At 62.9% G+C, this 57671-nt stretch carries 51 protein-coding genes and 1 tRNA gene (2 of these 52 running past the window's edge); 26 read left to right on the top strand and 26 right to left on the bottom strand.

What is annotated here, in order from left to right:
* On the top strand, positions 1-130 hold the final stretch of the coding sequence (locus tag LB551_RS05535; protein ID WP_140549158.1) for a hypothetical protein. Its footprint begins 470 nt before the window's first position; the window shows 130 of its 600 coding nt (coding positions 471-600); the start codon falls outside the window, past its left edge; the stop codon is at positions 128-130.
* Between the two features lie 9 nt (positions 131-139).
* On the opposite strand, the gene queF is transcribed toward LB551_RS05535, so the two are convergent.
* A complete protein-coding gene (gene queF, locus LB551_RS05530; RefSeq protein ID WP_140515582.1) occupies positions 140-601 on the bottom strand; it encodes a preQ(1) synthase in 462 nt (153 codons plus the stop codon).
* A gap of 142 nt (positions 602-743) precedes the next feature.
* Between queF and LB551_RS05525 the strand changes: the two genes are divergently transcribed.
* Positions 744-2789 (top strand): NADH:flavin oxidoreductase, encoded by a 2046-nt coding sequence (locus LB551_RS05525; RefSeq protein ID WP_224622648.1) that lies wholly within the window; start codon positions 744-746, stop codon positions 2787-2789.
* Positions 2790-2927: 138 nt separating this feature from the next.
* On the opposite strand, the gene LB551_RS05520 is transcribed toward LB551_RS05525, so the two are convergent.
* The gene (locus tag LB551_RS05520) at positions 2928-3335 is read right to left on the bottom strand and encodes a hypothetical protein (RefSeq protein ID WP_140521694.1); all 408 of its coding nucleotides are present in this window, start codon (positions 3333-3335) and stop codon (positions 2928-2930) included.
* 116 nt (positions 3336-3451) lie between these two features.
* On the opposite strand from LB551_RS05520, the gene LB551_RS05515 reads away from it, so the two are divergent.
* Positions 3452-3880 (top strand): MarR family winged helix-turn-helix transcriptional regulator, encoded by a 429-nt coding sequence (locus tag LB551_RS05515; RefSeq protein ID WP_224622646.1) that lies wholly within the window; start codon positions 3452-3454, stop codon positions 3878-3880.
* A 54-nt stretch (positions 3881-3934) separates the two neighbouring features.
* Here the strand turns inward: LB551_RS05515 and LB551_RS05510 are convergent, their stop codons facing one another.
* Entirely contained in the window at positions 3935-4669 is a 735-nt protein-coding gene (locus LB551_RS05510; RefSeq protein WP_140549154.1) for a polysaccharide deacetylase family protein, read from the bottom strand.
* Between the two features lie 71 nt (positions 4670-4740).
* Positions 4741-6813 (bottom strand): putative bifunctional diguanylate cyclase/phosphodiesterase, encoded by a 2073-nt coding sequence (locus tag LB551_RS05505; RefSeq protein ID WP_140549153.1) that lies wholly within the window; start codon positions 6811-6813, stop codon positions 4741-4743.
* A gap of 306 nt (positions 6814-7119) precedes the next feature.
* Here LB551_RS05505 and LB551_RS05500 point away from each other — a divergent pair, with 306 nt between their 5' ends.
* Both LB551_RS05500 and tdh read left to right on the top strand, forming a co-directional pair.
* Positions 7120-8307: a glycine C-acetyltransferase gene (locus LB551_RS05500; RefSeq protein WP_224622644.1), complete on the top strand. Its 1188-nt coding sequence runs from the start codon at positions 7120-7122 to the stop codon at positions 8305-8307.
* 52 nt (positions 8308-8359) lie between these two features.
* The gene (gene tdh, locus LB551_RS05495) at positions 8360-9394 is read left to right on the top strand and encodes an L-threonine 3-dehydrogenase (protein ID WP_224658477.1); all 1035 of its coding nucleotides are present in this window, start codon (positions 8360-8362) and stop codon (positions 9392-9394) included.
* Between the two features lie 38 nt (positions 9395-9432).
* Here tdh and LB551_RS05490 read toward each other — a convergent pair whose 3' ends face one another.
* From LB551_RS05490 to LB551_RS05475, 4 genes are all read right to left on the bottom strand, one after another.
* A complete protein-coding gene (locus LB551_RS05490) occupies positions 9433-10080 on the bottom strand; it encodes a CDP-alcohol phosphatidyltransferase family protein (protein WP_224658476.1) in 648 nt (215 codons plus the stop codon).
* A gap of 4 nt (positions 10081-10084) precedes the next feature.
* Positions 10085-11035, bottom strand: coding sequence for a phosphatidate cytidylyltransferase (locus LB551_RS05485; RefSeq protein WP_224658475.1), 951 nt, complete (start codon positions 11033-11035; stop codon positions 10085-10087).
* Positions 11032-11670 carry a lysophospholipid acyltransferase family protein gene (locus LB551_RS05480; RefSeq protein ID WP_140560542.1) on the bottom strand — a complete coding sequence of 213 codons (639 nt, stop codon included), beginning with the start codon at positions 11668-11670 and terminating at the stop codon, positions 11032-11034. Before LB551_RS05480 ends, LB551_RS05485 begins: the two co-directional genes overlap by 4 nt.
* 155 nt (positions 11671-11825) lie before the next feature.
* Positions 11826-12269: a MarR family winged helix-turn-helix transcriptional regulator gene (locus LB551_RS05475; RefSeq protein WP_224658474.1), complete on the bottom strand. Its 444-nt coding sequence runs from the start codon at positions 12267-12269 to the stop codon at positions 11826-11828.
* A gap of 99 nt (positions 12270-12368) precedes the next feature.
* Here LB551_RS05475 and hmgA point away from each other — a divergent pair, with 99 nt between their 5' ends.
* The 3 genes from hmgA to LB551_RS05460 all read left to right on the top strand — a co-directional run bounded on the left by hmgA (position 12369) and on the right by LB551_RS05460 (position 15392).
* Positions 12369-13682 carry a homogentisate 1,2-dioxygenase gene (hmgA, locus tag LB551_RS05470; protein WP_224658473.1) on the top strand — a complete coding sequence of 438 codons (1314 nt, stop codon included), beginning with the start codon at positions 12369-12371 and terminating at the stop codon, positions 13680-13682.
* Between the two features lie 118 nt (positions 13683-13800).
* Positions 13801-14814, top strand: coding sequence for a fumarylacetoacetate hydrolase family protein (locus LB551_RS05465; protein ID WP_224658472.1), 1014 nt, complete (start codon positions 13801-13803; stop codon positions 14812-14814).
* A gap of 17 nt (positions 14815-14831) precedes the next feature.
* Complete coding sequence (locus tag LB551_RS05460) at positions 14832-15392, top strand: DinB family protein (RefSeq protein WP_224658471.1); 561 nt, start codon at positions 14832-14834, stop codon at positions 15390-15392.
* Here the strand turns inward: LB551_RS05460 and LB551_RS05455 are convergent.
* The 3 genes from LB551_RS05455 to hppD form a co-directional block, all read right to left on the bottom strand.
* Positions 15371-15745 (bottom strand): type II toxin-antitoxin system VapC family toxin, encoded by a 375-nt coding sequence (locus LB551_RS05455; protein WP_224658470.1) that lies wholly within the window; start codon positions 15743-15745, stop codon positions 15371-15373. The genes LB551_RS05460 and LB551_RS05455 overlap by 22 nt on opposite strands.
* A 50-nt stretch (positions 15746-15795) precedes the next feature.
* Positions 15796-15957 (bottom strand): type II toxin-antitoxin system Phd/YefM family antitoxin, encoded by a 162-nt coding sequence (locus tag LB551_RS05450; protein ID WP_224622625.1) that lies wholly within the window; start codon positions 15955-15957, stop codon positions 15796-15798.
* 84 nt (positions 15958-16041) lie between these two features.
* Positions 16042-17154 carry a 4-hydroxyphenylpyruvate dioxygenase gene (gene hppD / locus LB551_RS05445; protein WP_224622623.1) on the bottom strand — a complete coding sequence of 371 codons (1113 nt, stop codon included), beginning with the start codon at positions 17152-17154 and terminating at the stop codon, positions 16042-16044.
* Positions 17155-17293: 139 nt separating this feature from the next.
* Here hppD and LB551_RS05440 point away from each other — a divergent pair, with 139 nt between their 5' ends.
* Complete coding sequence (locus LB551_RS05440) at positions 17294-17761, top strand: Lrp/AsnC family transcriptional regulator (RefSeq protein ID WP_224622621.1); 468 nt, start codon at positions 17294-17296, stop codon at positions 17759-17761.
* On the opposite strand, the gene LB551_RS05435 is transcribed toward LB551_RS05440, so the two are convergent.
* From LB551_RS05435 to aztA, 4 genes are all read right to left on the bottom strand, one after another.
* Entirely contained in the window at positions 17758-18096 is a 339-nt protein-coding gene (locus LB551_RS05435; RefSeq protein ID WP_140549140.1) for a TIGR01244 family sulfur transferase, read from the bottom strand. The two genes, LB551_RS05440 and LB551_RS05435, sit on opposite strands and share 4 nt — an antisense overlap.
* Before the next feature lie 142 nt (positions 18097-18238).
* On the bottom strand, positions 18239-19180 hold the full coding sequence (aztC, locus tag LB551_RS05430; protein ID WP_224622619.1) for a zinc ABC transporter substrate-binding protein AztC: 942 nt from the start codon (positions 19178-19180) through the stop codon (positions 18239-18241).
* 28 nt (positions 19181-19208) lie between these two features.
* On the bottom strand, positions 19209-20084 hold the full coding sequence (gene aztB, locus LB551_RS05425) for a zinc ABC transporter permease AztB (protein WP_224622616.1): 876 nt from the start codon (positions 20082-20084) through the stop codon (positions 19209-19211).
* Complete coding sequence (gene aztA / locus LB551_RS05420; protein ID WP_224622614.1) at positions 20084-20917, bottom strand: zinc ABC transporter ATP-binding protein AztA; 834 nt, start codon at positions 20915-20917, stop codon at positions 20084-20086. Before aztA ends, aztB begins: the two co-directional genes overlap by 1 nt.
* 222 nt (positions 20918-21139) lie before the next feature.
* Here aztA and LB551_RS05415 point away from each other — a divergent pair, with 222 nt between their 5' ends.
* A complete protein-coding gene (locus LB551_RS05415) occupies positions 21140-21484 on the top strand; it encodes a RidA family protein (protein WP_224658469.1) in 345 nt (114 codons plus the stop codon).
* 102 nt (positions 21485-21586) lie between these two features.
* Here LB551_RS05415 and hutC read toward each other — a convergent pair whose 3' ends face one another.
* Both hutC and LB551_RS05405 read right to left on the bottom strand, forming a co-directional pair.
* Positions 21587-22333: a histidine utilization repressor gene (gene hutC / locus LB551_RS05410; RefSeq protein ID WP_224658468.1), complete on the bottom strand. Its 747-nt coding sequence runs from the start codon at positions 22331-22333 to the stop codon at positions 21587-21589.
* Positions 22334-22346: 13 nt separating this feature from the next.
* Positions 22347-23702 (bottom strand): formimidoylglutamate deiminase, encoded by a 1356-nt coding sequence (locus LB551_RS05405; RefSeq protein ID WP_224658467.1) that lies wholly within the window; start codon positions 23700-23702, stop codon positions 22347-22349.
* Positions 23703-23798: 96 nt separating this feature from the next.
* On the opposite strand from LB551_RS05405, the gene hutI reads away from it, so the two are divergent.
* The 8 genes from hutI to LB551_RS05365 all read left to right on the top strand — a co-directional run bounded on the left by hutI (position 23799) and on the right by LB551_RS05365 (position 41797).
* On the top strand, positions 23799-25034 hold the full coding sequence (gene hutI, locus LB551_RS05400) for an imidazolonepropionase (protein ID WP_224658466.1): 1236 nt from the start codon (positions 23799-23801) through the stop codon (positions 25032-25034).
* A complete protein-coding gene (gene hutH, locus LB551_RS05395; protein WP_224658465.1) occupies positions 25031-26566 on the top strand; it encodes a histidine ammonia-lyase in 1536 nt (511 codons plus the stop codon). Before hutI ends, hutH begins: the two co-directional genes overlap by 4 nt.
* A gap of 220 nt (positions 26567-26786) precedes the next feature.
* On the top strand, positions 26787-27602 hold the full coding sequence (hutG, locus tag LB551_RS05390) for an N-formylglutamate deformylase (RefSeq protein ID WP_224658464.1): 816 nt from the start codon (positions 26787-26789) through the stop codon (positions 27600-27602).
* A gap of 25 nt (positions 27603-27627) precedes the next feature.
* Positions 27628-29301 (top strand): urocanate hydratase, encoded by a 1674-nt coding sequence (gene hutU, locus LB551_RS05385; RefSeq protein WP_224658463.1) that lies wholly within the window; start codon positions 27628-27630, stop codon positions 29299-29301.
* A gap of 11 nt (positions 29302-29312) precedes the next feature.
* Positions 29313-29900: a HutD family protein gene (locus LB551_RS05380; RefSeq protein ID WP_224658462.1), complete on the top strand. Its 588-nt coding sequence runs from the start codon at positions 29313-29315 to the stop codon at positions 29898-29900.
* 267 nt (positions 29901-30167) lie between these two features.
* A complete protein-coding gene (locus LB551_RS05375) occupies positions 30168-38744 on the top strand; it encodes a GH36-type glycosyl hydrolase domain-containing protein (protein ID WP_224658461.1) in 8577 nt (2858 codons plus the stop codon).
* 354 nt (positions 38745-39098) lie between these two features.
* Positions 39099-40871: a glucan ABC transporter ATP-binding protein/ permease gene (locus tag LB551_RS05370; protein ID WP_140521731.1), complete on the top strand. Its 1773-nt coding sequence runs from the start codon at positions 39099-39101 to the stop codon at positions 40869-40871.
* A gap of 173 nt (positions 40872-41044) precedes the next feature.
* Entirely contained in the window at positions 41045-41797 is a 753-nt protein-coding gene (locus LB551_RS05365; protein WP_224658460.1) for a heme ABC transporter permease, read from the top strand.
* A gap of 319 nt (positions 41798-42116) precedes the next feature.
* On the opposite strand, the gene LB551_RS05360 is transcribed toward LB551_RS05365, so the two are convergent.
* On the bottom strand, positions 42117-43175 hold the full coding sequence (locus LB551_RS05360) for a D-TA family PLP-dependent enzyme (protein ID WP_224658584.1): 1059 nt from the start codon (positions 43173-43175) through the stop codon (positions 42117-42119).
* 186 nt (positions 43176-43361) lie between these two features.
* Here LB551_RS05360 and LB551_RS05355 point away from each other — a divergent pair, with 186 nt between their 5' ends.
* Entirely contained in the window at positions 43362-44048 is a 687-nt protein-coding gene (locus LB551_RS05355; protein ID WP_140560557.1) for a D-lyxose/D-mannose family sugar isomerase, read from the top strand.
* A gap of 96 nt (positions 44049-44144) precedes the next feature.
* Here LB551_RS05355 and LB551_RS05350 read toward each other — a convergent pair whose 3' ends face one another.
* From LB551_RS05350 to LB551_RS05325, 6 genes are all read right to left on the bottom strand, one after another.
* A complete protein-coding gene (locus LB551_RS05350; RefSeq protein ID WP_318012717.1) occupies positions 44145-45434 on the bottom strand; it encodes a L,D-transpeptidase in 1290 nt (429 codons plus the stop codon).
* A gap of 63 nt (positions 45435-45497) precedes the next feature.
* Positions 45498-45992 (bottom strand): hypothetical protein, encoded by a 495-nt coding sequence (locus LB551_RS05345; protein WP_224658459.1) that lies wholly within the window; start codon positions 45990-45992, stop codon positions 45498-45500.
* A 330-nt stretch (positions 45993-46322) separates the two neighbouring features.
* Positions 46323-47300: a hypothetical protein gene (locus LB551_RS05340; protein WP_224658458.1), complete on the bottom strand. Its 978-nt coding sequence runs from the start codon at positions 47298-47300 to the stop codon at positions 46323-46325.
* 162 nt (positions 47301-47462) lie between these two features.
* Positions 47463-47948: a hypothetical protein gene (locus LB551_RS05335; protein WP_224658457.1), complete on the bottom strand. Its 486-nt coding sequence runs from the start codon at positions 47946-47948 to the stop codon at positions 47463-47465.
* Positions 47949-48429: 481 nt separating this feature from the next.
* Positions 48430-48503, bottom strand: a tRNA-Gln gene (locus LB551_RS05330).
* Positions 48504-48626: 123 nt separating this feature from the next.
* Positions 48627-49559 (bottom strand): lysylphosphatidylglycerol synthase domain-containing protein, encoded by a 933-nt coding sequence (locus LB551_RS05325; protein ID WP_224658456.1) that lies wholly within the window; start codon positions 49557-49559, stop codon positions 48627-48629.
* 402 nt (positions 49560-49961) lie between these two features.
* Here LB551_RS05325 and LB551_RS05320 point away from each other — a divergent pair, with 402 nt between their 5' ends.
* Both LB551_RS05320 and LB551_RS05315 read left to right on the top strand, forming a co-directional pair.
* Positions 49962-51308, top strand: a complete 1347-nt coding sequence (locus LB551_RS05320) for a Ppx/GppA phosphatase family protein (RefSeq protein ID WP_224658455.1) — start codon at positions 49962-49964, stop codon at positions 51306-51308.
* A 25-nt stretch (positions 51309-51333) separates the two neighbouring features.
* On the top strand, positions 51334-52047 hold the full coding sequence (locus LB551_RS05315) for an RlmE family RNA methyltransferase (RefSeq protein ID WP_224658454.1): 714 nt from the start codon (positions 51334-51336) through the stop codon (positions 52045-52047).
* A 160-nt stretch (positions 52048-52207) separates the two neighbouring features.
* On the opposite strand, the gene LB551_RS05310 is transcribed toward LB551_RS05315, so the two are convergent.
* Positions 52208-53629 (bottom strand): MFS transporter, encoded by a 1422-nt coding sequence (locus LB551_RS05310; RefSeq protein ID WP_224658453.1) that lies wholly within the window; start codon positions 53627-53629, stop codon positions 52208-52210.
* Between the two features lie 209 nt (positions 53630-53838).
* Here LB551_RS05310 and LB551_RS05305 point away from each other — a divergent pair, with 209 nt between their 5' ends.
* From LB551_RS05305 to LB551_RS05285, 5 genes are all read left to right on the top strand, one after another.
* Positions 53839-54084, top strand: coding sequence for a type II toxin-antitoxin system Phd/YefM family antitoxin (locus LB551_RS05305; protein WP_140549120.1), 246 nt, complete (start codon positions 53839-53841; stop codon positions 54082-54084).
* Complete coding sequence (locus LB551_RS05300) at positions 54081-54530, top strand: PIN domain-containing protein (RefSeq protein ID WP_224658452.1); 450 nt, start codon at positions 54081-54083, stop codon at positions 54528-54530. The genes LB551_RS05305 and LB551_RS05300 overlap by 4 nt, the downstream gene beginning before the upstream one ends.
* Positions 54531-54668: 138 nt before the next feature.
* Positions 54669-56171 (top strand): IMP dehydrogenase, encoded by a 1503-nt coding sequence (guaB, locus tag LB551_RS05295; protein ID WP_224622580.1) that lies wholly within the window; start codon positions 54669-54671, stop codon positions 56169-56171.
* Positions 56122-56751 carry a hypothetical protein gene (locus tag LB551_RS05290; RefSeq protein WP_140549118.1) on the top strand — a complete coding sequence of 210 codons (630 nt, stop codon included), beginning with the start codon at positions 56122-56124 and terminating at the stop codon, positions 56749-56751. Before guaB ends, LB551_RS05290 begins: the two co-directional genes overlap by 50 nt.
* A gap of 28 nt (positions 56752-56779) precedes the next feature.
* The gene (locus LB551_RS05285) at positions 56780-57199 is read left to right on the top strand and encodes an MAPEG family protein (protein WP_224658451.1); all 420 of its coding nucleotides are present in this window, start codon (positions 56780-56782) and stop codon (positions 57197-57199) included.
* Between the two features lie 34 nt (positions 57200-57233).
* Here LB551_RS05285 and rnd read toward each other — a convergent pair whose 3' ends face one another.
* Positions 57234-57671 carry the 3' end of a ribonuclease D gene (rnd, locus tag LB551_RS05280; protein ID WP_224622574.1) on the bottom strand. It continues 714 nt past the right edge of the window, so 438 of the gene's 1152 nt are visible here — the last part of the coding sequence; its start codon lies off the right edge, out of view; its stop codon occupies positions 57234-57236.

The raw sequence follows: 57671 nt of genomic DNA, 5'->3' as shown, positions 1-57671 counted from the left end.
CGCCTTCGTCGTCGCCGGCAACGCGCACCGCCTCGAGTGGAAGTTCAAGAGGGTCGACGGCGAATGGAAGATATCGGACCTCTTGTCGGTGACCGGTGAATGGGCACTCAGTCAGTACCAATGCGAATGATGGTTCGAGCTAGCCTCGCCCGCGATAGGGTGCCACTCCGGTCTCAGGCAGCCAGGCGCCTTCCGGCGGCGCGCCCGTCTGCCAGAACACGTCGATCGGAATGCCGCCGCGTGGATACCAATAGCCGCCGATGCGCAACCATAGCGGGCTCGTTGCCGCCACGATGCGGCGGCCGATCATGACGGTGCAATCCTCATGGAAAGCACCATGATTACGGAACGAGGTCATGAACAGCTTGAGCGACTTCGATTCCACCAGAGCAGCGTCGGGTGCGTAGTCGATGACGATGTGGGCGAAATCAGGCTGGCCGGTGACCGGGCACAGCGACGTGAATTCCGGGCAGGTGAAGCGCACGATGGCCGGCGGGCCGTCGCCGCGCGAAAACGGCACGGTTTCCAGGACCGCCGCTTCCGGGCTCTGTGGCGTCTCGACATGCGCGCCGAGCTGGGTGAGGGTTTTGGTATCGATCATGGACGGCTCCTTGCCTGCCTGTCGCCGGAAGCACGATTCCATGGCGGTCGGCGCGAAACGAAGGTTGGAATAAACGCCGCAATCCATTCAGGGGCGGCACGTCTGGCCGCTCAATAACATAATTTGAACCCGCAGGAAGACGATGACCAGCAACGATCCGCTTCTCCAGCCCTATCAGCTCAAACATCTGACGTTGAAGAACCGGGTGATGTCGACCAGCCACGAGCCCGCCTATTCGGAAGACGGCATGCCCAAGGCGCGCTATCGGCTCTACCACACGGAGAAGGCCAAGGGCGGCATGGCGCTGACCATGACCGCCGGCTCGGCCATCGTCTCGCGCGACAGCCCGGCCGCCTTCGGCAATTTGCATCTCTATGATGACGGGATCGTGCCATGGCTCGCGGAACTGGCCGACGCCTGCCACGAGCATGACTGCAAGGTGATGATCCAGATCACCCATCTCGGCCGTCGAACCGGCTGGAACAAGGCCGACTGGCTGCCCGTGCTGTCGGCTTCGCCGGTGCGGGAGCCGGCGCATCGCGCCTTTCCCAAGACCATCGAGGATTGGGATATCGAGCGCATCGTTTCCGACTATGCTTCCGCCGCGCAGCGCTGCCAGGCCGCCGGTCTCGACGGCATCGAATTCGAGGCTTACGGCCATCTGATGGACGGCTTCTGGTCGCCGGCCACCAACCATCGCGACGACGAGTTCGGCGGCTCGCTCGACAACCGGCTGCGCTTCACCGACATGGTGCTCGACGCGGTGCGCGCGGCCGTGGGCGAGAAATTCGTCGTCGGCATTCGCATGGTCGCCGACGAGGACTTTTCGCAAGGTCTCTCGAAAGAGGAGGGCGTCGAGATCGCCAGGCGCCTGGCCCTATCAGGCAAGGTCGATTTCCTCAACATCATCCGCGGCTCGATCGAGACCGACGCGGCATTGACGAAGGTCATTCCGGTGACCGGCATGCGCTCGTCGCCACATCTCGACTTCGCCGGCGAGGTGAGGGCGGCGACGAAATTCCCGACTTTCCACGCGGCGCGAATTTCCGACGTCGCCACCGCGCGCCACGCCATCGCCACCGGCAAGCTCGACATGGTCGGCATGACCCGCGCCCACATCGCCGACCCGCACATCGTCCGCAAAGTGATGGAAGGGCGCGAGCACGAAATCCGCCCGTGTGTCGGAGCCACCTACTGTCTCGACCGCATCTACGAAGGCGGCGAGGCGCTATGCATCCACAACGCGGCGACCGGCCGCGAGGCGGACATTCCGCATATCATCACCAAGGCCGAGGGACCAAAGCGAAAAGTCGTCGTCATCGGCGCTGGTGCAGGCGGACTGGAAATCGCGCGCGTGGCCGCCGAGCGCGGACATCAGGTGACGGTGCTGGAGGCATCGGGCCAAGCCGGCGGGCAGGTCAGGCTGGCGACGCAGAACCCGCGCCGCAAGGAGTTGATCGGCATCGTCGATTGGCGGCTGGCCGAACTCGACCGGCTCGGCGTCGAGATCCGCTACGACAGTTGGGCGGAGAAGGACGACGTTCTGGCGCTGTCGCCGGATGTCGTGGTGATCGCCACCGGCGGACTGCCGCAGAATCCCCCGCTGGCGGCGGGCGACACTCTCGTGACGTCGAGCTGGGACATCATGGCCGGCAGCGTCAAGCCGGCTGAAAACGTGCTGCTCTATGACGACAATGGCGGCCATCAGGGAATGGGCGCGGCGGAACTCGTCGCGGCTGCCGGTTCGAAGCTGGAACTGGTTTCGGCGGAGCGATTCTTCGCGCCGGAAATGGGCGGCATGAACCATGTGCCCTACATGCGCGCCTTCCAGGAGAAGGGGGTCATCATCACGATCAACACAAGGCTGCGCTCGGTGCGCCGCGAGGGCAATCAACTGGTTGCCGAGCTTGCCTCCGATTTCGCCGACGGCTGGCGCGGCGAGCGGCGGGTCGACCAGGTGGTGGTCGAACATGGCACGGCGCCGCTTGACGATCTTTATCTTGCGTTGAAGCCATTGGCGAAGAACGGCGGCGCCATCGATTATGAGCGGCTGGTGAGTGGCGGCGACATTTTTCCCGAGCGCAATCCGCAGGGCTCTTTCGTGCTGTTCCGCATCGGCGATGCCGTCGCCTCGCGCAACATCCACGCCGCCATCTATGACGGCATCAGGTTCGGGCTAAGGATTTGAAAGGCTGCTGTCGCTAACAATTCCAGGGAAAGTTGTGGTGGCGCGCAACGGAACCTCCGCAAGGAGAGCCATCTGCTGCCTTGGTTCGTTGCGCGCCGCGCACGCCGCCTGCTTGCGCCGGCACCGTACGATGCGTGATCAGAACATTCTGGCGGTGGCCATGCAGAGCACGGTGAGAACCAGCAGCCAGGCGGCGATTCGCTCGCCTTGGGCCATCTTCGCGCGCAGGGCAGGTTCGGTGGCCGCGTCGGCGCCAGCAAGTTGCGTGCTGGTGCGGCGGACCATGGTGCTGAGTACGCCAGCCGCGGCGAAGGCGGCAACGATGCCGAGCGCCAGCACCATTTCCATCGAGCCGAAATAGGCGCCATGGAAGAAATACCAGAGCAGCGCACCGGTGAGAAACACCATGCCGGCCGCTCCCATTTGCGGCCCAATGAAGCGTTCAGCCCGGATCTCGGGGTCGCGCGCGAGCGTGATGGTGGTGCCGGCCCAGAACACTCCCGCCATGACGTGAAGACCGATGGTGATGATGTAGACATATTGCATACCAGCTCTCCTCTCTTGCCCGCCGTCGCCTCAATAGTTAGATATCTAACTGTTAGATGTCAATGTATAAAAGGACACCAGTTCCATCCGTGGAAAACACCGTCTAGTGTCTTGCCATGACACCCTTTGAACGCCCGCCGGTCGGCATGAATCTCGGCCGCACCGCCAAGCTTGTTGCACAGGCCTTCGACACCGCTTTGGTTGAAGCGGGCGGCACGTTGCCCGTCTGGCTTACTCTGCTGTCGGTCAAATCGAGCGAGCTAGCCAACCAGCGCGAGCTCGCTGGAATGATCGGCATACAGGGAGCGACGCTCACCCATCATCTGAACGCGATGGAGGCGCAAGGATTGCTGACGCGCCGCCGCGATCCCGTCAACCGCCGGATCCATCTGGTCGAATTGACAGAGGCCGGAGAAGCGATGTTCGAGACACTGCGCAAGGCGGCGATTGCCTTCGACAAGCGACTGCGCGCCGGCCTGTCGGACGACAGGCTGGCGGAGTTTGCGCAGGTGTTGGCGACCTTGCGGGCCAATGTGGAAAGCTGACGAAGGCGCGCGGCGTAAATCTCTTTCGACATGACGCGTTTTAGGAATCATCGCTCAGTCGTCATAGCTCTGGATTGTGCCAAAAGCATAGCCGCGCTGCTTCAGCGCGGTGATCAGCTGGGTCAGTTTCGGCTTGCCGTCGAAGCTGTCCTGGAACATCTCGTCATGCATGAGCAGGATCATCTTTCCGCGCTTGACGAAGCGGCCATAGCCGAACAGGTGATCGATCTCGCTGACCAGGTGGTCGACGCTCTGCACCGGCTTGCCTGTGTCGTCATGCACCCACTCATGGTCCCAGCCATAGAGATAGAACCCGGAGGCGGCGACGAATTCGTAGTCCGGCTCCTCCCGGCCTTCCTGCGCAAGGCCGAGCGAGGTGTCGTTCTTCGACATTGAGGGCAGTCTGAACACGTCGCGCCCAGGCAGCCTCGCATGAACCGCCGGAGCGAGCCCAAGCACGACGTTGGCCCGCAGCATGTCGGCCACAACGCCTTCGGTATCGGCATAGAAATGTTGGTAGCGGTTGTTGGCGTGGCTATAGCTGTGATTGCCGACCGTCACCAGCGGCAGAGCTTTTGCGCGTCTGACCAATGCCTTGTTGCCCGCGCTCGCCTGCGCATGCATGCCGACCATGAACAGCGTCGCCGGCACCTGCTGCGCCTCCAGCACGTCGAGGATGTTGCTGGTGCCGTTCAGCGGCCCGTCATCGAAGGTCAGATAGATGGTGCGATCCGCTGCGTAAGCGGGAAATGCGGCGAGCATGGTCAGCAAAGCAAGCAGAAGCGGCATCGGGACTACCCGTTTGCGATCGTCACAGGGGCCATCTCGGTGATGAGTTGTCAAGCGCGGGTCAGGGCTGCCTACGCCAGGCTTCCCTGCAGCACCGTCAGCCTGGCCTTCTTCGGCATGCGGGCGCTCAGCCAGTCACGGGCTTTGTCCTGCGGCATCGGGAAGGCGATGGAGTAGCCCTGCACCTGGTCGCATCCGATCGCCATCAGTGAATCGAGTTCGGCTTCGGTCTCGGCGCCCTCCGCGACGATCGAGATGCCAAGGCCGCGCGCGAGCTCGGTGATGGCGCGCACGATCTTGGAGTTGTCACCGTTCTCATGGATGTTCTGGACGAAGCGGCGATCGATCTTCAGCCGGTCGATCTCGTTGGGATTGACGTGGCTGAGCGAGGCGTAACCGGTGCCGAAATCGTCGAGCTCAAGATGGACGCCCGCGGCCCTGATATGGCGTAGCTTTGCCGCGATGCCTGTCTTCTCGTCATCGAGAATGACGGATTCGACGATTTCCAGCGACAGTTTCTGCGGCGGCAGGCCGGCCTTCTCGAGCGTCTCGAACAGGAAAGCGTCGAAGTCGTGCTCGCGCAATTCGGTTCCGGATACGTTGACCGCAAGCCGTCCGAAAGCAATGCCGGCGCGGTTCCATTCGGCGGCTTCGTTGATGGCCTTGCTGATGACGATGCGGCCGATATCAGGCATGAAACCGCATTTCTCGGCGACGGGAATGAATTCGCCAGGCGAGATCATGCCGCGCTCGGCGTGGTTCCAGCGCACCAGCGCCTCGATGCCGCTGATCGTCCCGTCGCTCAGTGAAACCTGCGGCTGGAAATAGACCTGGAATGCCCGCTGTGAAATGGCGAGCTTGATGTCGTGCTCAAGTTGCTTGCGATAATCGAGTTCGCGACGCAATTCCTCGGAGAAGAACGAGAAATTGCCGCCGCCCATCTTCTTGGCGGAGTAAAGCGCCAGATCGGCGTGGACCAGCAGGTCCTGGGCGTTGTCGGCATCGATCGGATAGACGGCGATGCCGCCGCTGGCGCCCGGCAGAATGGTCGTGCCCTGGAAGACGATCGGCTCGTTGATGTGCGCAAGAATGCGCCGTGCCAGCATGTTGATGTCTTCGGTGCCGCCGGCGCCGTTGAGGATCATCACGAACTCGTCGCCGCCGAGGCGCACGCACAGATCCGACGCCCGGCAGGAATCGCGCATGCGCTGGGCCGTGATGACCAGCACATAGTCGCCGGCGGCGTGGCCGAGCGTGTCGTTGATCTGCTTGAACCGGTCGAGATCAAGCTGCACCACCGCAAGACGTTCGCGCCGACGATGCGCGCTCTTGATCAGCGTGTCGAAATGGTCGGTCAGGAATGTGCGGTTGTGCAGACCGGTCAGCCCGTCATGAACGGCGATGAAAGCCATCGAATTTCGTGCGTCGACGAGTTCGCGCGTCTTGCGCAGGATCGCGTTCGACATGGGTCGGAAGATGAACAGTGCCACCAGCACGATGACGCCGATCGTGGCGTAAAACAGCGTGCGGTGCAGATCGAGCATCTTTTCGGATCGTTCGTCGGCGAAAGCGCTGATGCGCTGGCCAAGCGCCGAATAGCCCGACAATGTTGCGTTGGCGACCGAGGCGTCGAGGGTGACGCGTTCGTAGCCGCCCTTGTAGCCGCCATTGTCGCCGAGCGCGAGTTGCGACGAGAATGCCGATATCAGGCGTTCGCCATTGGCGACCAGCCCGACGGAAAAATAGTCGAGATGAAAAGGCTTGCCGAAAAGGACGTTCTCGATCGTCTTCGGATCGAGCCTGGCCGGCGACTTTGGATCGGCGGCCGTCTGCTTGAGCAGCAGGTCATAGTTGGTTTCGAACTCCGCCGTCGCCTGCTTGAGCGCGTTGACGAGCGCCGGCTGCTTGTCGCGCGAAGCAGCACCGGTCGCACCGGCGAGGAAGACGATGCGCTGCGACAGCGTCTTTTGCGTGCTGACGATATCGAGCAGCGTATGGTTGTGCCGTTGGGTGGCCATCACCTGCTGCAGCAGGATGAAGGAAGCCACCACCATGGCGGCGATGATCAGCAGCGCCAGCCAGTAGCCGGCCTTGATCAGCAGTATGAGCTTGCCTGAAACGGTTTGCACCGGCTGCTGCGACATCTTGGGGGGCGGCCCTCTCGCCAACGGATTCCTGTATGAGCATCATTGAACCGCAAACATTAACAGGACTGGAAATCGACAGCCGGCCGACAAGGGGAAAGGCTTAAAGATCGCGAAATGGTTATCGGCCTCTTTCGCGGCCGGTCCGCATTTGAACATTCGCCGGCCCCTGTGATCCGGATCGTCTCTCGAGCCATGCCCGCGGCATCCGTTCGACATTGCCCAGCCACCTGATCCGGTCGCTTTTGCGGTGGATTTTTTGTGCGTGCGGGACGACAGTCTGCCCACGTCAAACGAGGCACGATCATGACCGCAGCATTTCTCTCCCATATCGACGGCGAACTTGAGGGGCTCAGATCGGCCGGACTGTACAAGTCCGAGCGGGTGATTTCCTCCACGCAGTCGGCTGAGATCGAGGTCGGCGGCGAGAAGGTACTGAATTTCTGCGCCAACAACTATCTCGGCCTCGCCGACAGCCCCGACCTGCGCGAGGCGGCGAAGCACGCGCTCGACCGCTACGGCTACGGCATGGCTTCGGTGCGTTTCATCTGCGGCACGCAGGAGGAGCACAAGCAGTTGGAAGGCACGATATCGTCCTTCCTCGGCATGGACGACACCATCCTCTACGGCTCTTGCTTCGATGCCAATGGCGGCCTGTTCGAGACGCTGCTCGGCGAGGAGGACGCCATCATCTCCGATGCGCTGAACCACGCCTCCATCATCGACGGGGTCAGGCTGTCCAAGGCCAAACGCTTCCGCTACGCCAACAATGATATGGCGGATCTCGAGGCGCGGCTGAAGGAGGCGAAGGATTGCCGCTTCCGGCTGATCGCCACCGATGGCGTGTTCTCGATGGATGGCATCATCGCCAATCTCGCGGGTGTGTGCGATCTGGCCGAAAAATACGATGCCATGGTCATGGTCGACGACAGTCACGCGGTCGGCTTCGTCGGCAGGAACGGCCGCGGCTCGGCTGAGCATTGCGGCGTCGAGGGCAGGGTCGACATCATCACCGGTACGCTTGGCAAGGCGCTGGGCGGCGCTTCCGGCGGCTACACGTCCGGCAAGAAACAGGTGGTCGACTGGCTGCGCCAGCGCTCGCGGCCTTATCTCTTCTCCAACACGCTGATGCCGGCGATTGCCGGCGCCTCGATCAGAGTGTTCGACATGATCCGCAATGGCGATGCCCTGCGCGAGCGCCTATATGCCAATGCGGAACGGTTCCGGACCCAGATGGGCAAGCTCGGCTTCACGCTGGCGGGCGCCGGTCATCCGATCATCCCGGTCATGCTGGGCGATGCCAGCTTGGCGCAGGAGATGGCGGCGCGCATGCTGCAGCGCGGCATCTATGTCATCGGCTTCTCCTTCCCGGTGGTGCCAAAGGGCCAGGCGCGCATCCGCACCCAGATGTCGGCCGCGCATTCCAGCGCCGACATTGATCGGGCGGTCCAGGCTTTCGGTGCGGTTGGCAAGGAACTAGGTGTGATTTCCTGAGCGACCGGCACCGCAAACCGGCTCCGGATCAAGAGATTCAAGGGACAAAAGAATGTCGAACATGATGAAGGCGCTGGTGAAGGCCAAGGCCGAGCCGGGCATCTGGATGGAAGAGGTGCCGGTGCCGGAAATCGGCCCCAACGACGTCCTGATCAAGGTGAAGAAGACCGCGATCTGCGGCACAGACGTCCACATCTACAATTGGGACCAGTGGGCGCAGAAGACGGTGCCCGTGCCGATGGTGACCGGCCATGAATTCGTCGGCACCGTTGCGGATTTCGGCGCCGCGGTCACCGAATACAAGGTTGGCCAGCGTGTGTCGGGCGAAGGCCACATCGTCTGCGGACATTGCCGCAACTGCCGCGCGGGCAGGGGGCATCTCTGCCGCAACACGCTCGGCGTCGGCGTCAATCGCCCGGGCGCGTTCGGCGAGTACCTGGCGATCCCGCAGCACAATGTCGTGCCGATCCCCGACGATGTGCCCGACGAGATCGCTGCGATCTTCGACCCGCTGGGCAATGCCGTTCACACCGCATTGTCATTCGATCTGGTCGGCGAGGACGTGCTGGTCACTGGCGCCGGCCCGATCGGCATCATGGGTGCGCTGGTGGCACAATGCGTCGGCGCCAGGAAGGTCGTTATCACCGATATCAATCCGGTTCGGCTGGATCTTGCGCGCAAGCTTGGCGTCCAGCATGTCGTCGACGCCTCCAAGGAAAAACTGCGCGACGTGATGCCGGCGCTCGGCATGACGGAAGGTTTCGATGTCGGCTTGGAGATGTCGGGGGCAGCCCTCGCCTTCCGCGACATGATCGACACCATGAACAATGGCGGCAAGATCGCCATCCTCGGCATTGCGCCGACCGGGTTCGAGATCGACTGGAACAAGGTCATCTTCAAGATGCTGCATCTCAAGGGCATCTACGGCCGCGAGATGTTCGAGACCTGGTACAAGATGATCGCCCTGGTCCAGGGCCCGCTCGACGTCTCAGGCCTGATCACGCACCGCATCGGCATCGACGATTTCCAGGTTGGATTTGATGCGATGCGCAGCGGCAGTTCGGGCAAGGTGGTGATGGACTGGTAGTCGATGCGCTGGGAGTTTAGCCTTCGAGGCAGGCGGTGCTAGAGTCGCCTGGTTTTCAGCCATTGCACCTGTCGCCATGCGCGCCGCAACGCAGTTGCGGCGGCGCCGATCGCAATGATGGCGAGAGCGAGCGTCAACACTTCGTTGTGGCCATTCCAAAGGAATTCTCCGGCCGATAGCAGTGCCGCGACGGTTGCAACTGCCATGCGATGTGGCTTGGCCATCGGTCCGGTGAAATCGCTCGGCGCCTCGTTGGCCCGCCCCAATTCCCGTACATAGGCGGTGAGAACCGAAAAACAGGCGGCCGCCCAGCCTAGGCCAGGCATGCCGATGCCGTAGCCTATTCCGACCATGATGGCGATATCGGCGATCCTGTCCGGGAACTCGTTCCAGAACGGCCCGTCGGCCGACGCCTTGCCGCCCTCGACTGCGACCATGCCATCGAACAGATTGCACAGCAGGCGAAGCTGGCAAAACAGCGCCGCGCCCAGCAACAGCAACAAACGAGAAGTGTCCCCGCTCTGCCCGCCAACCCAGAAGCCCACGCCTGCCATCGCGCCGGCGAGGATACTGGCCTGCGAAATCCGGTTGGGGGTCACGGAGAGCGCGGCGAGACGTCTGGCCGTCGCTTGTGCCCAGCGTGTGTCGCGGCTTGCAAGTGGTCTGCGATCGCCCGTGCTCATCACTGCCTCATCCCGGTGACCAGAAATAACGCGTGAGATGGAAGAAGATCGGAGCGGAGAAGACCACCGAATCCAGCCGATCTATCAGGCCGCCGTGGCCGTCGATCAGATGGCCCCAATCCTTCACGCCGCGGTCACGTTTGATGGCGGACATCACAAGGCCGCCGAAAAAACCCATCAGCGTGATCAGGAAGGCCATCGCGCCCGCTTGAAGCGGAGAGAACGGCGTGATCCACCACAGGCCAGCGCCGACGAGGCTGGCGCTCGCAACGCCGCCGAGGAAACCTTCAAGCGTCTTGGACGGCGAAAGGTTTGGTGCGATCTTCGTACGCCCGATCGCCTTTCCCCAGATATATTGCAGCACGTCGCTCAATTGCACGACGATGACAAGGAAGGCTATCAGAAGCACATTGCGGCCCTCGTAGCCCGGAATATGCAACGTCAGAAGAGCCGGGACGTGGGAGGCACAGAAAACACAGATCATCAGTGCCCATTGCACTTCGGCAATTCGAACGAGGAAGTGCTGGGTGTCGCCCCGTATGGCCGAGATGATGGGCATCAACAGGAAGGCGTAGACCGGGATGAAAACAGAAAAGATCTCGTAGTCCTCGATCCAGAGCAGCACATACTGTACCGGCAGCACGAGGAAAAACGCCGTGGCCAGCGCCCAGTGGTCGGCACGCCGGGTATTGGTCAGCGTCACGAATTCGCGAAGTGCGGCGAAGGAACAGAAGCCGAAGAGAAGCAGGACGCCGATCCGCCCGGCGATGAATGCTATGGCGATGAGAATCGCCATTACCCACCAGGCATTGATACGGGCGTTGAGGTTCTCGATGGCTGGATTGGAGCCTTCCGGCGACAGCCGTCGCTCCAGGATATGCCCCACGAAAGAGGCCACGAGCAGGATCCCGCAGACGCCGAGCACGAGAACCATCATATCGAATTGGGTTGAGTTCATTCCGCTGCCTTTTTCGGTGCCAGCGCCAGCAGCGCCCCACGTGCCCGCTCGAGGAACATATCCTTGCTCTCGCCGTCAGCCAGGTGCATTGCCTCGCCGAACGTCACCGTGCAGATCAGCGGGATAGGTACGAATTCCCCTTTCGGCATCACCCGGTTGAGATTGGCGATCCATACCGGCACCAACTCGAAATCCGGATGCGATGCCGCCAAATGGAACAGGCCGGACTTGAATGGCTGCAAGGACGCGTCGGATTGGTTGCGCGTGCCTTCCGGGAAGAGAATGAGCGAAGAGCCTTCTCTCATCGCCTCTCCCATGCTTTCGACAGGATCCATCGTGCGTCCATCGCGATTGCGCTCGATCAGGACGGCATTGAAAACGTCGCGGCCGATGAAGGCCCGGACTTTTGATTTCAGCCAGTAGTCGGCGCCCGCTACGGGACGCACCCGCCGACGCAGGCGCGGCGGCAGAACAGCCCAGATCAAGATGAAATCGCCATGGCTGGAATGATTGGCAAAGAAGATCGAGCGACGTCGAGGCAATCTGCCTTCATGCCAAAACGGCCGCACAGCGGTGATGGCTCTGGCAAACAGCAAGACGACCACGGCCACCGGCCTCGCGAGCAGCGACTTCATCCTTCCCCCAATTCGCCCGTCGATGATCACTGGCTTACATACAGCGCTGAAAATCCGCCATCGGGCAAGCAGGGATCGAAAATGACCGCCATACGTCTCTGCTTCAGGCGCTGTCGCGTCGAGACACCGTCTCCTATTCCATCTGGCGATAGCCGCTATCTCAGACCCAACGCGCTTTCCAACGACGCGACGCCTTCGACGATGGAGGTTTGCTGGTCGGCCCTCAGCTGGGCCAGCAACTCCCGTTCGAACGCCTTCGCCAGCGGCACCATCTCGCTATAGGCCGCAAGTCCGGCCCGGGTCAGCGCCAGGTGCTCGACGCGGCGATCGTTCTCGTCAGTGGTTCGGATAAGCCAGCGGCGACGCTCAAGCTCCGCCACAGCACGCGAAACCTTTGTCTTGTGCATCGCCGACTGCGCACCGAGTTCCGTCGCGGTCATTGGGCCGCGCTGGCCAAGCCCTGAAAGCGTACGCCATTCCGGCCGCGTGAGGCCGTGACGCTCCTTGTAGATCCGGGAGAATTCGCGGCTCACGGCATCGGCCAGCCGATACAGCCGGTAGGGCAGAAAGCTTTCGAGTTCCAGGATTTCGGATTCCATGACCAGCCATCGGGAAATGCCCGCGCACGGCATTGATAGTTACATTTTCAATGGTTACAAATGAAACCAATTTGGTCAAGCATTCGCGAGGAGGAAGCGATGGCCTTTTCCTACATGCCGGGTTTCGGCAACGATTTCGAAACCGAAAGCCTGCCGGGTTCGCTGCCGCACGGGCGCAATTCACCGCAGCGGCCGGCCTACGGCCTCTATGCCGAGCAGCTCTCCGGCTCGCCCTTCACCGCGCCGCGTGGCACCAATGAGCGCTCCTGGCTTTATCGCATCCGGCCGAGCGTCAAGCATACCGGGCGCTTCAAGTCGGTGAGTTATCCCTTCTGGAAAAGTGCGCCCAATGTCGGCGATCATGAGCTGGCGCTCGGCCAGTATCGCTGGAGCCCGGTGCCGATGCCGAAGGAGCCGACCGATTTCATCGCCGGCATGCGCTCGATCACCACCGCCGGCGACGTTCTTGGGCAGACCGGCATGGCGGCGCATGTCTATCTCGCCAACAAATCGATGGTCGACGACCATTTCTTCAACGCCGACGGCGAGTTGCTGGTGGTGCCGCAGGTGGGCGCCTTGCGCTTCGTCACCGAGATGGGCGTCATCGAGCTCAGGCCGGGTGAGATCGCGGTCCTGCCGCGCGGCCTTGTCTTCAAGGTCGAACTGGTCGATGCGGAAGTGCGCGGCTATGTCTGCGAGAACTACGGCGCCAAGCTGACGATGCCGGACCGCGGCCCGATCGGCGCCAATTGCCTGGCCAATCCGCGCGATTTCAAGACGCCCTGCGCCTGGTTCGAGGAGAAGGAGACGCCCTGCCGACTGACCGTCAAATGGTGCGGACATTTTCATGTCACGGAAATCGGCCATTCGCCCCTTGATGTGGTGGCGTGGCACGGCAACTATGCGCCCTACAAATATGATCTGGCGACGTTTTCGCCGGTTGGTGCGATCCTCTTTGATCACCCCGATCCGTCGATCTTCACGGTGCTGACCGCGCCGAGCGGCGAGGAAGGCACCGCCAACATCGATTTCGTCATCTTCCCGCCGCGCTGGCTGGTGGCCGAAGACACGTTCCGTCCGCCCTGGTATCACCGCAACATCATGAGCGAGTTCATGGGGCTGATCCACGGTCAGTACGATGCCAAGGAAGAAGGGTTCGTTCCCGGCGGCATCAGCCTGCACAATCTGATGCTGGCCCATGGCCCGGACGCGCCTGGCTTCGAAAAGGCCTCCCGCGCGGATCTGAAGCCCGTCAAGCTCGACAACACCATGGCCTTCATGTTCGAGACCCGGTTCCCGCAGATGCTGACCCGCTACGCCGCCGAACTCGACACCAGGCAGGACAATTACATCGACTGCTGGGCCGATCTGAAGAAACGCTTCAATGGCACGCCCGAGGGCGATTGGTCCTGAATGGATCGCTGCCGTCGGAAAACTGCCTTCAGGAAAGTTAAGCCGGCGGCTTGACGATTGCCCATAACAGCTTTGTTGTGGACCAAGCGGCGCAAGGCCACGTCAGGAGAGGAAACGCATGAAGCTTGCTACATTGAAGAACGGGACGCGCGACGGAAAGCTCGTCGTCGTCTCGCGCGATCTTACACGCTTCACCGATGCCTCCTTCCTGGTGCCGACATTGCAGGCGGCGCTCGACGACTGGCGGCGGATTTCGCCGCATCTGGCCGCAATGGCGGAGTCGCTCGAGAACAACGCGGTGCCGTCAGCGCGCTTTCACGAACACAATGCCCATTCGCCGCTGCCGCGCGCCTATCAATGGGCTGACGGTTCGGCCTATGTGAACCATGTCGAGTTGGTGCGAAAGACGCGCGGCGCCGAAATGCCGGCGAGCTTCTGGACCGACCCGCTGATCTATCAGGGCGGCTCGGACAGCTTCATCCCGCCGCGAGACCCGATCCGCATGGCCGACGAGGCCTTTGGCATCGACATGGAGGCGGAAGTCGCGGTCGTTGTCGATGATGTGCCGATGGGCGCCGGCCTCGAAAGGGCACGGGAGGCGATTCGCCTGGTGATGCTGGTCAACGACGTGACGCTGCGTGCCATCACCGGACCGGAACTCGCCAAGGGGTTCGGCTTCTTCCAGTCCAAGCCGTCTTCGGCCTTCTCGCCGGTCGCGGCGACGCCGGACGAGTTGGGCGAGGCTTGGGACGGCGGTAAGGTCAGCCTGCCGCTGCTTGCCGACCTCAACGGCAAACCTTTCGGCCGAGCGAATGCCGGCGTCGACATGACCTTCGATTTCCCAGCGCTCATCGTCCATGCGGCGAAAACACGGCCGCTGGCGGCCGGCACCATCATCGGCTCCGGCACCGTCTCCAACAAGCTCGGCGGCGGGCCTGGCAAGCCTGTCTCAGCCGGCGGCGCAGGCTATTCCTGCATCGCCGAACTGCGCATGATCGAGACCATCGAGAGCGGCGAGCCGAAGACCCCGTTCCTGCGTTTCGGCGATACGGTGCGCATAGAGATGAAGGACAAGGCCGGGCATTCGATCTTCGGCGCCATCGAGCAGACGGTCGAGAAATATGAAGGGTGAGAGCCGCAAGTTGAAGAATGAACCTGCTTGACCATCTGCGCCGCATGGCCGGCAACAATCTTTGGTCGAACGACCGGCTTTACCGGGCCGTGCTCGCGCTCAAGCCGGGCGAATTCGCGGCCGGGCGCACCGGCTTCTTCCCGTCGATCAAGGCGACGCTCAACCACATACTGGCGGTCGATCTTCTCTACCTCGATTTTCTTGAGGAGGGCGGCGTTGGCGCTGCGGTGTACGATGATTTCGTGCCGTTCGACAACGCAGCCGATTTGTCAGTGGCCCAGATCAGGTTCGACCGCAGGCTGATCACCTTCTGCCATGCCCTGTCGGAGGCCGATATCGACCGCCATGTCATCACCGATCGGCGCGGGGACGGTATGATCCCGGAGAGGATCGGCGATATCCTCGCCCATCTTTTCCTGCATGACATCCACCATCGCGGCCAGGTGCACGCGATGCTGTCCGGCACGTCGGTCGCGCCGCCGCAACTCGACGAGTTCCTGCTCGATTATGACCTCAGGCTCAGGAGTGCCGAGGTGGAACGGCTAGGCTTGGGCGATCAGACCAATGCAACGTCATAGGCTGAGAAATGCCGATCTGCTGTGACCAATGTCAGGCCTTCAATTTGAGCTTGTGCAATAAGCAGACGATCAAGGGGATCGCGATGATGGAGCGGCAAATGCTGAAGCCTTGCTGCGTGGAGTTCGTTTACACCAAGGATTGGAATCCCGTTCGATCGCAGTATGTCCACGATGTCGCCCGAGAGCGTGACTTTGCCAAGCGATCTCTTGATGGCAATCTCCGCTACCGAGATGGCGCTGACGATCATATCCTTGCCTGCGACAAAGATGTCGCGATGATGATCCGAAAGACGTGAATCTGCGTTGAGCACCCAAAGCAAAATGTGAGTGTCGACCAGATATTTGCGGCTCATTTAATATACTCGTCCCATTCGGGACCAAGTTCATCAAAATCATCCGATATTCAAATTTGGCCTTTCAGGGCTCCCAACAGGCGCTTGCTGCCGCCGGGCCGAGCGGGAGCACTCAAGGTCGCGACCACCTCTTCATGCCGGGTCAGATGGATTTCTTCGCCGGCCTGGGCACGCTTTAGCAACTCGGAGAGCTGGGCCTTCGCTTTCGCCATCGGAACATTCATCGTCAAAAACCAATTATGACCTGAATTTAGGTCATAATTGGCCGGAGCCGCAAGAACTCCGAGTCCATCAGACTATTCCGCCGCCTGCACCTTGATCACGCCGCGCTTGATCTGGTCCTGCTCGATCGATTCGAACAGTGCGCGGAAATTGCCTTCGCCAAAGCCTTCGTCGCCTTTGCGCTGGATGAATTCGAAGAAGATTGGTCCGATCACGGTCTTGGAGAAGATCTGCAAGAGGATCTTCGTCGTGCCGCCGTCGACCACGCCTTCGCCGTCGATCAAAATGCCATGCTTCTTCATGCGTTCGATCGGCTCGTCATGGCCGTTCACGCGTGCATGCGACATCTCGTAATAGGTCTCCGGCGGGCCGGGCATGAATTTCAGCCCATTGGCGGCAAGTTTGTCGGTTGCCTCGTAGATCGCGTCGGTGCCCACCGCTATATGCTGGATGCCCTCGCCATTGTACTTCTTCAGATATTCGGCAATCTGGCTGGTGTCGTCCTTGGATTCGTTGAGCGGAATGCGGATCTTGCCGCAAGGTGAGGTGATCGCCCGGCTGACCAGCCCGGTGATCTTGCCGTCGATGTCGAAGAAATGGATCTGCTTGAAGCCGAACAGGTCGCGGTAGAAATCCCACCATTTGTCCATGTTGCCGCGATAGACATTGTGCGTGAGGTGGTCGAGGAAATAGAAGCCGACGCCTTCCGGCCTGGGGTCGCGTTTGCCCAGCCATTCGAACTCGGCATCATAGGCCGAACCCTTCTCCCCATAGGTTTCGATGAAGTAGAGCAGCGAGCCGCCGATGCCAACGATCGCCGGCACGTCGAGCGTCTTGTCGGCGCCTTCGTAAGGCGTGGCACCCTTGCCGACAGCGTGGTCGAAAGCATGCTTGGCATCGACCACCCGCCACGCCATGGAGGCGGCGCATGGGCCATGCTTGTCGACGAACCTCATCGCATGCGAGCTCGGTTCGGCGTTGACGACATAGTTGATGTCGCCCTGGCGCCAGACGGTGATGTCCTTGGTACGGTGCTTTGCCACCGCTACATAACCCATGCGGGTGAACAATTCGGCCAGCTTCCGCGGCTCCGGATGCGCGAATTCGACGAATTCGAAACCATCGGTGCCGGCGGGGTTGGCCTTGCTGATCTTGGCGGGTGGAGCGTCGTGCGGGAAGGGACCCATGATTATCCTCCGGAAGCGGGCATTGGCCTGCCTAGGCCGTCTCATGCCATCATAGCGCCGGCGCGCCGCACGGTGCTTGCATTCAAACGCTTGAAATGTTTACCTGATGCGTGAAATGTGCACGATTTGAGAAAATATCATGAATGACGCGCGCCTTGACCAGTTTGATCGCAAGATACTGGCGCTGTTGCAGGGTGACGCGCGGCTCACCAACAACGATCTTTCGGAGCGGGTGAACCTCTCGGCCTCGCAATGCTCGCGCCGCCGCCAGCGGCTGGAGGAGGACGGCTACATCAAGGGCTATCGCGCCGTGCTTGACCGCGACAGGCTGGGCTTTTCGCTGGTCAACGTCATCTCGGTGACCTTGGCCACTCACAACCGCGACAATGCGCGGCGCTTCGGCGAACTCGTGGCGCGGCTGCCCGAAGTGCAGGAGGCGCACGCGCTGACCGGCGAAATGGACTACATCTTGAAAGTTGTCACGCCTGACCTGAAATCGCTGTCGGAGTTCGTCAATGGCGTGCTCTTGCCGCACGAATCCGTGCAGCACGTCAAGACGGCGATTGTGCTCGAGACGCTCAAGGAAACGGGCGCGCTGCCGATCTAACCCTTCGACTGCTGGATCAGCCCATAGAGATTGGTGCAGCGGGCGCCGGAACGGCAATAGGCAAAGACCGGGCCTTCCAACTCGTCGAGCGCTTGTCCCTGGTCCTCGACATTCTCGGCGGTGATCTGGCCGCTGATGACGGGGATGTAGCGGAAGGCAAGCCCGGCAGCCTCGACTGCGGCCTTGAGCGTGTCGGCGGAAGGCTGGCCGGGCTGCTCGTCGTCCGGCCGGTTGCAGATCACGCTCTTGAAGCCGGCTGCCTTGATGGCGGCGACGTCCTCGGGCTGGATCTGGCCCGAGACCGAATAGTCCTCGCTTATCTGGCGGTATTCCATTGTGGTGTCCTCGCAATCTGGTTGGGCAGTCTTGCCACTCCCCGGCACGGGCGGCAATCCACGCCGAGGGATTTCTCTGCCAAATAGCGAGTGCCGACCGGAAAATCCAACCGGGTCTCTGGGCCCGGTTGGAGCGAACGGCTCAACTGCCGAGGATCGCGCCTTTGATCTGCGTGATGTTGTTGTGCATCATGTCGATATAGGTCGAGGCCGGGCCGTCTGGCTGCGACAGCGCGTCCGAATAGAGCGTGCCGCCGACCTTGATGCCGGTCTCGCTGGCGATCTGCTCGATCAGGCGGGGGTTGGTGATGTTCTCGACGAAGATTGCCGCCGCCTTGTCCTGCTTGACCTGCTCGACCAGCTTGGCGACGTCGGCGGCCGACGGTTCGGAGTCCGTCGAGATGCCCTGCGGCGCGAGGAAGATGAGGCCGTATTCGTGCTCGAAATAGCCGAACGCGTCATGTGAGGTGATGACGACGCGCTTCGCCTGGGGGATGGACTGGATCGTCGCCTTCACTTCGCCTTCGAGCGCGTCGAGCTTCTTTGTGTAGGCCGCGGCATTGGTCTGGTAGCTGACGCAGCCATCATTGTCGGCCGCGCAGAACGCCTCGGCAATGTTCTTCACATAGATCCTGGCATTGGCGATCGACTGGAAGGCATGCGGATCGGTGACCGTCTTGCCGCCGCCGGTACCCGCGCCTTCGGCCGCGTCCGCATCGGCGAATTCCGGCTTGAAATCGATCGGCGTCACGCCCTTGGTCAAGGTGACGATCGAGGCCTTGGTGGCGCTGGCTTCGACCAGCCGCTGCAGAAAGCCCTCGAAATGCAGGCCGTTGACCAGCACCAGGTCGGCGCCCGCCATCGCTACCGCATCGGCTGGGCTCGGCTCGTAGACATGCGCATCGCCGTCGGGTCCCACGATCGTGGTGATGTTGACGCGGTCGCCGCCGACATTCCTTGCAAAATCGGCAATGACGGTGAAGCTTGCGACCACTTTCAAGGGCGCCGCAAAGGCCGACGACGCGCCGAAAGCAGTTAATGTTATAACGCTCATCACCAGGGCGGCGCGGAACGATTTCAACATAGGCGGGTCTCCTTCAGAGGTGGATGAATCAGGCCGTCCGATGACGGTGATGGACGATGCGGGCGCGCAGCGCGCCGCGCGTGCCGAACAGGATCGAGGCGAAATAGACGACGCCGGCCGACAGGATGATGGCTGGGCCGGAGGGCAGCGAGGCGTGGTAGGATAGAAGCAGTCCGGCGATGCAGGAGGCAAAGCCGATCAACACGGCCAGCACGCACATCGGTTCGACGCGCACGGTCCAGAAACGGGCGGCTGCCGCCGGCAGCATCATCAACCCGACCGACAGAAGCGTGCCCAGCGCCTGGAAGCCGCCAACGAGGTTGAGCACGACCAGGCCGAGGAAAATGAAATGCACCGGACTGCCCCACCGGCTGACCGAGCGCAGGAACAGCGGGTCGAGGCATTCGGCGACCAGGGCCCGCCAGAAGACGGCGAGGCTGGCAAGAGTCACCAGCACGATGCCGCCGATCAGCGTCAGCGCTTCGTCGTTGAGCGCCAGCACCGTGCCGAACAGCACATGCATGAGGTCAACGCTGGAGCCACGGATCGAAACCATCAGCACGCCGACGGCGAGCGAAATCAGGTAGAAGGCCGCCATCGAGGCGTCCTCGCGCTGGATGGTGAATCGTGAAACGGCGCCTGCGCCGAGCGCAACGACGATGCCGGCGATCAGGCCGCCAATGGTCATCGGCAGGATTTCCAGCCCGTAAAGCAGGAAGCCGGCTGCTGCACCCGGCAGGATGGCGTGCGCCATGGCGTCGCCCGAGAGGCTCATGCGCCGCAACATCAGGAAGACGCCGACAGGACAGGCGCCGAGCGACAGCATCAGCGAGCCGAACAGCGCCCGCTGCATGAACGCGAAATCGGCAAAAGGCGCGATGAAGAGGTCGTAAAGGAAGCTCATCAGGCAGCCCTTGGTCCAGCGCCATGATGGTGGTGATGGTCCTGCGCGTGGGCAGGCTCGTCATGATCGTGATCATGTCCGTCATGGTCATGATCGTGCCCGCCCGGCTCGCACCACGGCGCGTTCTCTTCCCATGCTTCATGGAAGCGCCTGGCCCGCAGGAGATTGTCGGACCGCAATGTCTCCTTCGTCTCGCCCCAGGCGACAGGCTGGCGGGCCAGCAGCAGCGTCTCGGGAAAATTCTGCCGGACAAGGTCGAGGTCGTGGACGACGACCATGATGGTGCGTTCCTCGCCATGCCAGCGCTTGATCAGAGCGATGAGATCGCCCACCGTCTTTGCATCGACGGCGTTGAACGGTTCGTCGAGCAGGATGAGATCGGCATCCTGCAACAGCACGCGGGCAAACAAGGTGCGCTGCAACTGGCCGCCCGACAGAGTGTCGATCGGGCGTGTCTCGAAGCCGCCAAGACCGACCGCCATCAGCGCCTCGCTGACGGATCGGCGATCCTCCTTCGTGTGGCGGCCGAGCAGCCCGCGTTTTGGCCACAGGCCGAGCGAGACCAGATCGACGACCCGGGCCGGAAAGCTGCGGTCGATTTCCGACTGCTGCGGCAGATAGGCGGCGCGCACGCCCGGCGCCCGCGTCACGGCGCCGGCCATCGGCTTCAGCACGCCGACAATACCCTTCATCAGCGTCGACTTGCCCGAACCGTTGGCGCCAACGACGGCGGTCAACGAGCCTTTGCGTATGACGCCGTCCAGATGATGGATCGCCGGATGGCTGTTATAGCCAAGCGTCAGGTCACGGAATGTCAGGCAGGTTTCGGTCATTCGACGGTCCGTGGGGGCGGAAGTGCGGCTGCCGGGCAGCGCCGACTGGATATGTGATGTTATTACATTAGTCAACAAGCCAATCGAGCGGAATTGTGGCTGGCGGCTCAACTTGCCGTGACTCTCCGGCGCCGCTGGTCCAAGGGGATTTGGAGCGCTCGGCCTTGCCCGAAGCCGACGCCAACTCTAAAGAGGCGCGACCACAAAGGAAGGAAACCTCCCATGAGCATTCGTCGCATCGATGTTGGCCCGCGCATGAGCCAGATCGTCATTCACGGCAACACCGTCTATCTGGCCGGCCAGGTGGGTGAGCCCGGCGGCAATGTCGCCTCGCAGACCCGCGATATTCTGGCGACGATCGACGAATTGCTGGCCGAGGCGGGCACCGACAAGACCAAGATCGTCCAGGCGATCATTTGGCTGGCCGACATGGGCACCTTCGCCGAGATGAACTCGGAATGGGACAAGTGGGTGCCCCAGGGCCACACGCCCGCCCGCGCCACCGGCGAAGCCAAGCTCGCCGGTCCGCAATATCTGGTCGAGATCATTATCACCGCGGCGATCTGAGCTCTTTACCCTCCCCCTTTGTGGGGAGGGTCGCTGCGCAGCAGCGGGGTGGGGGCGGTGCTCACCGTCACCCGTCTCGCCGCAAGGGAAGGTCCGCAGGCGCTATCCCTGTGACGGCGTGAACCTTGCCACAAGCGTGTGGCTCTCGGCTGCATAGGTGAAGCGCACATGGGTGACCGGGTGCTCGGCACTCCATGTCCGGCGCTCGACCACAAGACAGGCCGCGCCAAGGCCGATGTCGAGGGCATCGGCAACACGCTCGTCGGCGGCAACAGCACGAATGCGATGCTCGGCCTCGCTCCACGGCACACGGCCGATCAGCCATGGACCCGGCGCAATGTCGAGGAACTCTTCCTCGTCGGCTTCCGTGACGGCGGAGAGATTGATCAAGCGCTCTTCGAGCGCGAAGGGCCGTTCTCCGGCGAAATGCAGGCATTCCAGTGATAGCACCGAACCCGAGGCGGAAAGCCCGAGCAGCGCCCGGTCTTGCGCGCTGCTGCGCCGCTTCAGGCGCGCCAATCGCTCATATCGATAGGGCAGGCCGAGCGCCTCGACCTCGATCCTGATGTCATGGATTTCCAGCACCGCCGCTTGCGATTGCGGCTGGCGCACGAAACTGCCTGAGCGCCGACGGCGTTCGATCAGTCCTGACTTGGCAAGCTGCGACAGCGCCTTGTTCACCGTCATGCGCGAGCAATCATATTCGGCCGTCAACTCGTGCTCGAACGGAATGCGATGCCCCGGCGCCCAGGCGCCGGACAGGATTTTCTCGCTTATGTCGGACAGGATGCGCTGATGCAGCGACACCGTCTCGCCGCCCTCCGTCTCCGCTGTCGCCACCATGCTCATGGGATATCCCTGATCAGTCTGCCGAAAGCGCGGTCATGACATTGCGGAAACGCGCCGCTATGGCGTCGCGCCTGGCGTGCCTGCCGCCGCTGACTTGCTTTTGGCCGTGCACCCAGACGCAATCGACCTTGGCGCCGTTGGCGAAGATCCAGGCATCGAGGATCGCGTCTCCGGTCTTGCTGGCGAGCGAGGGACTTTCTGCATCGAGCGAGACGAGATCGGCGGATGCGCCAATGGCGATCCGCGTGGCGCCGGCGCCGAGGGCGACGCTGCCCCCGTCAAGCGCGGCGTCGAACAGCGCGCGGCCGGTCGAGCCGCCGGCGACCGCCAGCACGTTGCGGGCGCGGTGGGCGAGACGTTGCGAATATTCGAGTTGCCGAAGCTCGTCCGGCAGGCCGATCAGCACGTTGGAATCGGAGCCGACGCCGAAGCGGCCGCCATGTTGCGTGAACAGCGGCGCCGCAAAAGTGCCGTCGCCGAGATTGGCTTCGGTGATCGGGCACAGTCCCGCGATCGCGCCGCTTTTTGCCATCGCCACGGTCTCGGCATCGGTCATATGGGTGGCATGGATCAGGCACCAGCGCGGGTCGACATCGGCATGGCCAAGCAGAAATTCGACTGGACGCGCGCCCGACCAGGCAATGCAGTCCTCGACCTCCTTCACTTGTTCCGCGACGTGGATGTGGATCGGTCCGTCCGGCGCCATTGCAGCGACTTGTCGCAATTCCTCGACCGTCGCGGCACGCAAACTATGGGGGGCGACGCCGATGACCGCTTGAGTCAAGGCGCGAACGCATTCGCTAGACTTCTCAACCAGGCGTGAGAACCGGTTCACATCATTTATGAATCTGCGCTGGCCTTCGCTGGGAGCCGCGCCGCCGAAAGAAGAGTGCGCATAGAAGACCGGCAGCAGCGTCAAGCCTATGCCGGTTTCGGCGGCGGCGGCCGCGATGCGCTCGGCCATTTCGGCGATGTTGGCGTAGGGCTTTCCGTCGTGGTCGTGATGCAGATAATGAAATTCGCCGACGCGCGAGAAGCCGGCCTCCAGCATCTCGACATAGAGTTGGGCGGCGACCGCCTCGACCTGATCGGGCGTCATCGACAGCGCGAAACGGTACATCACCTCGCGCCAGCTCCAGAAACTGTCGGCCGACGGGCCGCGCAGCTCGGCAAGTCCGGCCATGCCGCGCTGGAACGCGTGGCTGTGCAGGTTGGGCATGCCCGGCAGGACGATGGCGTGGCGCTCGTCGCCGACGTTCGGCGCAACCCCGGCGTCGATTGCCGCAACGCGTCCTTCGCCCAGGGCGATGCGCACATTGCTTCGCCAGCCTTCCGGCAGAAGCGCCTGTTCCGCAAAGATCGTCGTCAATTTGTTCTCCGAATCCTGGCTTATGATGACAATAGCACTTGCGGTGCTTTTTAATATGTATATACATAACTGCCATCCTTTCAAAGGGAAAAGATGATGGCTGGAGAGAGCAAGGACCGGACGGCGGCGGTTCGCATATGGCGCAATGCGCGCCTGGCGACCTTTGCCGAAGGGGCGGCGGGGCAGGGCGTCGTCGAAAAGGGCGCCATCGCCGCGCGTGACGGCATCATCGTCTATGCCGGCGCCGAAGCCGATATTCCGGCGGCGTTCGAGCAGCATGCCGAGATCGTCGATTGCGAGGGCCGCTGGATCACGCCCGGCCTGATCGACTGCCACACCCATCTCGTCCATGCCGGCAACCGCGCCAACGAATTCGAGATGCGGCTCGCCGGCGCCACCTATGAGGAGGTCGCCAGGGCCGGCGGCGGCATCGTCTCGTCGGTCAGGGCCTTGCGTGCCGCAGGTGAGGACCAATTGGTCGCCCAGACACTGCCACGTCTCGATGCGCTCATTGCGGAGGGCGCTACCACCATCGAGGTCAAGTCCGGCTATGGCCTTGACCTGGAAAACGAGAAAAAGGCGCTGCGCGCGGCGCGCCGTTTGAGCGCAGAGCGCCCGGTGACGATCCGCACGACCTTCCTCGGTGCCCATGCCTTGCCGCCGGAAGCCAAGGGCGACAAGGACGCCTTTATCGATCTCGTCGCCGCCACGATCCTGCCGGCCATCGCTGCCGACGGGCTTGCCGACGCCGTCGATGGCTTCTGCGAAGGCATCGCTTTTTCGGTCGAGCAGATGGCACGGGTCTTCGACGCCGCAAAGGCGCTTGGCCTGCCGGTAAAACTCCATGCCGACCAATTGTCGAACCTGCATGGCGCCGAGCTCGCCGCGCGCTATGGCGCGCTGTCGGCCGATCATCTCGAATATACCGACGAGGCAGGTGCGGCGGCAATGGCCGGATCGGGCAGCGTGGCGACGATCCTGCCCGGCGCCTACTATTTTATTCGCGAAACGAAGAAACCTCCGATCGAATTATTCCGCAGGCATGGCGTCAAGATGGCCGTCGCCACCGACAACAATCCCGGCACCTCGCCGCTGACGTCGTTGCTGCTGACCATGAACATGGCGGCGACCCTGTTCGGCATGACGGTCGATGAATGCCTTGCGGGCGTGACCCGCGAAGCCGCCCGCGCGCTGGGCCTGCTCGGACAGACCGGCACGCTGGAGGCGGGTAAATCCGCCGATCTTGCGATCTGGAGCATCGAGCGCCCGGCCGAACTCGTCTACCGCATGGGCTTCAACCCCTTGCACGCGCGCATCTGGAGAGGACAATGACCGAACTCGTACTGCAGCCCGGCAACGTGACCCTGGCCGACTGGCGCGCCATCTATCGCGGCGCCGTACCAAGGCTAGACGATGCCTGCCGGCCAAAGATCAGGGCGAGTGCGGAGGCTGTCGCACGCATCGTCGCCAAGGGCGAGCCGGTCTATGGCATCAACACCGGTTTCGGCAAACTGGCCAGCGTCCGCATTCCTGCCCAGGATCTCGAAACGCTCCAGCGCAACATCGTGCTCTCCCACGCCGCCGGCGTCGGCGAGCCGATGCCGGTCGCCGTTTGCAGGCTGATGATGGCCTTGAAGCTTGCCAGCCTGGCGCAAGGCGCCTCCGGCGTGCGGTCGCGCACCATCGAGCTGCTGGAAGCGATGCTGGCCAACGATGTCATTCCGGTGGTGCCGGCGCAAGGTTCGGTCGGCGCCTCCGGCGACCTCGCGCCCCTTTCGCACATGACGGCCGTGATGATCGGCGTCGGCGAATGCTTCACTCCGCATGGCCGCTTCCCGGCCAAGGTCGCCTTCGTCTCGCATGGGTTGGAGCCTGTCATCCTTGGCGCCAAGGAAGGGCTGGCGCTGCTCAACGGCACGCAATTCTCGACCGCATACGCGCTGGCGGCCCTGTTCGAGGCCGAAGTTCTGTATCAGTCGGCACTGGTCGCGGGAGCATTGTCCACCGACGCCGCCAGGGGCTCGGACGCTCCCTTCGATCCGCGCATCCATCTCTTGAGGAAGCATCGCGGCCAGATCGAGACGGCGGATGCGCTGCGAAATCTGATGGCCGGCAGCGCCATCAGAGAATCCCACCGCGTCGGCGACGAGCGCGTGCAGGATCCCTATTGTCTGCGCTGCCAGCCGCAGGTGATGGGGGCCGCCCTCGACGTATTGCGCAAGGCGGCCGACACGCTCGGCACGGAAGCAAATGGCGTCACCGACAACCCCTTGATCTTCGCCGAGGACGACACGGCCTTGTCGGGCGGTAATTTTCATGCCGAGCCGGTGGCTTTCGCCGCAGACATGATCGCACTCGCCGTCTGCGAGATCGGCTCGCTGTCGGAGCGCCGCATCGCCATGCTGGTGGACCCGGCGCTGTCGGGCATGCCGGCCTTTCTGACGCCGAAGCCGGGCCTGAACTCCGGTTTCATGATCCCGCAGGTGACGGCTGCAGCGCTGGTTTCCGAAAACAAGCAGAAGGCCTATCCCGCAAGCGTCGATTCGATCCCGACCTCGGCCAACCAGGAGGATCACGTTTCGATGGCGGCGCACGGTGCGCGGCGGTTGATGGGCATGGTCGAGAACGCCACGGCCGTCATCGGTATCGAGTTGCTGGCCGCGACCCAGGGCTGTGACTTCCACGCGCCGCTCGCCTCCAGCACCGCGCTCGAAGCAGTGCGCAAATTGGTCAGGGCCGAGGTGCCGCATCTCGACAACGACCGGCATTTCCATCCCGACATGGAGAAAGCCATCGCCATGGTGCGCAGTGGTGCGGCGGTGAAGGCGGCGAGCGCGGTGGCGCTGCCGGGGATTGCTTCATGAAAATGCTCGCCATGGTAGGCCGCGTCCCTTCGCGCCCCCCTCTGTCCTGCCGGACATCTCCCCCACAAGGGGGGAGATTGGCTGTCATCGAGGCTTTCGCCAATCTCCAACGTTGCAGGTTTGAGCGAGGCGCCGAAAGTGCCAATCTCCCCCCTCGTGGGGGAGATGTCCGGCAGGGCAGAGGGGGGCGCCGTAGAGCGCCAGTTTGCGGAGGTCTCGCATGACACCTTCCTGGCTCACCGTCACGCGCGGCACCGCACCCCTGCTGGTCTCGATCCCGCACACCGGCGTCGACCTTGCCGGGCTCGACGGCCGGCTGGTGTCACCCTGGCTTGGCCGGCGCGACTGCGACTGGTGGATCGACAAGCTCTACGACTTCGCCACCGATCTCGGCGCCACTGTCGTCCACACCGCGATCTCGCGCACCGTCATCGACGTCAACCGCGATCCGTCGGGGGTTTCGCTCTACCCCGGCCAAACCACAACCGGCCTGTGCCCGACCGAGACATTTGACGGTGATCCGCTCTACCGCATGGGCGAGGAGCCGACCCCGTCCGAGATCGACCGGCGCCGCGAGACTTATTTCGCGCCCTACCATGCCGCTTTGCAGGCCGAGATCGACCGGCTGCGCGGCATGCACGGGAAGATCGTTCTCTACGACTGCCATTCGATTCGCTCGGTGCTGCCGCGCCTGTTCGACGGCACGCTGCCGGTGTTCAACCTCGGCACCAATGACGGCAAGAGCACCGACCCGTCATTGCAGGAAAAGGTGGCCGCTATCCTTGCCGCGACGGGCGAGAGCTGGGTCGTCAATGGTCGCTTCAAGGGTGGCTGGATCACGCGCCGCTTCGGCCAGCCGATCGAAGGCGTCCACGCGCTGCAGATGGAACTCTCCAACCGTGGCTATATGCGCGAGCCCGACGAGAAGGGCAGGCCGGGCAATTGGCCGGTGCCCTACGATGCCGGGTTTGCAGCACCAATCCGCGAAACGCTGAAGCGGATTCTTCAAACCGCCATTGACTGGGCCGGGCGCTGATGCACCGCCCCATCCGAAAGGGACAATGATGACCGATCCTCGCCACAATATCCGCGAAGTGCGCAGCCCCCGCGGCGACAAGCTCAACGCCAGGTATTGGACGACCGAAGCGCCGCTGCGCATGCTGATGAACAATCTCGATCCCGATGTCGCCGAAAACCCCAACGAACTGGTCGTGTATGGCGGCATCGGCCGGGCGGCGCGCACCTGGAACGATTTCGACCGCATCGCCGCTTCGCTGAAGACGCTTGGCGAGGACGAGACGCTGCTGGTGCAGTCGGGCAAGCCGGTCGGCGTCTTCCGCACCCATCCCGACGCGCCGCGCGTTTTGATCGCCAACTCCAACCTGGTGCCGCATTGGGCGACCTGGGAGAAATTCAACGAGCTCGATCGGAAAGGCCTGATGATGTACGGCCAGATGACGGCCGGCTCGTGGATCTATATCGGCACGCAAGGCATCGTGCAGGGCACCTACGAGACCTTCGTCGAAGCCGGCCGCCAGCACTATGGCGGCGATCTCAGGGGCAAATGGATTCTGACCGGCGGCCTCGGCGGCATGGGTGGCGCCCAGCCTCTCGCCGCCGTCATGGCCGGCGCCTGCTGCCTGGCCGTCGAATGCGATCCCGACCGTATCGATTTCCGGCTGCGCACCCGCTATGTCGACGAGCGTGCCGATACGCTTGACGAGGCGCTGGAGAAGATCGCGCGCTGGACCAGGGCGGGCGAGGCGAAGTCGGTCGGCCTGGTCGGCAACACCGCCGATATCGTCCCCGAGCTGGTGCGGCGCGGCGTGCGCCCCGATATGGTCACCGACCAGACTTCGGCGCACGATCCGTTGAACGGCTATCTGCCCAAGGGCTGGACGCTGGCCGAATGGCGCGAGAAGCGCACGTCCGACCCGAAAGCAGTCGAGAAAGCCGCCCGCGCCTCGATGCGCGAGCATGTCGAGGCGATGGTGGCGTTCTGGAACGCCGGCGTGCCGACGCTCGACTACGGCAACAACATCCGCCAGGTGGCGAAGGAAGAAGGCTTCGAAAACGCCTTTGCCTTCCCAGGCTTCGTGCCGGCCTATATCCGGCCGCTGTTCTGCCGCGGCATCGGCCCGTTCCGCTGGGCGGCCCTTTCCGGCGATCCGGAGGACATCTACAAGACCGACGCCAAGGTGCGCGAACTGACGCCTGGCAACACGCATCTGCACAATTGGCTGGACATGGCGCGCGAGCGCATCGCTTTCCAGGGCTTGCCGGCGCGCATCTGCTGGGTCGGCCTCGGCGACCGCCACCGGCTGGGCTTGGCCTTCAACGAGATGGTAGCCAAAGGCGAACTCAAGGCGCCTGTCGTCATTGGTCGCGACCATCTCGATTCCGGCTCGGTCGCCTCGCCGAACCGCGAGACGGAGGCGATGAAGGACGGCTCGGACGCGGTGTCCGACTGGCCGCTGCTCAACGCCTTGCTCAACACCGCGTCGGGCGCCACCTGGGTGTCGCTGCACCATGGCGGCGGCGTCGGCATGGGCTTTTCCCAGCATGCCGGCATGGTCATCGTCGCCGACGGCACGCCTGAGGCCGCCAGGCGCCTGGAGCGGGTGCTGTGGAACGACCCGGCGACCGGTGTCATGCGTCACGCCGATGCCGGCTACGACATCGCCATCGACTGCGCCAGGGAGCATCAGCTCAACTTGCCCGGCATCCTGGGCTAACGGGCCGACCGATGCGCGTCCTGCGGGCAGCCGGATACAAATCGATGCCATGGAAGAACGGCGGCGGCGTGACGACGGAAATCACCGTCTCGCCGGCCGATGCCGGGCTCGACGCCTTCGACTGGCGTGTCTCGATGGCCCGCGTCGAGAGGGGCGGGCCGTTCTCCAGCTTTGCCGGCATCGACCGCACGCTATCGGTGCTGGAGGGCGAGGGAATCATTCTTGATGTCGCCGGCCAGCCGCCGGCGCGCCTGACCGCCGCTTCAGCCCCGTTTTCCTTTCCGGCCGATCGGCCGACCGGCGCCGAACTGATCGCCGGCCCGATCACCGATCTCAACGTAATGACCCGTCGCGGCCGCATGAGGCATTCCGTCGAACGTCTCGTGATTTCGGCCCCTGCGGAAATCGGGACTGAAAGCCGCGCGACCCTCGTCCTGTGCCTGGGTGGGGAAGTCGTGGTTTCCGCCGCCGAGCCTGTTCGCCTTGGCCACCTCGACGCGCTCCTGACTGCCTCAGCCGCAGCTGGCCTGCGCATCCAGCCGATCGACGACACGACAGTATTCGTGGTCCGGATCGATTGCATTCGAGCCAACGATTAACGCTTGTTTCCAAACATGATCGCGATGCCGGCGAAATATAGGGTAAGCTCCAGCCGGGATCACGAAAAAGCCTGAATCCTTTCCGTCGATCGGTCTCGGCGGGAGTGAGAGGCGTTCGTCTTTGAAACTGTCGAAAAGACGATGCCTCGTCGTGGTGCGGAAACAATTTTCGGCAAAAGCTGGGCATGCAACCAATTGCATTTGAATCGGTTTTAGGGCCATTGCCGTGGCGGTGACGCCGCTGAGTGCCCGCTTACGGAATTTTCAATGAATATTCAGACGAATCCAGCACAGATCGAAAAGACCAGCGCGAGCTTCCCGCCCATCACGGAAGAACCGATAAGATCCATTTTCCTGCCGGAGGAACGCCTTCGGCTGCTCGGTGAAAGCCTGGCCAAGGGCGATCTCGCGGATCTCTTCGGCCTGACGCCGTTCGATTTCCAGGCCCGCATCCGCGACAGCGCCAAGAAGATCCTCGAAGTCTACCGTTCGACCAACGCCGCGCAGGCGAGGGGCGAGACCATCACGCCCGCGGCGCAATGGCTGCTCGACAACAACTATCTGGTCGAGGAAACCATTTTCCAGGTCAAGCGCGACCTGCCGCGCCGCTTCTATCGCCAATTGCCGACACTGAAGCTGCCCGACGGCGGCAGCGAGCCGCGCGCTCTGGCGCTGGCCTGGACCTATGTGGCGCATTCCGACAGCTCCGTCTCCGCGACCATGTTCAAGGCCATCGTCCAGGGCTTCCAGTCGGTCGAGCCGCTGAAGATCGGCGAACTCTGGGCGCTACCGTCGCTGTTGCGCTTCGTTCTGATCGAAAATCTTCGCCGCCTGGCGGTGAGGGTCAACCGCACCCGGCAGATGCGCCAGATCGCCAATGATGTCGCAGACAAGGTGTTGGCGACCGACGATACGCGCGACCGCCAGGCGATCCTGGCCAATTTCAGCGCGCATGCCCAGGACACCACCTTTGCCACGCAACTGCTCTATCGCTTGCGCGACGGCTCGCAGAATGCAGGCAAGGCGCTGGAGTGGCTGGAAGGCGAACTCGAGAAGACCGGCTCGGACGCCGAGGAAATCATCATTTCCGAGCATCATACGCTGTCCAGCGGCAATGTGACGACCGGCAACATCATACGCGGCCTGCGGCTCATCAACGATATCGACTGGACGGTGTGGTTCGAGGGCGTCAGCCGTATCGACACGGTGCTGCGCGAGCGCACCGACTTCGCCGCGCTCGATTTCTTCTCGCGTGACCAGTACCGGACCGCGATCGAAGAGCTGGCCCGCCGCTCGAATCTCTCGGAATATCGCGTCGCCGAAAAGGCGATCGAACTGGCTGGCCAGGTCGCTAACGAGAATCCATCGGCCGCCGGCGACACCGCTGGCGTTGCGGTTCCGCACGCGCACACGGATGTCGGTTTTTTCCTCGTCGGGCCACGCCGGCTGGAGCTGGAAAGGGCGATCGGCTACCGGCCGACCGTCAGTCAGACCGTCAAGCGCACCTTTGCCAAGACCGGATGGCTGGGCATCGTCCTGCCGGTCTTTGCGCTGACCGTGCTGCTGCTGGTGGTTTCCGGCAATGCCCTTGCCAATCTCGGCTTGTCTGTGCCTTCGATCGTCTTGATGCTGGCGCTGTTTGCCGTGCCGGCGAGCGAAGGCGCGCTCGCTTTCTTCAACACCGTTGTCTCGCTGTTCCTCAAGCCGACACGCCTTATCGGCTATGACTACCGGCACGGCGTGCCGTCCGAGGCACGCACCCTGGTGGTGGTGCCGTCGCTGATCGGCTCGCGCGACGACGTCGAGGAAAACATCCGCAACATCGAAGTGCACTATCTCGCCAATCTGGCGGACGAGATCCACTTCGCCCTGCTGTCGGACTGGCCCGACAGCAAGACCGAGATCGACGCGGCCGACACCGAGATTCTCGAATTCGCCCGTGACGAGATCGCCCGCCTCAACGCCCGCTATCCCGCCGAAGGCGCACCGCGCTTTTACCTCCTGCACCGGCGCCGGCTCTACAATGCCGCTCAGGGATGCTGGATGGGCTGGGAGCGCAAGCGCGGCAAGCTGCACGAGCTCGACCTGCTGCTGCGCGGCGATAGCGACACCACCTTCCTGCCGCTCGATGTGCCGCTGCCGGAAAAAGTCGTCCACGTAATGACGCTCGACGCCGACACGCGCACCACCCGCGACGCGGTCGCCACGCTCGTCGGCAAGCTCTGCCATCCACTCAACCGCCCGCATTTCGATGCCACAAGGCGCGTCGTCACCTCGGGCTACACGATCCTGCAGCCACGCATCACCGCTTCGCTGACCAGCGGCGACGAGGCGTCGTTCTTCCAACGGGTCTTCTCGGCCAATCGCGGCCTCGATCCTTATGTCTTTGCGGTGTCCGACCTATACCAGGACGTCTTCGGCGACGGTTCTTTCACCGGCAAGGGCCTCTACCATGTCGATGCCTTCGAGGCCGCGTTGCAGGGTCGCATCGAGGAAAACACCATCCTCAGCCACGATCTGCTCGAAGGCGCGCTGGCGCGTTCGGCGCTCGTCACCGATGTCGAACTGGTCGAGGATTACCCGACCCGCTATTCGGTCGACGCCTCGCGCCACCATCGCTGGGCGCGCGGCGACTGGCAGCTCCTGGGCTTCATCCTCGATCCGCGCTCCGGCGTCCCGGCGCTGTCGCGCTGGAAGATGGTCGACAATCTGCGCCGCTCGCTGACGCCGATCTTCTGGGTGATGGCCGCGATCGCCGGCTGGACGCTGCTCCCCTTCACGCAGGCAGCACAATGGCAGGCATTGCTGATCCTCAGCCTGTTCATGGCGCCCACTTTCGACGTCGTCAACGCCATACTGCCCAAGAGCGGTGACCAGACGCCGCGGGGCCATTTCTCCGCGCTGGCGCGCGACGTCGCCTTCGGCACCGCCATGGTGGCGTTGAAGATCGTGCTGATGGCGCATAATGCCTGGATGATGGGCGACGCCATCGTGCGCACGCTCTACCGGCTGTTCGTCTCCCGGCAGAACCTGCTGGAATGGCGCACCGCCTCGCAGGCGCACAAGGCCGGCGACAACGACACCGGCTCCTACTACGGCATGATGTACGGCGCCGTGATCATCGGCTTCGTCGGCCTCGCCATTCCGGTGCTGGCCGATTCCACCGGCGCCTTCGTCGCCTTCTTCTTCGCGCTGTTCTGGATCGGCTCGCCGGCGATCGCCAGCTGGATCAGCCGCTCGGCCGAAACCGAGGACCGGCTGCGCATATCGCAGTCCGACATCCATACGCTGCGCACCGTGGCGCGGCGCACCTGGCACTATTTCGAAACCTTCGTCACGGCGGAGCATCATCATCTGCCGCCGGACAATTTCCAGGAGAGCCCGGCGCCAGTGGTCGCGCCGCGCACCTCGCCGACCAATATCGGTGTCTATCTCCTGTCGGTCGTCTCGGCCCGCGATTTCGGCTGGATCAGCCTGTCCGACGCCATAACCCGCATCGATGCCACCATGACGACCATCGAGAGCATGCCGCGCAATCGCGGCCATCTCTTCAACTGGTACGACACCACCACGCTGAAGCCGCTCTATCCGCTCTACATCTCGGCTGTCGACAGCGGCAATCTCGCCGGCCATCTGGTGGCGGTGGCGGCGGCCTGCGCCGAGTGGGCCGAGGCGCCGTCGGTTCATCTCCAGGGCGATTTCGAAGGCATCCTCGACACAGTGACCATCCTCGGCGAGAGCCTGGACGAGCTGCCCGACGACCGCCGTCAGCTGCGACCGCTGCGCCAGCGCCTGGCCGACCGCCTCGACGGGATGCGGCGCGCCGTCGACACCATCAAGGCGCAGCCGGAAATGGCCTCGATCCGTACCATCAATTTGGCTGTGCTGGCCGGGGAGATTCGCAAGCTCGCCACCGCCATCCATACCGAGGCGGCATCGCCGCAGAGCGACGTCATCGTCGACTGGGCAGCCAGGCTCGAAGCCACCTGCGAGGCGCATGTCCACGACGCCCACAGCGACGACAACGCCGTCGAGGCGCTGCGGGCCAAGCTGCTCACATTGCGCGAGCGCACGCGCCGCTTCGCCTTCGAGATGGAGTTCTCGTTCCTGATGCGGCCGGAGCGCAAGCTGCTATCGATCGGCTACCGGGTCGAGGAGCACCAGCTCGACGAGAGCTGCTACGACCTTCTGGCCTCCGAGGCGCGGCTGACCAGCCTGTTCGCCATCGCCAAGGGCGACCTGCCGACCGAGCACTGGTTCCGGCTTGGCCGGCCGATCGTCGAGATCGGCTTCCAGGGCGCGCTGATGTCCTGGTCCGGCTCGATGTTCGAATACCTGATGCCGCCGCTGGTGATGAAGGAACCGCAAGGTTCGATTCTCAACCAGACCAGCAAGCTGATCATCAAGCGCCAGATCCAGTACGGCCGCCAGAAGAACGTGCCTTGGGGCATTTCGGAAGCGGCCTACAACGCCCGCGACCGCGAGCTGACCTACCAGTACACCAATTTCGGCGTGCCCGGTCTCGGGCTGAAGCGCGGTCTTGGCCAAAACACGGTGATCGCGCCTTACGCCACCGTGCTGGCCGCGCAATTCAACCCGCGTGAAGCGGTGCAGAACCTCGCGCGCCTGCGGGAGCTCGGCGCGCTTGGCCGCCATGGTTACTACGACGCAGTCGATTTCACGCCGCAGCGCGTGCCGGAAGGCACCGATCACGTCGTCGTACAGAACTACATGGCCCACCATTCCGGCATGTCGATCGCGGCGGTCGCCGATGCTATTTTCGAGGGTCGCCTGCGCGACCGTTTCCACAGCGATCCGGTCATCGAGTCGGCCGAACTTCTGCTCCAGGAGAGGGCGCCGCGCGACATCCCGACCGCGACCGTCAGGACCGAGGCGGACGAACGGGCGAAGGACGAGACCGAAACCGAGAGTCCCGACACCCGCATCGTGCTCGATCCTGTGCGGGCGCTGCGTTCGACCAATGTGATGTCGAACGGCCGCTATTCGGTGATGGTCACCGCGACAGGCTCCGGCTACAGCCGCTGGGGCGATCTGTCCGTCACGCGCTGGCAGCCGGATCCGACCGAGGACCGGCTCGGCTCCTACATCTTCCTGCGCGACGCCGGCACCGGCGACTGGTGGTCGGCGACGGCGGAGCCCAAGCGCGCGGCCGAGGAGCGCGCCCAGACGCTGTTCTCCGACGACAAGGCCAGCTTCGTCAAACTGGTCGGCACGCTGCGCTCCGAGGTCGAATGCATCGTCATCTCGGAAGGCAATGGCGAAGGCCGGCGCGTGACGCTGTTCAACGAGGGACCGACCGACCGTCACATCGAAGTGACCTCCTTCGCGGAGCTGGTGCTGGGGCTGGAGGTATCCGACAATGCCCATCCCGCCTTCTCGAAAATGTTCGTGGAGACCGAAATTGCCCCCAACAATGGGGCGATCTTCGCCACGCGGCGCAAGCGCGAGACCAGCGAGCCAGACGTGACGATGGTGCATTTCGTCACCGACCCGTCCGGTCCGGCGCGCGACGCCGAAGCCGAGACCGACAGGCGCGCCTTCATCGGCCGCGGCCGCACCATCGTCGACGCGGCGGCTTTCGATCCGGGCGCCCGGCTTGGCGGCCATTCCGGCTTCACCCTCGATCCCGTCGCCTCGCTGCGCCGGCAGGTGCGTGTGCCTGCCAACAAGAAGATATCGCTGACCTTCTGGACCGTCGTCGGTTCCAACCGCGCGGAGCTGGAGGAGGCCATTGCCCGGCTCGACCACCCGGAGAGCTTTGCCCGCCAGGCCATGCTTGCCTGGACGCGCAGCCAGGTGCAGACCCGGCATCTCGGCCTCAGCCTGGCCGACGCCGCCAACGTACAGAAGCTGGCGCGCTATCTGATCTATCCGGATCCTTTCCTGCGCCTGCCGGCCGAATCCATCGCTTCGGGACTGGGCAAGCAGTCGAGCCTGTGGCCGACCAGCATCTCCGGCGATTTCCCGATCTTCCTGGTCAGGATCGGCGACGTCGCCGATCTCGAAATCGTCGCGCAGGCGCTGCGTTTCCAGGAGTACATGCGCACCCGTGGCATGATGATCGATTTCGTCGTCGTCAACGAACAGGCCTCCTCCTATGTGCAGGACCTGCAGCGAGCGGTCGAATCCCTGTGCGAGAACAGCCGTTTGCGCGGCAAGGAGCTCGGACCGCGCCAGCACATATTCGCCGTGCGCCGCGACCTGATGGACGAGACCACCTATAAGACGCTGCTTGCGGTTGCCCGCGTGGTTCTGCACACGCGCAACGGCACCATCTTCGATCAAATCGAGCGGGCCGAGGTGGCCGCCTTGCAGGCGCGCGACGCCCAGCAACCGGCGGCATTGCCCGAATTGGCGTCTATGACGCATTCCTTTGGCTCGCAGGCCCTGGCGGCGGACGGGCACGGGCTCAGCCAATGGAACGGGTTCGGTGGTTTCGAGGGTGACGGGCGGCACTATGTCGTGCGCCTGGCCGGCCGCAGCACCACGCCGCAACCCTGGATCAACGTCATTTCCAACGCCTCGTTCGGCTTCCACGTCTCCGCCGAAGGCGCTGCATTCACCTGGAGCCGCAACAGCCGCGACTACCAGCTGACGCCGTGGTCGAACGATCCGGTTTCGAACCGGCCCGGTGAGGGCATCTATATCTATGATCACGCCAGCGGCCGGGCCTTCTCGCCGCTCGCCGCCGTGGTGCGCGATCCGTCGATGACTTACGAGACGTGGCATGGCCAAGGGTTCTCCACCTTCCGGTCAAAGCGCGGCTCACTGTCGATGGACCTCACCCATGTCGTCGACCCGGTCGACCCGGTGAAGATTTCCCGCCTGCGCATTCAGAATGCCGGCCCGGCGCCGGCCAGGCTGCGCGTCTATGCCTATGCCGAATGGGTGCTGGGCGGACATCGCTCGCGCACGGCGGCGACCATCGTTCCGTCGCGCGATGCCGCCACCGGCGCCTTGCTGGCACAGAACCCCTACGGGCTCGATTTCGGCGAGCGGGTCGCCTTCCTCGCCGCCGATGACGGCGTGCATTCGGTGACATCGGACCGGACCGAGTTCCTGGGCCGGCACGGCACCAGCGAATTTCCGCAGGCGGTGCTGAGCGGCGCGGGATTGTCAGGCCGCGTGGAGGCCGGCGACGATCCCTGCGCTGCAATCGCCCGCGACATCGATGTTCCGGCCGGCGGCGACGTCACGCTGTTCTGGCTGCTCGGGGACGCCGGCTCGGCCGCGGAGGCGAGCGCCTTGGTGCGCAAGCATCGGGGCAGGGATTTCGACCAGCGTCTGGCCGACAACGAGCGCGAATGGCGCGGCTTCCTCGATACGATCCAGGTCGAAACGCCGGACAAGGCGCTCGACGCCATGGTCAACCACTGGCTGCCCTACCAGAGCCTCGCTTGCCGCATCCGCGCCCGCTCTGCCTTCTATCAGGCCAGTGGCGCCTTCGGCTTCCGCGACCAGTTGCAGGACACGCTGGCTCTGCTGGCACACGATCCCAAACTGGCGCGAGACCAGATCCTCAACGCGGCGCGGCGGCAGTTCCCCGAAGGCGACGTGCAGCATTGGTGGCTGCCGCGCACCGGGGCGGGTGTGCGCACGCTGATCTCCGACGACGTGGTGTGGCTCGCCCATGCCACCGCGCGCTACCTGCTGGTGACGGGTGACGCCACCATCCTGAAGGAGCAACTGCCCTTCATCGATGGACAGCCGCTGGGCGAGGGCGAGCACGATGCCTTCTTCACGCCCGAGATTTCCAAAAAGACGGCGTCCCTCTACGAGCATTGCGCGCGTGCGCTCGATCTGGCCATTACGCGCAGCAGTCCCGCCGGACTGCCGCTGATCCTCGGCGGCGACTGGAATGACGGCATGAACCGCGTCGGCGAGCAAGGCAAGGGCGAGAGCGTCTGGCTCGGATGGTTCCTGCTGCGGACGCTGGGCGACTTCGCCGCCGTGGCCAAGACCGAGGGCGATGCCAAGCACGCGCAGGCCTGGGCAAAGCATGCCGACGCGCTGAAACGCGCGTTGGAGAGCACGGCGTGGGACGGCGAATGGTATCGGCGCGGCAGTTTTGACGATGGCACGCCGCTCGGTTCGCGCTCATCCCAGGAGTGCAGGATCGACTCCATCGCCCAGTCCTGGAGCGTGCTCTCGGGCGAGGGCGATCCGGCGCGTTCGACGACGGCCATGCAGCAGGCGACCAAGCTGCTCGTCGACGACGAACTCAAGATCCTCAAGCTGTTCACGCCGCCCTTTTCGAAGACGAAGAAGGATCCGGGCTACATCAAGAGCTACCCGCCGGGCGTTCGCGAGAATGGCGGCCAGTATACCCATGCCGCCACCTGGTTTGTCATCGCGCTGGCCGAAATGGGGCTGAACGACGAGGCCTATCGCTGCTTCTCGATGCTGAACCCGGTCAACCACGCCTTGGACGAGGCCGCGGCCGAACGCTACCGCGTCGAGCCCTACGTGGTTGCGGCCGACATCTACGCCGGTGACGGCAATGCCAGCGACAACAAGGGCGGCCGCGGTGGCTGGACGTGGTACACGGGCTCGGCGGGCTGGCTGTACCGGGCGGCGGTCGAAGGCATTCTCGGCATCGAGCGGCGTGGAAAGCAGATCACGTTTAAGCCGAAACTGCCCAGCCATTGGGATGGCTACGCCGCCACGCTCAAAATGCTGGGGGCCGAAGTCACGGTACGTGTCCTCCGCGACAAAAAGACCAAGTCGATCTCGCTTGAAGTCGATGGTTCGAAGACGAAATCCGCGTCTTTCCAACCGAAGGCTGGTAGCAAGGTCGAAGTCGTCGTGAAGATACCTTCGTAAAATCAACAGCTTCAACCCTATCCCGCGCATCCTCCGGAACGCGCGGGATAGTCTTTTGTCTATTTGCAGATCTCCGCTTCGGCAGCCGGCGCACCCGGTCGGGGCATGCCGGGCAAGTTCCCCGTGATTAAAAATGTGGCAGCGCTCAGCGGCTGCCATGATTTTGCCGCAAGGCTGACATTTCACCTTTTATCTCAACCCGTTAGGTGATCACGTGAGATTTCGCATCGTCGTCATCTTTTGTTCGCTAAACGGGAACGGAAGGGATAGACGGGCATTGTTTTGCGACGCGTTAACCGATACGTGTCAAGAAATGGTGCAGTGCACAATAAATGTTTTGGCGGAGTAGCTGAAGTGTCCCTTCTGCAAATCTACTGGCGAGCGCTCGGTTATTTGGCAGCTGACAGGAAACGCGTGGCGCTGATCTGCTCGGCCAATGTCGCGCTGGCCATCATCGCCATCCTGGAGCCGATCATGTTCGGTCGCGTGATCGACGCGATTTCCGCACACGGCTCCGTCTTTTCGACGCTCGCCCTCTGGGCCGGCCTCGGCGCCTTCAACATCATCGCATTCGTTCTTGTGGCACGCGGCGCCGACCGCTTCGCCCACGCCCGGCGCAGCGAAGTGCTCTGCGACTCCTTCGAGCGCGTCATCACCATGCCGCTCGCCTGGCATCACCAGCGCGGCACGTCCAATTCCCTGCACACGCTGCTGCGTGCCGTGGAGACCTTGTTCAGCCTCTGGCTCGAATTCATGCGCCAGCATCTGTCCACCGCCGTCGCGCTGTTCCTGCTGATCCCGACCGCGCTCAGCATGGACGTGCGCATGTCGATGGTGCTGCTGGCCCTTGGCGTGCTCTATGTCGGCATCGGCCGGCTGGTGATGAAGCGGACCAAGGCGGGCCAGGCCGCCGTGGAGCGCCACTATCACACCGTATTCGCCCATGTGACGGATTCGGTCAGCAACGTCGCCGTTTTGCAGAGCTACAACCGCCTCGGCCATGAGGCCGATACGCTGCGCCGCTATGTCAAGAACCTGCTCGATGCGCAGAACCCTGTGCTCGACTGGTGGGCCATGGCCAACGCGCTGCATCGCCTGTCGTCGACCATTTCGATGATGGTGGTGCTTTTGATCGGCGCCTATCTGGTCACCCACGGCCAGCTGCGCATCGGCGACGTCATCGCCTTCACCGGTTTTGCAACGCTGCTGATCGCCCGTCTCGACCAGATGTCGGCATTCGCCAACCAGATTTCGGAAGCCCGCGCCAAGCTCGAGGATTTCTACCATCTCGAGGACTCGGCGGCCGACGCCGCCGAACCGGACGGGCTGCGCGATCTCACCAACGTCACCGGCCACGTCCGTTTCGAGAATGTCGGCTTCGAATTCGCCAATTCGGGGCAGGGCATCCACGACGTCTCGTTCGAGGTCCAGGCGGGCCAGACCGTAGCCATCGTTGGGCCGACCGGCGCCGGCAAGACCACGCTCATCAATCTGTTGCAGCGCGTCTTCTCGCCGTCCACCGGCCGTATCCTCATCGACGGCATCGACACCCGCACCGTGACCCGCAAGTCGCTGCGCCATTCGATCGCCACCGTGTTCCAGGATGCCGGTCTGCTCAACCGCTCGATCGAGGACAACATCCGCGTCGGCCGCTCCGATGCGACCAACGACGAGATCCATGCCGCCGCCGACGCGGCTGCCGCACAGGACTTCATCCTGGCCAAGAGCAATGGCTACGACACGGTGGTCGGCGAACGCGGCGGCCAGTTGTCCGGCGGCGAGCGCCAGCGCATCGCCATTGCCCGCGCCGTGCTGAAGGATGCTCCGATCCTGGTGCTGGATGAGGCGACCAGCGCGCTCGACGTCGAGACAGAAGACCGCGTCAAGGAAGCGATCGACGAATTGCGCCGCGACCGCACCACCTTCATCATCGCCCACCGCCTGACCACCGTCCGCGACGCCGATCTGGTCGTGTTCATGGATAAGGGCAGGGTGGTCGAAATGGGCGGCTTCGCCGAGCTGTCGCTGCGCAACGGCCGTTTCGCCAGCCTGCTGCGCGCTGGCGGCCTGCTCAACGACGAAGAGGTCCGCCGCCTCAGCCGCTCGATACAGGGCGAGGCCGCCTGAGCGGGTTCTCTTACCTCCCCCTCGTGGGGAGGTCGGACCGAAGGTCCGGCCGGGGAGCGCCGCCGTCCTCACCCCGCTGCTTCGCAGCGACCCTCCCCACAAAAGGGGAGGTGACAAGGCCTGCGACACTCCCTCGATTGCCCCAGACGCATAGCCGGGCTATTTAAAGCGGCATGAGCGACAGCACTTCACGCCTGAGCGGCTGGACCGATCTTGCCAACCCGACACGGTTCGTGGCGCTTGCCGACCGGGTCGTGCCGTGGCTGGCGACGATTGCGGCGCTGACCCTTGCCGCCGGGCTCTATATGAGCTTCACCGCGCCCGAGGACTTCCAGCAAGGCATCACCGTCCGCATCATGTACATCCATGTGCCTTTCGCCTGGTTGGCCATGATGTGCTACACGCTGATGGCGCTCTCGGCGCTCGGCACATTGGTCTGGCGCCATCCGCTGGCCGATGTCGCACTGAAATCGGCGGCCCCCATAGGTGCCGTCTTCACCGCGCTGGCGCTGATCACCGGTTCGATCTGGGGCAAGCCGATGTGGGGCACCTGGTGGGTGTGGGACGCGCGGCTGACTTCGGTGTTCGTGCTGTTCCTAATGTATCTCGGCATCATCGCGCTGACCCGCGCGCTCGATGACGCCGGCCGCGCCGCCTGGGCCGCCGCCATCATCACGCTGGTCGGCTTCATCAACATCCCGATCATAAAATTCTCGGTCGATTGGTGGAACACGCTGCATCAGCCGGCCTCGGTGTTCCGCATGGGCGGATCGACCATCGACCCCTCGATGCTCTGGCCGCTGCTGGTGATGGCCATCGGCTTCACGGTGCTGTTCTTCGCGCTGCACCTGATGGCGATGCGCACCGAAATACGCCGGCGGCGGGTGATTGCGATGCGGCGGGTCGCGGCGCGGCAAGCCAACTGATCCCACCTTTGGATCACTCGGGCTCCATCGAGTTCCTTCGCGCCCCCCTCTGTCCTGCCGGACATCTCCCCCACGAGGGGGGAGATTGGCTGTCGCATATTGTTTCGCCAATCTCAAACGTTGCAAAGGAAGAGCCGGCGCCAAAGCTGCCGATCTCCCCCCAGTGGGGGAGATGGCCGGCAGGCCCTGCCCCGTACAGAGCCACGCACCGGGCTTGTCGGTCGGCGGCAATACTCCGCCCGGCAAGGAAGCTCCAGAGGGGGGCGCTGTCCCGCCGGCGTTCGAAGGGACTGGAGCACTCGCATACGCGCGGCTTGAATCACCCCATCAGCCCGCGCGCGGCCACCGGCAGGGTTTCCAGCACCGTCTCGCCGTCGATCAAATTGACCTCATTGAACAGGTTTGTCACCACGCAGCAATGATCGGGCACCACGCGCACGCGCTCGCCGATGCGAAGCTTGCCATCGCCTGACAGCGTCACCGTGCCGTGTTCCTCGCTCAGGCCCGTCACCCGCGCTCCCGCAACGCCTAACAGCTCACCGAAATCGGCGAGCCCCAGCGTGTCGCTCGACAGCGCCTTGCTGCCGGCGTCGAGGATGGCACGCGTCGCCGTTGGATGGCTGACCACGGTCGACAGCACTGTCAGCGCGCAATCGTCGAGACTGCCGACGCCCTTGGCGACCTGGTAGCGGTCGAGATAGATGTAGGTGCCGGGGCGGTATTCCGTGACGACGCTGTCTTCGCCGGAGCGCCACATGTCGGGTGTGCCGCCGCTGGAGACGCGCTCGCAGGCAAAGCCGCAGGCGGCCAGCGCCTGCCTGGCGCCGGCGAGCCAGGCCTCGGCCTCCGCCGCGCGGCCCGCGGCCGGATAGGTCATCAACCCGCCAAAGGCGAGGCCCTTGGCCGTGTCGATCTGTCTTGCCAGGCCAACCGCTTCACCGGCCGTCTGCACGCCGCAGCGGCCCATGCCGGTGTCGCACTCGACCAGGACCGGCAGGGGATGGCCGGCATCGGTGAAGGTGGCGGCCAAGCCTTCGATCGTCTCCATGCTGTCCGCCGTCACCGATAGGGTGACGCGCCCATGCAGCGCCTTCAGCCGCTCCAGCTTGGCGCGGCCAAGGATGTTGTAGGGGAGAAAAATGTCGGTCAGTCCGGCATCGGCCATCACCTCGGCCTCGCCGATCTTCTGGCAAGTGATGCCGACCGCGCCCGCGGCGACCTGCTTCTTCGCCCAATAGGGCAGCTTGTGCGTCTTGATGTGCGGCCTGAGCTTCAACCCGTGGCGGTCGGCATGCGCCTGCGCGCGGGCAATATTGGCTTCGGCGCGCGCGGCATCGATCAGGATCGATGGCGTATCGAGGTCGTGGATGGTCGGCATCATCTGTCACCCTGTGGAATCCGCAAGGGTTATGACCCTGAAAGTGTCTTGTGTCACCCGGCCAGCCAAGCGGATCCGTGGTTCCATGCGGCCACGCCGCGAGCCGGGATCGGGCAATACGGATCGACACCGCATCGCCGTTCGGCTATGCGGTTTGTCGGAAAAGTCGACACGAGGACCACGATCATGAAACGCTCCGCCATCAACGACATCATCCGCGAAGCCGACGCTTTCATCCGCTCGTTCGGCTACATCATGCCGCCCTTCGCCTATTGGTCGCCGGAAGAGATGAAGGCGCGCCAGGTCGATTCCTCTGCGATCTTCACCTCACGGCTCGGCTGGGACATCACCGACTACGGGCAGGAAAAATTCAAGGAGCTCGGCCTGTTCCTGTTCACCGTGCGCAACGGCCGCTACGAGGACATGAAGAAGGGCATGGGCATGCTCTATGCCGAGAAGATCATGATCTCGCGCAAGGACCAGCTGTCGCCGATGCACCGCCACAACATCAAGGCCGAGGACATCATCAACCGTGGCGGCGGCAAGCTGGTGCTGGAACTGTTCATGCATGATCGCGACGGCGGCATCGATCCCAAGGCCGAGGTGTCGGTGCCTGTCGACGGAACCATCCACCGGTTGCCGGCGGGCGGACTGCTGAAGCTCGACCCGGGCCAGAGCGTCACGCTGCTGCCCGGCGTCTGGCATGCCTTCTGGGCCGAAGGCAAGGACGTGCTGATCGGCGAGGTGTCGACCGTCAATGACGATCTCACCGACAACGTGTTTCGCGAGCCGATCGGCCGCTTTTCCAACATCGATGAGGACGTCGCCCCGCTGCACTTGCTGGTGTCCGACTATGAGAAGTGGCTGGGGTAGATCAGCCGTGAATTGAGGCGCCGACCGGCTAACGGCAAGGCTGACAACGCTTCAGTGACAGCAGCCAAGTCCAAGTGAATCGCTCCCGGGATGCCGCTACGGCGATCCCTGGGTGATTGATCCCACCGGCTCGCCGGTGAAGATGACCTTCGTGCCTTCGTGCACTTCGGAGGCGAGGTCTTCGGCGTCCCAATTGGTCAGCCTGATGCAGCCATGCGAGAAGGTTTTCCCGATCTTGCTTGGGTCGGGTGTCCCGTGAATGCCGTAACTTTCGATGGACAAATCGATCCAGACCGAACCCACCGGATTGTTTGGCCCGGCGGCGATCGTGAAGGGGCGTTTGGTCCTCACCCCCTTGAAGGCGAAGTCGGGATCGTAGTGATAGGTTGGGTTGTGCACCACGCGTTTGACCTCCGCTTGGCCGCTCGGCGCCGGCTTCTCCTGGCTGCCGATCGAGGCGGGGTACACCGCAAGCACTTTGCCGGAAGGGTCGCGCACGCGCAGCTGGCGAGCGCCCTTGTCGACCTCGACGTCAGTAACACCTGCGGGCGGATCGCCTCGGGTGACGGCAGGCACCAGCACCTTTTGCCCGGCCTTCCTGAAGCCGACGCCGGGGTTGAGCCGTTGAAGCAATTGCTGGCTGACGTGGAAGCGCTCCGCTATTTTTTCCGCCGCGTTGTGGTAGCCAAGCCTGCGCAGGCGGGCCATTCTCTCCATGCGCGCCGGAATTCGCCTGGTAAACGGTCCGCGCACATCCTTGCGCGTCAACTCGTAGGTCTCGAGCACCGGGCTGGGGGACGCCGCGGCCAGCCTGTCCCAGGTCTCGCGCGTGAGCTTGCCATAGGCAGGCAACCCGTTGGCCGCCTGAAATGCCTGGACCGCCTTGGCGAAATTCTCTGCGGCGCGGCCGTCGATCAAGCCCGGCGAGAAGCGCGCGCGATCCAGAAGGATTTGCGCCTTCAGCACGGTCGCACTGACGCCTTTCGCATCGCTGTCGTCGAATTGCGCGTTGTTGACGGTTGCGGCATCCAGCTTTGCCGCCGCTGATACGTCGCACGCCATGGCGAGCACAACCGCCGCGACGAGAAGGAGCCTGGTCATCGACGTCACACTCCTGCATGAGCACCTGCTTCTATGACGTTGCAGGATCGATCTGGTTCCATTCCTCCGCACCTGGGTCGAGATCACCGATTGCCAGCAAGAGAACCCGGACCAGGAGCGCCCGGTTGCCGCGGATGCATGTGATGATAGGCTCAACGGCAGCAGTTCGGCGCCGGCTGCACGCTCGTCCTGTACAGGCATGATGAACTGATCGGCACATCCGCCTTGGCCAACCTTGCCTGCAGTGCCGGCAACGCCTCGCTCTCGCCGCGCCATGTCACGCATTGCACCAGCCCGTGCAGCGCCTTCGGCAACGCCGGGCTCACCCGCACCGGTGCCGAACGCCCCTCAACTGCCAAGCTTGGCCTTGTTTTGTTTGCGTGCATAGACGACGCATGCGTCGACGGCGCTGACACACAGCCCATCGCGGCGGTTTGGAAGGTTGTTGTCGCCGGCATAGGCCACCTCAGCCACACGGCCATCGACGATGCGCACCTGTGTGTTGCAATAACCGCCCGGAGCGACATTCAACGAACCGCCGACGGAAGGGATAGGGCCCACCGCGAAGGTAGGAAGCACGACATTGACATTGCCCCGCTGCACCGCGCGCTCGTAGCTCCAGATTTGCCCCGATGCTCCTTCGTCGGCGGTGGCGGTGGGGAATCCCGCGCACATTCGCAGATCCGCTTCGCTGAGACCGACCATTTCCTTTTTGGCGGCTGCCGTCGTGGGATCCTCTTTCGCAAGCTTGGACGTATCGTCGGGAACGACGCAGGACCAGAGCGTGACCATGCCGGTGAGAAGAAACAGGATAGCCGGTAGTCGAATCCCGCGAGACGCCAAAACCGCTCTCCGATCTGCTGGATTGTTCGCCCGCCCTTCACGGAGGTAAGAGGCCGCCCCGATATTTCAACCCGTGATGATCGGGCTGCCGGTTGGAACGCGAGACGCGTTCGCCGGTGTCATGCCGGCCGATATTCTGGCATCGGCTAGCACTAAGCTTAAAGCCGACGGGACGTTCGAGATCGGCTAGTTCCGCCGATTGAGCCAAACAAGGGCGCGGCTCGTCGCCGCGCCCTTTCTTCACCATGGCAGCAACTTAAAAAGTGCGGCCGCCGCTCACCCTGGCGGGCTTTTCAATCTTATTAGAAGCGGAGTTTCATCCTTGGCAGATTATGTGCCGTCCGGCGTGGCCCTGGGTTTACTGAGCAATTCAGTTCGCCCAGCACCGCCCCAATCGTTCTCGCGCGTATAACTAAGTTCTCGAACAGCCTCTACAAACGCCGGTGGTCTTCCCGCGAGAAGTGCCCCGTTACTGTCCCGCCCTGCCATGAATTCTAGGCGATAGCCTCTGTCTTTAGCCTTGAAAAGATGGTGGGCAAATTGTGTGAAGGATGATTGCCAACCTGCTTTAGACTGTTGCCCGGCTATTTTCTCATACTCTTTTATTACTTCCTCAATTATTTGGTCGGACTGCTTCTCGAGTTCTTTTTCAAGCTCGTCCGCTTTCTTGTCGTCAAGGCCTTTCTCGATTAACGTAGAAATTGCGCTTTTTATCTCTTGAGAATCCTTCATGTATTTCTGGAACCGCGTCCATATAAGAAGTATTACAAGAAGGAATTTCCAATCAATTGCGACTGCAATTGATAAGTCGACGTTATCGACACTGATAATCGTTGGCCTTTCTTCGTCGCTAAATTCAGCAGATACACGGTTAAATAACTTAAAAAACCAATCGATCTCTTCTGTTAATTCGAAGGTTGTCGATTTCAATGACGCAATTGGAAAGGTTATTTCGACTGAATCCTGAGCGCCATGATTCTCTCCACCTTTAGCAAAGGGAGAATTTGCTTGAACGTAGGCGTTAACTCTGCCAAGTGCTTCAGAAGCATTTTGGATAACAAATACGGACACCTGACTCTGATCGTCCTTGACGATATCATAAACTTCAAGTAGCTTTTGGTATTGCCCGATTTCGCGGAGTAACTTACGTTCCTCGAAGTCAAGATCCTCAAACAGCCGTATGAATTCAGAACTCCACTGTTTAGGCGTGTTCCGCGATCCGGATTGCAAACTGGCTTGAAGTAATTTGTATTTACTAATGTTCGCTTGCAAGCGAGCAGCAGCGTTATAGGCGTCTTTTATATTCATGAACCTGCCCCAAGATAGATTGCCCGTCGCAACCGACCATAGGCAGAGCCGGCCGTCAAGATTCGTTGGGAGGCGTCCACTCGCGCATGGCGTCCTGGCTGCTGGTGATGTTGTAGAGATTGCACATGCTTTCGATTTGGCTGATATGATCCAATTTCGTGGTTAGGAATGCGCCTTCACCAAGTCGGGAATACGTCGCATTATCTCTTCCGGAGAGATACCCTCCGAATTCCAATCTTTGATCGTCTGGTGATACTTTTCGACGTTTTCCTGTCGAACGCCAGCGCTGAAAGCAATTAGCTCACCTGCGGCCGTGTGGCAGTCCCGAATGATTCCGCGTTGAAGATCGGGGTCGATGTAGCCTCCAATGCGGAAAGACACATTCTCGTCAATTTGCTCAAGTGTCAGCGTCTCGCCCGTTCCGCCCACGTGAGTAAAAGTGCTCAGCATCGAATAGCGTTTGCGCGCTTGCTCCGCATCGTGCCCTAACGCCTCTAGGCGTTTACGCACTTCGACCGGGCGCAAAGACTTCTCTGGATCGAGGAAGGTGGAGGCCTCCTCGGGTTTCAACGAAATTAGTCGGCTGTATTGCAGGGCTTCGAAGGCTGTCTTGAGGCAACCCATTGCGTCCAAAATCAGCCCATGCACGCAAGCCGCATCGCTGCATAGCTCGAGTTCGAAAATCTACAAATAATAAATAATTTCGAAACAGTGAAATCACTTTCGCTGGCGGTTATAATCTGGTTATAGTAATAATCTTGATCATCGCAACGATGGCGAGACCGTTGGAAGCGTGCATTATGTCGTCGTGAAAAATTATGCGACGAAGCATATTCGCATGCATTAGAAAATGCTTTTAGATCGTAATATATTCGTTCGCTTATTTTCCCAGAGTCTTTGTATTTGATGCGCGTTATGCCTTCTTTGTCCTTGTATGTCTTTCCAAAGAATCTGAATCGGTCCATGCCTCTTCACCCCCAGTCCCGCGCCTGAGTTCTAACATTCATGGGCTGCCTGATCCGGCGAGAAGCCAAACGGTAGGGACGATCCCTAATTTGATCCCTAGATTAGCCTACATCAGAAAATTGAATTCCTTGTAAGCCATTGATTTTGTTGCAGAAAAGAAAGCTGGCTGGGGAACCTGGATTCGAACCAGGACTAACGGAGTCAGAGTCCGTGGGTCTACCGTTAACCTATTCCCCAGCAGGCGTGGTCATGAACCGCGCGGGCCGAGCGGCTGAGCCGCTGTGAGCGCTGCCTTGTAGCCGCCAGCAGAAAATAGTCAAGCCTGCCGGTGTTTCAATTGTGATGTTTCGGCACGGCTTTTCAATTGCCTGTCCGCCCGAACTGCGAGCGCTCGAAGTAGAGCACGATGCCCAGGCCCAGAAACAGCGGGACGATGAGATAAAACAGCCGGAACACCAGCAGGGCCGCCAGCACGCCCACGGGGTCCATGTCGGAAAGCCCGGCCAGGAACACCACCTCGAACACGCCCAGCCCGCCCGGCGCGTGCGAGATCTGCGCGATCGCGAAGGAGACGAGGAACACGCCGAGAACGACGAAATAGCCGGGGTTGTGGGGCTCGGGCAAGGCAAAGAAGATGATCGCGGCTGCCGCCACCAGCTCAATCGGGCCGATCAGCAATTGCCGCGCCACGATCGGCAGCGCCGGATAGTGAAGCTGGAAACTGCCGATCTTGAGCGGTCTCAGATGCAGCCAGCTGCCGAAGATGTAGGCGGCGACGACGGCAAGCATGACGATGCCCGCAGCACGCGAGAGGCCGTGATGGGCAATGCCCGAAAAGCGATCGATGATCTGCGGCTCGAACACCAGAACGAGGCCGGAGGCAAGCACCGTCGACAGCACGAAAGTAATCCAGCAGATCGCCACCAGCACGCCGACATCCTGTCCGCTCAATCCCCTCGTGCCGTAGGCGCGGTAGCGAATGACGGCGCCCGAAAACACCGAGCCGCCGATATTGTGCGACAGCGCGTAGGTGGTGAAGGAGCACAGCGTGACGAACAGCCACGACACGCGTTTGCCGATATGCAGGAGCGCGATGTGGTCGTATCCGGCGAGCGAGGCATAGGCGACAACCGAGCTCAGCCCCGCCAGGATCCAGCCGCTCGCCGGGATCGCTGCAATACCGTCCCAGACATCGTCGAGCGAAATGCCGCGCAATTCGTGCCAGAGCAGCAGGAGCGAGAAAATCACCGCCCCGATGCCGACGACCGGCCAGAAATAGCGTCTCCAGTTCATTGCCTGATTGCCATGCGTTGCGGGTCCGTTTCCTTCGCTGTCATCGCGGGAAAGCGGTCGGCGATTCCGATCGCTTTGCCCCCTCATTTCAGAAATGCCTCATCGAAGCCGGCTATTCAACCGCCGGGCCTTGCCGCTCTGGCAAGAGCCGGAAAATCGGCAACCGAGCCGGAATATCGGCCCGGCCATGCGGCCGTCCCTGCATGCATTTGTGCTGAAAGTCGCTGTTTGCCCCCACTTTGCGTAAGACGCGGCGGCAGGCGGTTTGCGGACAGCCGGCAAAATTCGTGCCACGCGGCACTTGGTGATCCGGGCCGGCGCTGTTAGTCTGGCGGCAACTTGAAACAAAGAAGCGCCTGCTGCGTCCGTTCGCCGGTTCGCGCGGCGCCGGAAGGAACGACAGTGGAAGACCGCGACACCGGCGCCGGCGCGCCGGAGGTGGGCGCGTCCAGCGCTTCCCCGGAGCCGGCAGGCCTGGGGACCGCCAAATGGCAGCAACGCCGCCCGACGGAGCCACGCTCCGCCGACGGGCAGGCGAGCGACGCGAACCATCATCAAAAGGGCAAGCCCAAGAAAAGACGCAAACGCCGGCGCGGGCGCAAGGTTTTTGCGCGCGACGGTGTTCGTCCCGCGGTGAACGGAGCGCCGGCGCCCGGTCCTGGCGCGGCGCCTGCACCCGCGGGCATAGCCTCGCCGCCCATCGCGGTGGCGCGGCCCGAACCGGGGGCTCGTCGGCCGCCAATGCCGGAACTGCCGGTATTCGCCGCACTCGACCTCGGCACCAACAATTGCCGGCTGCTGGTCGCCGTGCCGGCGCGTCATGGCCAGTTTCGCGTCATCGACGCCTTTTCGCGCATCGTGCGCCTGGGCGAGGGGCTCACGGCCAATGGCCGGCTCGGCCAACCGGCGATGGACCGCGCGGTCGAGGCCCTGAAGGTCTGCGGCGAGAAACTGCGCAACCGCAAGATCAGGAAGGCGCGGCTGATCGCCACCGAGGCCTGCCGCTCGGCGGCGAACGGCGTCGAATTCCTGGAGCGCGTCGAGCGCGAGGCGGGCTTGAAGCTCGAAATCATCGACCGGCAGACCGAAGCCCGGCTCGCGGTATCAGGCTGCGGTTCGCTGGTCGAGCGCGACACGCAGGGCGTCGTGCTGTTCGACATCGGCGGCGGCTCCTCCGAGATCGCGCTGATCGATCTCACCGGCCGCCGCTCGCCGCGGCTTGCCAACCACATCGTGTCGTGGACGTCGCTGCCGGTCGGCGTCGTCTCGCTGGCCGAGCGTTTCGGTGGCCGCACGGTGACGCGCGAAATTTTTGGCGCCATGGTCGACGACGTCGCAGCCCGGCTCGCCGCCTTCGACGGGCGTGACAGGCTAAGCCACCTCAAGGCCAGCCCGAACTTTCATCTGCTGGGCACTTCCGGAACGGTGACGACGCTGGCCGGCGTCCATCTCGATCTCGAACGCTACGACCGCCGCCGCGTCGACGGCCTGTGGATGGACAGGGACAGCGTCGACCGCATGGTCGAAAAGCTGGTCGGCTGGGATTTCCAGCAGCGCGTAGCCAACCCCTGCATCGGCGCCGATCGCGCCGACCTGGTGCTGGCCGGCTGCGCCATCCTGGAAGCGATCCGCGCCGTGTGGCCGTCGGAGCGGCTGCGCGTCGCCGACCGTGGCCTGCGCGAGGGCATATTGAGCGAGCTGATGGCCGATGACGGCGTCTGGCGCAACGATGGACGCGGCAGGACATGATCCCGCTCAAAAAAGAAATCAACCAATGACCAAGAAACCGGAAAAGCCGGGCTCGGCCGGCATTCGCGTGCTGAAGACGCGGATCAAGAAGAAAAGCGGGCTGAAGGAATCGTCGCGCCGCTGGCTGCAGCGCCACATCAACGATCCCTACGTCCAACGCTCCAAGGCTGACGGCTACCGCTCGCGCGCGGCCTACAAGCTGATTGAGATCGACGACAAGCACCATCTGCTGAAACCCGGCATGAAGGTGATCGACCTTGGTGCGGCCCCCGGCGGCTGGTGCCAGGTCGCGGCCGCACGGACCAAATCGACGGCGGAAAATCCGCATGTCGTCGGCATCGACTATCTCGAGATGGACGCGGTGCCCGGCGCGCCGGTGCTGTTGATGGATTTCCTCGACCCTGAAGCGCCGCGCAAGCTGGCCGAGGCGCTGGGCGGCGATCCCGATATCGTGCTGTCCGACATGGCGGCGCCCACCACCGGCCACAAGCGAACCGACCACATCCGCACCATGCATCTGTGCGAGGTCGCGGCCGATTTCGCGCTGTCAGTGCTGAAGCCCGGCGGTCATTTCCTGGCCAAGACGTTCCAGGGCGGCGCCGAAAACGAGCTGCTCTCGATGCTGAAGAAGAATTTCCGCTCCGTCCACCACGTCAAGCCGCCTGCGTCGCGCGATGAATCGGTGGAGCTGTATCTACTGGCAAAGGATTTCAAAGGAAGAGAGGCGGGCCGCGAGTAACGTCTTCCCTTCTCCCCTTGTGGGAGAAGGTGGCCTCGCGCAGCGAGGTCGGATGAGGGGTGTTCCAGGGAACGGTATGTCTCACTCCGCTGGAACACCCCTCAACCGTCTCGGCGCTGCGCGCCGATCCACCTTCTCCCACAAGGGAGAAGGGAAAAGCTCACTCCCCCGGCGACCTCACCGGTTCCAACGGCTTGGGAATGGTCAGGCGGCCGTGGCCCGATACGGCGTTGCCGGCATCGGGTGCCAGCCGCATGAACGACAGCGATGCGGCGGCGGAAATTGCCGCGACGATGAAGAAGGCGGTGTGGAAATCGGCCAGTGTCAGCGACCTGCCATGGATATTCGTCGATATTTCCAGGATGCCGCCGGCAACCGCCACGCCGAGCGCGATCGACAGTTGCTGGAACACGGCGGCGATCGGCGTCGCCTTGCTCGTGTCCTCGGCCGAAACCTCGGCGTAAGCGAGGGCGTTGATCCCGGTGAAGAACATCGAGCGGATGAAGCCGCCGACCAAAAGCATGGCGAGCATCAGGAGATAGGGCGTGTCGGGCGTGAACAGCCCGTTGACGGCGATCGACGCGGCCGCCACCAGCGAGCCGACGATCAGCACGCGACGAAAGCCGACGACGCGGAAGATCAGCGCTGTGACGAATTTCATGCCGATGGCGCCGATCGCGGAGACGAAGGTGATCATGCCGGACTGGAACGGCGTCAGCCCGAAACCGATCTGGAACATCAGCGGTAGCAGGAACGGCACGGCGCCGATGCCGATGCGAAACAGTCCGCCGCCAAGCACCGAGGAGCGGAATACCTGGTTGCGGAACAAGTCGAGCGCCAGCAGGGGGTTCCTGGCACGGCGCGCATGCATGAGGTAGAGAGCGCCCGACACCAGCCCGACGCCCACGGTGATGAAGCCGGTCGCCGGCGGCAGATAGGGCAAGCTGATCACTGACAGGCCGAACACGACGCCGGACGCCGCCAGCCCGCTCAGCACGAAGCCGATGAAATCGAGCGGCGGCGTCTCCATCGATTCGGTTTCAGGCAGGAAGCGGGTGGCCAGCCAGATGCCGATCAGGCCGATCGGCACATTGATCAGGAAGATCCAGTGCCAGGTGAAGTAGGTGGTGATGAAGCCGCCGATCGGCGGTCCGACCAGCGGGCCAACCAATGCCGGCACGGTCAGCCAGGACATCGCCGCGACAAGTTCGCTCTTGGGCGTGGCGCGCACCAGCACCAGGCGCCCGACCGGCGTCATCATGGCGCCTCCTATGCCTTGCAGGAAACGCGACACCACGAAGGCCGGCAGCGAGCCGGAAACGGCGCAGGCGACCGAACCGACGATGAACACCGCGATCGCGGCGCGGAAAACGTTCTTGGCGCCGAAGCGATCCGCCATCCAGCCGCTGATCGGAATGAAGATCGCCAGCGACACAAGATAGGAGGTCAACGCCAGCTTGAGCGCGATCGGGCTGGTGTGGATGTCGAGGGCGATCGCCGGCAGCGATGTCGCGATGACGGTCGAATCCATGTTTTCCATGAAAAGAGCGACCGCCAATATGAGCGGAATGGTTCGGTTCAAAGGAACGCGTCCGGGCTTGATTCCAGATGTTGCCGACCGGGAGTTTGCCGGCAGGCAGGGCGGTTATCACGGCTGGACACCAATGTCGTGTTAAATTGCTGTCACTTTTATGAGACCGCAACCTCCGGTGGCGGCTGCGATACACAATTACTTGCAAAAAGTGGGCACTATCACTATTGTAGTGAAAATAACTACAGGGCGTTATGATTATGGAAGAGGCCGTTTCGGCAGCCGATGCCAATCGCAGATTTTCTCGCATCCTGCGTGAGGTACGCGAGGGCCAGAGCTATGTCGTGACAAGCCATGGCCGGCCGGTGGCACGGATCGTGCCTGCGGAGAGGCACGAAGGCGTGGCCTCCCGCTCGCGCGCGGCATTGCTGTCGCGGCTCGAACGGCAGCCGATTGCCAATGCAGGACGCTGGACCCGCGATGAGCTCTACGAGGATGACCTGTGAGGGTCGCGCTCGACACCAACATTCTTGCCTACGCAGAGGGCGTTAACAACGTAGACAAACGCGACCAGGTTCTTGAACTGCTGCGCAAGGTTCCACAAGATGCTGCCATTGTTCCAGTCCAGGTCCTGGGCGAACTGTTCAATGTCCTCGTCCGCAAGGCCGGAAGGTCGCGCCAGGAGGCTCGGGATGCGCTGCTTAGCTGGCGCGACGCGTTCCCGGTTGCCGGGACGACGCCGGAGATGATGACGATGGCTGTCGATCTTGCGGCGGACCATCGCTTCGGCATCTGGGATGCAGTCATTCTTTCCGCTGCATCCCAAACGGGTTGCCGGCTGCTTCTGTCGGAAGACCTGCAGGACGGCTTCACCTGGGGCGGTGTAACCGTCGTCAATCCCTTTGCATCGCCGCGTCACGCTTTGCTGGATGCTTTCCTTGGTTCGCAATAGAAGCTGAAGCGTCTGCAACGATCGGCTTTTCTTCCGTGCCGGGACGTGGTACCAGCCACCGCCAATCCTGAAAGGGAAGAAGAGAGTCGCGCTGTCCATCCCGGTCCAGCGCTTTTCCCGCATTCACAAGGGCTGGCCATGGCAAAAATCATCGAAACGTCCACCGGCGCGCTGGCGCTGACCTTTGACGACGTGCTTTTGCAGCCCGGCCACTCCGAGGTCATGCCCGGCCAGACCGACATCCGCACCCGGATTGCCGGCGACATCGACCTCAACGTGCCGATCCTGTCGGCGGCCATGGACACCGTCACCGAGGCAAGGCTAGCCATCGCCATGGCGCAGGCCGGTGGCATCGGCGTCATTCACCGCAATTTCTCGCCGGCCGAGCAGGCCGAGCAGGTGCGGCAGGTGAAGAAATTCGAATCCGGCATGGTGGTCAACCCGGTCACCATCGGTCCCGACGCGACGCTCGCCGACGCGTTGTCGCTGATGCGCACCTACTCGATCTCGGGCATTCCGGTTGTCGAGAATGGCGGCTCCGGCGGCCACAAGAGCGGCCGGCTGGTCGGCATCCTGACCAATCGCGACGTGCGCTTCGCCTCCGATCCGGCGCAGAAGGTCTACGAATTGATGACCCGTGAGAACCTGATCACGGTCAAGGAGAATGTCGACCAGGACGAGGCCAAGCGGCTTCTGCATCAGCATCGCATCGAAAAGCTCGTCGTCGTCGACAAGCAGGGCAATTGCGTCGGCCTGATCACCGTCAAGGACATCGAGAAATCGCAGCTCAACCCGCATGCCACCAAGGACGCCCAGGGGCGTCTGCGCGCGGCCGCCGCCACCAGCGTCGGCGACGACGGTTTCGAGCGCGCCGAGCGCCTGATCGAGGCAGGCGTCGACCTTCTGGTCATCGACACCGCGCATGGCCATTCGCAGCGCGTCCTTGACGCCGTCACGCGGGCGAAAAAACTCTCCAATTCGGTGCGTATCCTGGCCGGCAACGTCGCCACCGCCGAGGGCACAAAGGCGCTGATCGACGCCGGCGCCGATGCCGTCAAGGTCGGCATCGGCCCCGGCTCCATCTGCACCACCCGCATCGTCGCCGGCGTCGGCGTTCCACAGCTTTCGGCCATCATGTCGGCGGTGGAGACCGCGCACAAATCGGGCGCCTCGGTGATCGCCGATGGCGGCATCAAATATTCCGGCGATCTGGCCAAGGCGCTTGCCGCCGGCGCCAGTGCCGCCATGATCGGCTCGCTGCTTGCCGGCACCGATGAAAGCCCCGGCGAGGTCTATCTGCACCAGGGCCGCTCGTTCAAGGCCTATCGCGGCATGGGTTCGGTTGGCGCCATGGCGCGCGGCTCGGCCGACCGATACTTCCAGGCGGAGGTTCGCGACACGCTGAAACTGGTGCCGGAAGGCATTGAAGGGCAGGTTCCCTACAAAGGACCTGTGTCTGGCGTGCTGCACCAGCTTGCAGGCGGCCTGAAAGCCGCTATGGGTTATGTCGGTGGCCGCGACCTTGCCGATTTCCGCGAACGCGCCACCTTTGTGCGCATATCCAACGCCGGACTTCGTGAAAGCCACGCCCATGACGTCACGATCACCCGCGAAAGCCCCAACTATCCCGGCGGAGCCTGATCGGCCCGACCAGGACACGTTCTGGCGCAATCTGGCCGCGACCATCCTGCGGCTGTCGCGCCACGCTGCCGCCCTTTGCACCGCATCGGTGGCGGTTTTCATCGCCATGACGCTCATGGAGTTCTTCTATTTCCGCCAGTTGAGCGGCGGTTTGCCGTCGCTCGACATGCGCGTTTTCGGCTTCACGCCGGATGAAGGCATGGCCTGGCTGACGGCGCTCGGCCGGCGCGGCGGCGAGATCATCCTGGTCTGGCACTATCTGACCTTCGATCTTCTGTTCCCCGCGCTGTTGTCGGTGACGCTGGTCAGCCTGATCCTGGCAACGGGAAGGCGGTTGAGGAATTTCCGCGTGCTTCCGGGCCAGATACAATCGATCTTCGCACTAATCCTGGTGCTGCCCTACACGATCGCCAACTACGCCCAGAACATCGCCGTGGCCCGCCTTCTGTCGGATTTCCTATCGGCCAATCCCGATTCCCTGGCTCTCGCCTCGGCGCTGATCGTCACCAAATTCGCGCTGCTCGCAATTCCAGTGATCATCATTGCCGTCTTCTGGCTGGTGGCCCAGAAACAGAATTGACCTGTGGGTACGGGGCAGGGGAGGGTTCATGAACCAGACATCGATTTTCTGGCCCATTCTGGCGCACGTGCTGCTGGTCTACATCGTCTATGGCGTCATGGCCCGGCGCAGATATGTCGCCATCGAATCGGGCGAAGCCAAAGTCAGCCAGTACAAGGCGCGCTCGACCGAGCCGGCCTCCTGCGTGACCGTTGCCAGCAATCTCAGCAATCAGTTCGAACTGCCGGTGCTTTTCTATGTGCTGTGCCTGATGTTGCACCTCACCAACGGCGTCAACTATTTGACCTTGGCGCTGATGTGGATCTTCGTCGCGACCCGCTATGTTCACGCCTGGGTTCACCTGAGCAGCAACAATCTGCTCCTGCGCAGCCGGTCTTTCTTCCTGGGGGCAGTGATTCTTTTGCTGGGCTGGATCTGGTTCGCGCTGCATCTGCTCGGGGTGGTTTGAGCAGTACCCTCCCTTTGCGGCAGGGGCGTTCCGCCTACAAATCGAATACCGCTATTTTGCGCTTGTCGAACTTGATGCCGATCTCGCCGCGCACCAGCTTCAGCGCCGCCTCTCCGAACACGGCCCGGCGCCAGCCTTGCAGCGCGGGCACGTCGGCATCCTCGCCCTCGGCGGCGATACGGTCGATATCGTCGCTGGACGCCAGGACCTTCGAGGCGACGCCTTGCTTTTCGGCCACGATCCTGAGCAGCACCTTCAACAGTTCCGCGGCGGCACTCGAGCCCTCCGGTGGCTGGAAGGTCTTCGGCAGTTTCGGCATTTGCTCCTTGGGCAATGCAAGGGCGGTATTGACAGCGCCGAGCAGCGCCGTCGCCGTCGAGGAGCGTTCCCAGCCCTTGGGCGTCGTGCGCAGCTTGGCGAGCGCTGCCGCGTCGCGCGGCGCCTGCTGCGCCACCTCATAGATCGCGTCGTC

This window comes from Mesorhizobium sp. BR1-1-2, assembly GCF_020165435.1.
Classification (GTDB): Bacteria; Pseudomonadota; Alphaproteobacteria; order Rhizobiales; family Rhizobiaceae; genus Mesorhizobium.
The sequence above is the reverse complement of the archived record's forward strand: the minus strand, read 5'-3'. Positions and strand labels throughout refer to the sequence as shown.

Bases quoted from the DNA above. Each gene is read 5' to 3' on its own strand.
- queF (WP_140515582.1), bottom strand. From the start codon at position 601: ATGATCGATACCAAAACCCTCACCCAGCTCGGCGCGCATGTCGAGACG.
- LB551_RS05525 (WP_224622648.1), top strand. From the start codon at position 744: ATGACCAGCAACGATCCGCTTCTCCAGCCCTATCAGCTCAAACATCTG.
- LB551_RS05520 (WP_140521694.1), bottom strand. From the start codon at position 3,335: ATGCAATATGTCTACATCATCACCATCGGTCTTCACGTCATGGCGGGA.
- LB551_RS05515 (WP_224622646.1), top strand. From the start codon at position 3,452: ATGACACCCTTTGAACGCCCGCCGGTCGGCATGAATCTCGGCCGCACC.
- LB551_RS05510 (WP_140549154.1), bottom strand. From the start codon at position 4,669: ATGCCGCTTCTGCTTGCTTTGCTGACCATGCTCGCCGCATTTCCCGCT.
- LB551_RS05505 (WP_140549153.1), bottom strand. From the start codon at position 6,813: ATGTCGCAGCAGCCGGTGCAAACCGTTTCAGGCAAGCTCATACTGCTG.
- LB551_RS05500 (WP_224622644.1), top strand. From the start codon at position 7,120: ATGACCGCAGCATTTCTCTCCCATATCGACGGCGAACTTGAGGGGCTC.
- tdh (WP_224658477.1), top strand. From the start codon at position 8,360: ATGTCGAACATGATGAAGGCGCTGGTGAAGGCCAAGGCCGAGCCGGGC.
- LB551_RS05485 (WP_224658475.1), bottom strand. From the start codon at position 11,035: ATGAACTCAACCCAATTCGATATGATGGTTCTCGTGCTCGGCGTCTGC.
- LB551_RS05480 (WP_140560542.1), bottom strand. From the start codon at position 11,670: ATGAAGTCGCTGCTCGCGAGGCCGGTGGCCGTGGTCGTCTTGCTGTTT.
- LB551_RS05475 (WP_224658474.1), bottom strand. From the start codon at position 12,269: ATGGAATCCGAAATCCTGGAACTCGAAAGCTTTCTGCCCTACCGGCTG.
- hmgA (WP_224658473.1), top strand. From the start codon at position 12,369: ATGGCCTTTTCCTACATGCCGGGTTTCGGCAACGATTTCGAAACCGAA.
- LB551_RS05465 (WP_224658472.1), top strand. From the start codon at position 13,801: ATGAAGCTTGCTACATTGAAGAACGGGACGCGCGACGGAAAGCTCGTC.
- LB551_RS05460 (WP_224658471.1), top strand. From the start codon at position 14,832: ATGAACCTGCTTGACCATCTGCGCCGCATGGCCGGCAACAATCTTTGG.
- LB551_RS05455 (WP_224658470.1), bottom strand. From the start codon at position 15,745: ATGAGCCGCAAATATCTGGTCGACACTCACATTTTGCTTTGGGTGCTC.
- LB551_RS05450 (WP_224622625.1), bottom strand. From the start codon at position 15,957: ATGGCGAAAGCGAAGGCCCAGCTCTCCGAGTTGCTAAAGCGTGCCCAG.
- hppD (WP_224622623.1), bottom strand. From the start codon at position 17,154: ATGGGTCCCTTCCCGCACGACGCTCCACCCGCCAAGATCAGCAAGGCC.
- LB551_RS05440 (WP_224622621.1), top strand. From the start codon at position 17,294: ATGAATGACGCGCGCCTTGACCAGTTTGATCGCAAGATACTGGCGCTG.
- LB551_RS05435 (WP_140549140.1), bottom strand. From the start codon at position 18,096: ATGGAATACCGCCAGATAAGCGAGGACTATTCGGTCTCGGGCCAGATC.
- aztC (WP_224622619.1), bottom strand. From the start codon at position 19,180: ATGTTGAAATCGTTCCGCGCCGCCCTGGTGATGAGCGTTATAACATTA.
- aztB (WP_224622616.1), bottom strand. From the start codon at position 20,084: ATGAGCTTCCTTTACGACCTCTTCATCGCGCCTTTTGCCGATTTCGCG.
- aztA (WP_224622614.1), bottom strand. From the start codon at position 20,917: ATGACCGAAACCTGCCTGACATTCCGTGACCTGACGCTTGGCTATAAC.
- LB551_RS05415 (WP_224658469.1), top strand. From the start codon at position 21,140: ATGAGCATTCGTCGCATCGATGTTGGCCCGCGCATGAGCCAGATCGTC.
- hutC (WP_224658468.1), bottom strand. From the start codon at position 22,333: ATGAGCATGGTGGCGACAGCGGAGACGGAGGGCGGCGAGACGGTGTCG.
- hutI (WP_224658466.1), top strand. From the start codon at position 23,799: ATGGCTGGAGAGAGCAAGGACCGGACGGCGGCGGTTCGCATATGGCGC.
- hutH (WP_224658465.1), top strand. From the start codon at position 25,031: ATGACCGAACTCGTACTGCAGCCCGGCAACGTGACCCTGGCCGACTGG.
- hutG (WP_224658464.1), top strand. From the start codon at position 26,787: ATGACACCTTCCTGGCTCACCGTCACGCGCGGCACCGCACCCCTGCTG.
- hutU (WP_224658463.1), top strand. From the start codon at position 27,628: ATGATGACCGATCCTCGCCACAATATCCGCGAAGTGCGCAGCCCCCGC.
- LB551_RS05380 (WP_224658462.1), top strand. From the start codon at position 29,313: ATGCGCGTCCTGCGGGCAGCCGGATACAAATCGATGCCATGGAAGAAC.
- LB551_RS05375 (WP_224658461.1), top strand. From the start codon at position 30,168: ATGAATATTCAGACGAATCCAGCACAGATCGAAAAGACCAGCGCGAGC.
- LB551_RS05365 (WP_224658460.1), top strand. From the start codon at position 41,045: ATGAGCGACAGCACTTCACGCCTGAGCGGCTGGACCGATCTTGCCAAC.
- LB551_RS05360 (WP_224658584.1), bottom strand. From the start codon at position 43,175: ATGCCGACCATCCACGACCTCGATACGCCATCGATCCTGATCGATGCC.
- LB551_RS05355 (WP_140560557.1), top strand. From the start codon at position 43,362: ATGAAACGCTCCGCCATCAACGACATCATCCGCGAAGCCGACGCTTTC.
- LB551_RS05350 (WP_318012717.1), bottom strand. From the start codon at position 45,434: ATGCGTGACATGGCGCGGCGAGAGCGAGGCGTTGCCGGCACTGCAGGC.
- LB551_RS05340 (WP_224658458.1), bottom strand. From the start codon at position 47,300: ATGAATATAAAAGACGCCTATAACGCTGCTGCTCGCTTGCAAGCGAAC.
- LB551_RS05325 (WP_224658456.1), bottom strand. From the start codon at position 49,559: ATGAACTGGAGACGCTATTTCTGGCCGGTCGTCGGCATCGGGGCGGTG.
- LB551_RS05315 (WP_224658454.1), top strand. From the start codon at position 51,334: ATGACCAAGAAACCGGAAAAGCCGGGCTCGGCCGGCATTCGCGTGCTG.
- LB551_RS05305 (WP_140549120.1), top strand. From the start codon at position 53,839: ATGGAAGAGGCCGTTTCGGCAGCCGATGCCAATCGCAGATTTTCTCGC.
- guaB (WP_224622580.1), top strand. From the start codon at position 54,669: ATGGCAAAAATCATCGAAACGTCCACCGGCGCGCTGGCGCTGACCTTT.
- LB551_RS05290 (WP_140549118.1), top strand. From the start codon at position 56,122: ATGACGTCACGATCACCCGCGAAAGCCCCAACTATCCCGGCGGAGCCT.
- LB551_RS05285 (WP_224658451.1), top strand. From the start codon at position 56,780: ATGAACCAGACATCGATTTTCTGGCCCATTCTGGCGCACGTGCTGCTG.